Source organism: Metaclostridioides mangenotii, assembly GCF_017873185.1.
Classification (GTDB): domain Bacteria; phylum Bacillota; class Clostridia; order Peptostreptococcales; family Peptostreptococcaceae; genus Metaclostridioides; species Metaclostridioides mangenotii.
In genome coordinates this window covers 55810-113480 of sequence record NZ_JAGGJX010000003.1, presented here as the reverse complement: position 1 = coordinate 113480, position 57671 = coordinate 55810, and the positions used below count along the sequence as shown (strand labels likewise).

The window sequence follows — 57671 nt, the reverse complement described above, 5'->3', positions numbered from 1 at the left end:
GAAGAGGCAGCAATCCTATAAGTTTTCCACCCTTAGCTACAGCCATTCCTCCTCCACACTCATTAAGTGCATTTGCTACGATTGACATATCCTCGTCATTAGTCCCTATAACAAGTAAATTATGTGCATCATGTGCTACTGTAGATGCCATAGCCCCTTCTTTTATATGGAACCCTTTGATAAATCCAAATGCCTTAGTTCCAGTGTAATGGTGACGCTCAAATACAACAGCTTTTAATACATCATTACTCGGATCTGCTTGAATTAAACCATTTTTTACAGGAACTTTAATATGTCTTTCATGAGTATTTACTTTTAATGGTGATATCTCTATAACGCGAACTTCTGCACTATCTTCCTTTTTAGTCTCTATTTTAAATGATTCTGGTGTAATTGTTTCCTTTATGTGCATTGTGTTTAGAGCTTCCCTAGGAAATTCATATTTTTCTATCTCAATACACATCTTACCGTTTTTTGCTACTAAATTCCCATCTATTATGACTTCTTCAACGTTTAAATCATCAAGATTGTCTATAATTAATATATCTGCACATTTTCCTGGTGTTACTGATCCTAAATCTTGATCCATATGGAATGCCTGAGCACAATTTAGTGATACCATTTGAATTGCAGTGATTGGATCTATACCTTCCTCAACGGCTCTTCTAACTATATGATCCATATGACCTTTTTCTACTAAGGTGTGCGGATGTGTATCATCAGATACAAGCATTGCAAAACGAGTATCAATATCTTCCTCTGTGATACTTTTAGCTACCTCAACTAAGTCATGCCAAGCACTGCCCTCTCTAAACTGAGCGTACATTCCAAGTCTCATTTTAGCTAATGCTTCTTCCTTGCTTGTAGACTCATGACATGCACGTACGCCACTTGCAATATAAGCGCTTAATGCTTTTCCTGTATCTGGAATAGACCAGTGCCCTGTAACTGTTTTATTTGCTTTAAGTGTTTCTCCTACAATTTGATGGGCGTGGTCACTGCTGTTGATTATGCCAGGGAAGTTCATCATTTCTCCTAGCCCAACCATGCTATCCCATTTCATACTGTCTGCTACATCTTTTGGCCCTATAAATGCTCCAGAGTCTTCAAACCCCGGAACCGCAGGAACACAAGATGGCATTGTAACCATGTTTTTAAGAGGTGTACGTTTCCCATCCTCTATCATATAATTAACGCCGTCCATTCCTAGTACATTACAAATTTCGTGTGGGTCCATGTAGATTCCTATAGTACCATGTGGAACTACAGCTTTTGCGTATTCACTTACACTCATCATTGATGACTCAACATGAATATGCCCATCTAAAAACCCCGGCGATATGTATCTTCCATTTGCTTCTATTACCTTTGTATCTTCTCCTATGCAGTGGTCTGCATCACCAACTAAGACTATTCTACTATTTTTGATAGCGACATCTATATTATCTATTACTTCTTTTGTACAAACATTAATCAGTTTTCCATCTCTGATTACAATATCTGCACTTTGCATTCCCATTGCAATTGCAGATAAGCTTTGAGATACTTCCCAAAGAGGTTGATTTTTAAACATGTTAAACATTATTTTCCTCCTCTTATTTTCTAAATTTATACTATCCATCTTAATTATAATATATCTGACAAAATATTACATTATCAAATTGCTTTTATAATTTTATGTATTGATATTATTGATTACTTATAAAGAGGTTTATCGTAATATTAATTTATACATAATAAAAGTGGTAAAGAATCTATACAATTCTTTACCACTTTTCTATATAATTTTTTATTTTTTCTCATTAAAAAGATGTTCTGCTATTGAAAGGGCTTTCGCTCCGTAAGCTGTTGAAGGTCCGCCGCCCATTAAGATAGCTACTTCAACTGTTTCTGCAAGCTCTTCCATTGTTACTCCAGCACTTATAGCATTTCTAACATGTGATAGAATACACGCATCGCATCTAACAGATATCGCAATTCCTACAGCCACTAGTTCTTTAGTTTTTAAGCTTAATTTATTATCTTTTAGTACTTCTCCAGCTATACCTTTAAATTTTCTCATGACTGCTGGGCTTTGTTCACCTAATAGCTCACCGTTTTTTGCTACTATCTCGTATTCTTCATCATAATTTATCATCTGAAAATACCCCCTTGCTTTTTCTTAATTATATCACTATTAATGTAACAATATATTGATTAATGGAAATTACTGTATGTATTTTTTAGATACAAATGTATTATTAAATCGAAAAAATCTATACATTTATATCTAATCTCTATTTTCATAACATAATGTAAAAGCTAACAGTGGAAGCTTCATATCAATAAGCTTTTTACCATCCATCATCTTTGAAGTCGAATCCAAGAGTACACGAATATCATAACAAGAACCAAAAACCTCTGGTACTCCACGGACTACATCCAGTAATGTATAAACCGCCTCCATAGCTGTTCTTACTGAATATTCTGTAGTAAATACAGTATCCCTTACTGTATCAGAAAACTGACCAATAAAAGCAAAGTTTACACATCCATCTGGAACAACTTTAGGTCTATCAATCTCCTAAAGCTTTATTTATTTGAATTCACCTGAAACAAACTTTCCTTTAAATAGAACAACTCTATCCTCACAAACTCTTCCTATTAAATGGGCAGAAGATTCAGCCTTTGCGAATAAAATATTTGCTTTATCGCCAACTTTTGGCCATACCTTCTTGCCTTTAGTATCAAGTGGAGTAACGCCGTTTGTAACAAGCCCTAAAACACTTGATAATGAAACTTCATCAGTTAAAGAAAATACCTCTGCTGCTCGACTAGCGCGTTGAATTAAGTCGCCTGTACCAAATGGGCTCCAGTGATCATTGATATTGTCATTAACAACATTAACTTTTATCCCATGCTTTCTTAGTGCAGGAATAGATAATGCCTTTGTATCAATTGGAACAGTCGTATTGATAACTATATCCGCCTCTTTCAAACGATTAATAATATTCTCTAATTCATCGCCAAATATATCTGCTAATGCCAGTGCATGGCTTATCTGTACCTTACCCTGCATATTTGATTCTAAAGTATAATCAATAATACGATTTATTTCGTAAATCCCTAAACTTCCTTGATCATGTAAATGTATATCAACTTCCTTCTGATATTTCATTGCTAAATCAAATGTAGTCTTTAAAGATTTTTCAATGTCTCCATCAATAGTAGCTGGGTCTAAAGCTCCTAAAACGGTAACAGCATTATCTTCTAAAGCTTTACTTAGTAGACCTAGTTTTTCGGTATCTAATAACCCATGCTGAGGAAAAATTACGATTTCATAATCTAATTTATGTATATTCTTTTTAAGAACTTTTTTAATCACATCTAAATTATCTAATCCAATAACAGGATCAACATTGACTTGTACCTTTAAGTAAGTTGCACCTTTGCTTGTAATTAAATCAATTAGAGCCTGCGCCTTTTGTGGTGTATCAACTAAAAAATCCTGTAAAAACCCTCGCTCTTCTACAATTCTTTCTGCGACACTATTCATAGGAACAACAGCATGCCATTTACCGCCATAATGCCCTTTATCCAAGTGAATATGATTATCTGACAAGGATGGTACCGCTAAATATCCTTTTGCATCTACAACATCTTCTGCATCATTAGGTAAAACATCAGTGATTTCTTTTATAATTCCATCTTGAACCAACAAACACACTTGCTCTGTCTTTGTTATGATGTTATTTTGAGATACTTCCTCTAGACTTGTTTCCACTAATACATTTTTTATCCAACTCATTACTCATCATCCTCCAGACCCTAATTTTATATAATCTATCCTATTAAATATACCGGAAATAAACGAATAGAGCAATTGATTCTTCAATCACTCCGTTTGTTTATTTCCGGTATATTTAATAGGATATAACCAAAATGCATAAATCCAATACTCCCCAAATGCTATTCTTTAATAAAACTGAAATATTTTAAACCTAAGGTAAATTGTGGTACAAAAATTTCATTTTGTTGATTATACAAATAGTTAAAAGTATAATATTCTTAATAAACTAATGAAAATACTGGGTATTATAAGTATGAAACTCTGCTTAAATACAAGGTGTTTTTAAAATGAAAAACATTTTAGGGAGGTAGATATTATGGTAAAGATAATAGCAAAATTCTTTATAAAAGAAGATGAATTTGAAAAGGCTTTGCAATTATGTGAAAAACTAGTGGCTGAAACAAGAAAAGAAGCTGGTTGCGTAAGTTATGAAGTTTATCAAGATAATAATGATAAAAACCAGATTGTGATTTTAGAAGAATGGAAGAATCAAGAGTGTCTAGATAAACATTCACAAGCAGATCATTTTAAATTTTACGTTCCGCAAATAGTAGAATTAAGTACAGAAAAAATCACGAATTTTTACTCTAAAGTTTTATAATAAAATATTGTTTGAGAAAAATCATGGCAGCAATTATTAAGTGAATCCTAAAAGTGAACCCTAAAAATCTAATTTTTAGGGTTCACTTTAATAGTACTTACCATCCATTTGATCTATTCTGATTTCTATAATAGCTGTCCCTTTGAGCATGTTTTCAGGTATTTCAGAGTTTGTTACATTAGGAGTGTATTTAGTAATAATTTTATTTAAAACTTCACTCTTTACTTTTAAATCCCCTATTATTTTAGCAGTTCCTGATATAACAACACTTTCATACATTGTGTTAGTATCACAAATTTTTCCGTTTTTATCTAAAGTTATTCCATACATTTCATAAATATTAAAACATACATTATGGTTAAAATTAATATTATCTATTTTCTGACCTTTTGGAAGTCCATGAATATATATCTTATCATTTAAATATACAAAATGTACAGGTATAACATAAGGTGTAGAATCTATGTTTATTGTTGCTATTGTACCGGTTTGTATACGATTTAGCAGGGTTTCAATTTGTTGTTTATTTAGTTGGTGTTCTTTCATTCTATGTTGCATGTTGTAATCTCCTTTATGTTTTATTTTAATTTTAAAGAAAAAGTGAAATATAATAACAAATATTAGTAATACTCTTGCATACCTTTTTGTGTATAGTACACCAAATCATGTAATTATTTGATAATCTAAATGGTTGTCTTTTTATAAATATTAGTATATACTTGCACTGGTCCTATAACAAGATCCACTAATGCAGAAAATATAGGGGCCACACAAAGGAGATTAAGAATGATTTTTATAGATAAAAAAAGTAAAACTCCATATTATTTACAAATATATTCTAAGCTTCAGGCAGATATATTAAATAAAAAACTGAAATCCGGAGATGTTCTAAAAGGTAGTCGTATGTTATCAAAAGAAATAGGTGTTGGTAGAAATACTGTAGATAATGCATATTCTCAACTTGCAGCAGAGGGTTACATTGAGTCAAAAAAAGGGGTTGGCTTTATTGTCCAGGATATTAATGAAGTTAATCTCAGTATTACAAATACTGAAAGTAATCAAAGCTTTAAATATGAATCAAAAAATTTAAAAGATAATAATATATTATATAATTTATCCTATGGTGACTTTACAGATGATTTATTTCCAGCTATTCAATGGAAGAAATATATGTTAGATGCACTATCAGAAAAAAATATGTGTAAGATAAATAAATGTATTGATGGTAAAGGTGACATACTTTTAAGAAAACAACTTGTAAGTTACCTGAATAATTCGAGAGGAGTATGCTGCAATGAAGACCAAATTATAATTACTTCAGGTTTGCAACATTCTTTAGAGATTATCTGTAAACTTATATTTTCTGATGGAGGAACTATTGGATTTGAAGAACCAGGTTATGATGGTGCAAAAGTTGTATTTAAAAACAATAATTTAAAAATAGAGGCATTAGAAGTTGATGACAAAGGTCTAAAAATATCTGAATTAGAGAATCATAAGAATTCAAATTTAAATGCTATATATATTACACCTTCGCATCAATTCCCAACCGGAGCTACAATGCCAATTAATAGACGCTATGAACTACTTAATTGGTCTTATATAAATAATACGTACATTATTGAAGATGATTACGATAGTGAATTTGGATATAATACAAACCCAATACCATCATTGCAATCTATTGACAAAAACGATAAAGTAATATATTTAGGAACATTCTCAAAGACGCTATCTCCATCAATTCGTATTGGTTATTTTGTTTTACCAAGACATTTATTGAATATTTATAACCAGACTTTTGATAAATATAACAATAGCGTTTCATGGGTTGACCAATACATTCTAAGTAAATTTATTGAAACCGGCTTTTATGAACGACATGTTCGCAAATTACGTTTAAAATTTAAAAAGAGATTCGATCTATTTATTAATGAAATTACAAATATGAATAGTGAAATAAAAATACATCAAAATGGAACGGGGCTATATTTTATATTAGAATTTCCTAAAAAGTATAGTCAAGATTGGCTAATAAAAAAAGCGTTAGATGAACAGATAATAGTTTATCCAACTATACAATATTGGCAGAATAAAGAACATTGTCCTAAAAACACCTTATTTATAGCTTTTAGTCAAATTGATATTTTAGATATCCCAGATTGTATTTCTAGGTTAAATAAGGCTTGGTTTAGTGATATATAAACATACAAAGGGCTCAGACAATTATTTGCCTCAGCCCTACATACAATGGTAAATTCCTTCGTATTTTATTAACTCTTCTTGTTATCTTGAATATCATTTGCTTTATTGTGTCCTGCCTTTGCTTTGCCCTGTATTTCTGGAACAGGCTCTACATCATTCTTTTTTGTTTTCATTTTTTTATTGCTTTCTGTTCCATGTGGATCCTTTGGATCCGGTCTTCTCATGCCTGCTTTAGCCATAATTCACCATCCTGTATAAATAATTTCGTACGCTCTTATCATTTGCCGTTAAATAGGTTTCTATACCTGCTTACATCACAATTAAATTTCTGAATAAAATCCTCTCCTCTGCAAATAATAACTTTACCAATAATAAAATGGAGGAGAAAAATTATGGCTAAAGATTCACAACTTGATCCAAAACCGATCCGTAAACAAAAATCAAAAGGTGGCCCAACTATGGCAGAGAGCGCATTAGATGGTGAAAGCCGTAATGCAAAGAAGCAGTCTGGTAGTCACCATAAACCCGGTAACGATAAATAATAAATTTTCATGAAAAGGAGCAAATTATATGAATCGTGATAAACTCATAGAACAGATAAAAAACGAATATGCCAAGATAGCCGCTTCTGAATCCCAGGAGCATTTCCACCAAACTACAACTGATATGACACCTGAAGCTTATTATGAAAACATATTAAACAAAGCTATGTCTGAAATTGAAAAAGGAACTTTTGATGATTTTAAATCTGGAGAAGAAATAGTAACAGCTATTGCAAATGATAAAACTTGGCTTCAGGATTGGAAGTAAATTTAATCACTGATTTTTGCAAATGAAAACCGCAGTCCGTTTTTAAAGGGATTGCGGTTTCATACTTGGTTTAACAGGATTTTTGCATATTTTTTTCGTCAATAGTAACTAGTTATCATTTTCTTCAAATTTCTCTTCAAGAATCTCGCATCTTTCTTTAAAACTAACTTCCCTTTCAATTTGGTGAAGCATCCAAATATAGTGAAAAGGATCTTCGAACATAGCATTTATTAATCCCATTTCTTTCATTTCAGTAATAGGCTGTATTTCTTTACAATTTTGCTTCATTGCTTTATCATAAGTTTCTTTAATATTCGGTACTACAATATTAATCCACATCGGTTTAGGGTCATTTTCTTTCGGCGCTATCAGGTGATATTCCACATTTTCATCTAAAAGGTGAAACCTTGTTCCATACATATTAAAAACTGCCTCGTTTCCACCCTCTATAAAATCTGTTACTTCTATTCGATCTACTTCAAATATATTTTCATAAGTTGTAATAGCTTTTATAGAATCTGGCACAACCATATCAATTTCTACACCTATCATAAGTATAATTTCCTTTCAATTTTTAAATATATTATAATCATTTCATATAAATTCCCTGAATCAACCTTAGTTATAATAGTTTCATTTTTATATTCTTTGGACTCTGCAGTAGCTTTTTCTAACTCTACATTTTTGGTGTTTCTGACAGTCCCTCTATCATCTTTATAATTTAAACTCTAAATTCTTCTGCTTCATTTGTTGTGTTATGTTTTTTATTATATCATATTCCTAGAGTATTATTACTTTAATACCTTTTTCTCAAATATATCCATACTATCTACCTTCTGCTTTTAGTATTGGTAACGCTGGGTCTTGTGTATAAAGTACTCAAATGGAGAGGTGATTAAATTGGAATCTTTGATTCTTGTAAAAAATATTATTAGAAACAATTTTGATGTAATAATCGATGATATCGTTGAAGAAAAACAAAATCTAGAGTATGAAGGTTTTACTTTTTCAATAGAAAAGAATTGATCTTTCTGATCAATACAATCAACATAAGTTGGAAAAATTATATTTTGATAATTAATTAATTAATTGCATGAAATTAAAAGAACCCTGTACTTAGAGTTCTTTTAATTTTATTATTTATGTGAATGTTCTTTGTCTTATTTTATGTCAGCAAAAATTTCGTGTTTATTGCCATCTGGATCTTAATATTTCTCAGTTATACATTAAAATAAAATCGATAATTAAAAAAGAGCCGTATCCTTATCGGCTCTCTATAAATATTTATTTTCTATTTCAACAATTCCTTTAATTCATTAAATGCGTTTTCATTTCCTTCTCCGCCTACTTGAGTAATTACATTGAATTTTTTACTACTTATTAACAGTTTTTGACTAATATTAAGTGATTTACCCACTAACATTACAGGTGACTGATTTTTACTTGCTACTACGCCTACTGAAAGGGCATCGATAAGGTTTTCTTGATTTCCCATCCCATTTTTTGATACATAAAGATTATTTAATGTTGAATCTTTATAGAATCTATTTATTACTTTTAAATTTGTCATATTTCTATCTATTCCTGATATCCTTTCGACTGATGGCAATTTATTAGCTATATCATTTGGAAACCATCTATCTCCACCAACTACATAGGTTTTATCAATATTTTCAGTTTTAACTAATTCAATTATATTAACCATATTATCAGTTGGGCTTGTTAAGATGATAGGCATTCCATTTTGTGCCGATATAGCTCCAATACTTACAGCATCTGCTAAACCTTTTTCACCATTAACTACCGATATCTCTGATATACTAGATATTTTATCTAATTCTTTTGCTACTGTTAAAGATGTCGCGTATCTATCTTCACCTGATATTCTTTCAACTGTATAACCTCTAGACTCTAAATCATTTTTTACATGCTTATTTACTGAGTTTTCTCCACCTATTATATATATATTTTTTGCTTTTAGCCTTTCTATCTCTTTCCTTGTCTGATCATTTAATTTGTTGCTTTGCGTTAATAATATAGGAGCATTTTTCACTTTTGCATATGGGGTTACTGATAATGCATCTGGTAGTGATGAGTCATTTACTAATATTATATTATTTGCAGACGTAAATGCATTTTGACTTATCTTGACAGCTGTATCGAATCTGTCTTTACCAGTAAGATACTCAATTTTCGTATTAACTTCCTCCGGTTCTTCTTTTTGAGCTTTTTTTAATTTTGCTACAATAGACATTTTAAAGGTCTTATCATTAATTTTATATATTCTGTTGAATTTAGCATCATGTAATGCATAGTTGTCATCACCAAATTTTATAACATATCCTAAATCGATATATCCATCTGAAGTATATTGACCATATATAGGTCTTGAAACTTCAACACTTGATTTGAAATTGTTACCATCAATATTTTTACCAACATTAATTGAGTATTGGCTATTGTGTCTAATTAAATTGTATTCAGCATTTTGTGTTCCTAAATCTGCTTCAGATAAATTTGTATTTTTTGATAAATTTAGGTTATCTAACTTGTTAAATCTACAATTCAATTTCTTCAAATGAACATCCCTCGAAACATCCAAATTAGTTAGTTTATTATTACTACAATGTAATTCTTCAACGTCTGACTGTGGTAACACTAATGATGTTAAATTATTGTATGTACAATCCAACTTACCAATATTTGAATTCTTAGGAATTTCTAATTTACTTAAATTATTATTGGAACAATTTAACTCTTCCAAAACAACTTGTTCTGGTAATACTAATTTAGATATAGAATTACTAAAACATAAGATATATTTCAAGCTGTCATTTTTATATAGGTCTAATGATTTCAAATTATTATCATTGCAAATTAACTTCTCTAATTTTTTATTTTTGGATAAATCCAGTGATCCCAAAGCATTTTTTGAGCAGTCTAAAGTTTTTAATGATTCAAAATACTCAATTCCTTTTAAGCTTTTAATTCCTTCATTGCTTAAATATAAAGTGTCAACATCTGCAAAAGTTTTAGATGTTATTTTATATTTATCTTCATTTATATTGGTATCCTTTATAATTTGCATTTTTATATATGATTTAAAATTCTCATCATCAAATGCGTCTTTCAATAAAATGCCTTCATCCCCAGAAATATTTCCTTTTTCTAACATTTTGTTTTCTTCATATGACGAATTAGAACTCTTTGCCTCACTCAACAATATTTTATCGCTAATTTCTAAATTATCATATGCAAAAGTTGTATTCGCAATTGGGATTATTAACGAAAATGCTAATGTAATAGTTCCTAACTTCTTTGTAATTTTTGATAATGATAACAATCTTTTATAATGTCTCATAAAATGTCCTCCTTATTTTTATTCAATATTTAAATTATACAACATATTTAAGCCTATATCCTTTATATCTTAAATTTCTACTACGCAATGATTCTTATACTATAATATACATGTAATCACATTTAAAAGCAAAATGGAGACTCTTTTTCATGGTTGCCAAATAGTAGGCATTGCAAACGTAATATATGTAAGGGTTAAGATTTTTAATTAAAACTAACTCTTTTTTGTATTTGGTTATGTCTAGTGCACCATTATTAACATTTAATTAAATACATTAATAATAGTATAGGAAGCTTGACTACTTATATATCCTGTTATTTATTATAACAATAAATATAGATTAACTAGTTTATTTACTCTATTATATATTTATTAAAAATAAAAAGATAATAAAAAATAGACTAATATAAGGAGACAAAAATGAGCATAGGAGATAATATTCAAAAAATTAGGAAAGAAAAAGGATTAACACAAAAACAATTATCTGAAAGATCATCTATAACTATAAATAAAATTAGCAAATATGAAAGAAATGAAATAAATCCAAGCAAAGAAGATATCGAATACATAGCAAGTTCACTAGAAATTTCTACAGAAGATATTGTACAAACAGATAAAATTCCCAAATATTATTTATTTGCAAATTATATGTTAGAAAAAGCTATGGATCATTCCCAAATAAATAATACTTCTATAAAGGATTCTGTTTATAGCATATTAATAGAAGAGTTGATACAAAATCAAAAAGCTGAAGATAGATTTATTAACTTTGCTTCAGAAAATAAAGCAGATTGTATAAAAGGCAATCGGTATGACTCTGATCCCCAATACATCACAGATAATAAAATAGAATTAATAAGCAAAATAAATAATAATCTTGATAATTTTGATCTTTTATCTTTGAAAATGATATTAGATATATCAAATAAATTTAATTTTTAATTGGATAATATTGTAAGTAATTCCTTTTTATCCATACTATCACCTCATAGGAATAGTATGATCAGTAATGGTTTATTTTAAGCATAAAAAAAGAGCTAGTATTGTAAAAAATATCTAGCCCTTTTGAATTAATATTATATCTTCTCTATTTACTTCCTAAAGCTTTGCTTGTTTGAGATAATCTTTCAGAGATTTTTACTGCTGTTTCATATCTATCTTGACCAGCAACTCTCTCTTTGTTACTTACACCTAAATTATCTTCTACTTCTTTTGATACCGAGTTGTATCCCCCACCTATTAATATATTTTTAATAGACCATTCTTTTATCTTGTAGCCAGTTATACTATTTAATTCATTTGGCTCTGTCAACATTATTGGTGCTTTGAAATGAGCCGCTAAACTATTAATAGTTATTCCATCTGGAAAGTTTGTTCCATCCACTAGTATCATGTCATCTAGGCTTCCTGATACCTTTCTTACCTCATTGCCTATTAACTCAGCGGTTTTGTATCTATCTTCTCCTCCAAATCTGTTGACTTTACTTACCCCTATGTTACCCTCTATATCTTTAGATACAGAGTTATAACCTCCACCTATAGTTACATCATTTAATCCCCAAGATTTTATTGTATCTTTAGTTGTATTAGTAAATGTTTGTGGCTCTGTTAGAAGTATCGGAACTCTCTTATGTGATGCTAAACTTGACATTGTTATTACATCTGGAAAATTCGTTCCATCTACTAATACTGCACCATATTTATTACCTGTTTTTCTTACTTCATTACCTATTTTTTTTGCTGTCTCAAATCTATCTTGGCCAGCTATTCTTATTACATTATAATCTTTTAATTGTTCTTCCACTTTATTTGATACAGAATCAGTACCTCCTGATATTATTATATCTTCTGCATTTAATCTCTTAATCTCTGCTAGAGTTTTGTCATCTAATCTATCTTTTTGAGATAGTAATATTGGTGCATCTTTTTCATTTCCTAATACTGTAGCTGTAAGTACATCTGTATATTTTTCGCCACTTGCTAGTATAACTGTCTTTGAAGGCTCCGGAGTAGTTCCAGGGCCTGGATCCACTGATCCTCCTCCACCTGTTTGTTTTTTCCACTTAGCATATAATGTAAAATTATCATTTACATCTGTTTCAAAATCATATGGAGATGTTGTTTCTTTATCTGTATACCATCCCTCTAGTGTATATCCTGGTCTAGTCATTTTGACTGGGGTTACTTTTTTTAAAGGTTCCACATTGCCAACTTCTATAGGACCGTTTTCATAATTACAATCAAAAGTAATCTTATTTCCAATCGGAACTGTTATAGGGAGATATGATATTGGTTTACCATTTTCTGTTGTACCCTCAAAACCAAATACTATCCCCGAAGTTTTATCATCCCATTTACCGGTTACATAATTATAAGCATTTATTTCTTTTCTTTCATTTAGCTTAAGAGATACAGAAAGACCATGATCAGTAAATTTGTTATCATAAATGTTAAATGAACCCAAATAATTTTGCATTGTAGAAAATTTTGTTATACTACCTTTGCCAAAATTAAATGTATGATCTAAGCCAATTACTTTTATATTCTCTCCATTTTCAGTTTTATTTTCGAAGTACTGTGTATTAAACCTATACTTCATATACCTAGCCCCTTTGAAATAATCCTTATCAATTATAGGGGAAAAGTCTGTTACATAAGTAGCATTAATATTTAAGTTAGTTAGATTTTGAAGCTTGGAAATTGCTTCTACGCTTTCAAGTGGAGAATCTGTTATCGATAATCTTGTTAATTTTGCAAGAGAAGTAATCCATTCGAAATTTTTATCGTCAACATCAGCTAAATAAGATAATTCCAGCTCTTCTAAGTTTACAGCATCAGACAGACCAGATAATGAAAAGTTAGTTCTTAAAGAATAAGAATACGGGCTATTTTCTTGAAATCCATTTATGTTAAACTTAAATGACTTTAAATTATTTAAATTTGCTATTGGGCCTAAATCCACTTTATTAGAAATAGGTATTATTTTTTTATCTTCAATTTGCCCTCCATTTATACCTATTTTAAGCACGGTTGTTGTTGTATCTTCTCCATCAAAAAAACTTGAATTAATATTAAGATCTTCTAGTGATGCCATTTTTGAAATATTTTCAATTCCATCTTTTGGTATAATAGTACGGAGAAACCTAATTTCTTTTACATTTTTTAAATATTCTAGTCCTTTCAAAGTTTCAAATTGAATATAAGATTCTAAAGGATTTATGTTTGGATAAATATCTTGATTCCAAGAAAAATCAAAACATAATGTACTTGTTAAACTTTCTAACTCTTCTAGACTAGCAGAATACGTTTTTAGATCTTCACCTTTTTTTCCAAGTTTAGAATTTATTATCATCCTAAGTTGCAAATCAGGAATCAAATATTCTAATTCAACATTAGAAGTTTGACTAGTCTGTGAAATATTATCATCTAAAGAACTTTCTACACTATCTAATGAATAAACTGAGCAAATGCTACTAAAAAATAAAGCATTTACAAGTAATAATACGAAAAATTTCTTTTTTAATTTCTTAAAAATAAAAACCATCACCTTTGCACTCCTTTTTATCTCAGATATTTAAAATTCACTCTAACTTATACACTAATATATAATAAAAAGATTTAATTTATGTTTAAAATGTTGCGAAATAACATTTTTTTGTAGTAAATAATTCAAAAATTAATTAAAATAAAAATAAGGGTAGCGATTAAGCTACCCTTTTACTAACAACATGAATTTTCTCTTTTCCAACCAATCTATATAAATCTTAAAGTCATTACATACAAACTTACTCAGTGCTTGTCATACATAGACTTATGCTATTAACTTATATGTATATATATGAATAAACTATACAATTAAAATTGCCTTGTAAATTGTAAATTCCCTCCTTATTATATAATATGGACATACATAAATAAGGAGGAAAACAATATGAACTTAAGAAAATTTGGAATTTTATGCTTAGTCGGAATAATCTTAATTGGGATGATTGGATGCAGCAAAAGTAATAATGCCAATCAAAAGGATAGTAAAAAAGAGAAAATAGTAATAGGTACATCGGCTTCATATAAACCTTGGGCATTTCAAGAAAATGATGAAATAAAGGGGTTTGAAATTGATATTTGGAATGAAATAGCAAAAAGGAATAATTTAGACGTAGAATTTAAATTAGGTCAATTTAGCGGTTTAGTTGGTATGTTAGATGCTAATGAAATTGATACAGTAGCTCATCAAATGTCAATAACTGAAGAAAGAAAAGAAAAGTATCTTTTTAGCGAACCATATGCCTATAGCTATTATGACTTCTTTGTAAAGGATGATAGTGATTTTAAAAACAAGGAAGACCTAAGGGGTAAGAAAGTTGGATGTTGGCTAGGTGGAAATGGAGAGGCTACATTAAGAGAGATTAATGATAAATATAATCTAGGTTTTGATATTGTAACTTATGATGGTGTTGCAATGGAGAAAGAGTTGATTATAGATAGAATAGATGCATTATGGCAAGGTGAAATAAAAACAAAAACTACTATTAAAGATGAAAATTTAAAGGTACGTCAACTAAATGAAAAAATGGTATACGAAATTAATGCATATCCATTTAAAAAAGATGACAAGGGACAAAAATTCGCTGAATTATCAAGTAAAACACTTGATAGTATGAGGAAAGACGGTACTTTAAAAAAATTGTCTGAAAAGTGGTTTGATACTGACACAACAGAGGTCGAGAAATAGGGTGATTGTATGACATTTGACTTCAATTTTATGATTAAACTCATCCCAACAATGTTAAAATACAGCGGGGTAACTTTAAAATTATCTATTTTAGCAGTTTTTTTCGGGTTAATGATTGCTTTTATAATCGCTTTATTAACCGTTGCCAAAACACCAGTATTAAGTACCTTTTTTAAGTTTTATATATCGTTTTTTAGAGGTACACCTTTGATTGCACAACTATTTTGCTTGTATTTTGGTGTAATCCCAATAATTAGAAATATTATACAAGTAGATTCATTCCATGCGGCTCTTATAATTTTAAGTTTAGCAAGTTCAGCATATATGGCAGAGTCACTTAGGGCCGCAATTTTATCAATAAATAAGGGGCAAATGGAAGCCGCAAATTCCATCGGTATGACATATATTCAATCTATGTTTTATATCATATTACCACAAGCGATCAAAGTTGCTATACCTACTCTATTTAGCAGCTTCATAAATATAGTTAAAGATACTTCTTTGGTATTTGCTATAGGGGTGAAAGAAATGATGGCCCAAGCTCAGCTAGAGGGATCTTCAGGATATAGATATTTGGAAGCATATGTATGTGTCTTACTTGTATATTGGGGCATAACTGCAATTATGGGAAAATTCCAGAAACACTTAGAGATAAGATTAGGGAGTAGGTAGGTGAATTGGATTGTTAAAACTAGACAATGTATATAAAAAGTTTGGAGATAACGAGGTATTGAAAGGTATCAATTTAGAAATAAAAAAAGGTGAGGTAGTATCTATAATTGGACCTTCAGGAACAGGAAAATCAACTTTATTGAGATGTATAAATTGTCTCGAAAAAGTTGATTCTGGAAATATCATAATAGATAATAATAGATTTGATCTTGCAAGTTTAAAGAAAGAAGATGTCCTCTGGTTAAGAAGAAATACATCAATGGTTTTCCAGGGGTTTCATTTATTTAATAATAAAACAGCATTTGAGAATATAAATATAGGCTTAAATGTAGTAAAAAAAATCAAAAAAAATGAATCTGAAAAAAAAGCGTTAGAAATATTAGAACAGATTGGACTACTGGAAAAAAAGGATAAGTATCCTTCAAGTTTGTCTGGTGGGCAGCAACAAAGAATTGCGATTGGTAGGGCTTTAGCCTTAGAACCTAAGATTATTCTATTTGACGAACCTACCTCAGCATTAGATCCAGAGTTAGTAAATGAAGTCTTATTAATAATAGAACAATTAGCTAGGCAAAAAATAACGATGCTAATTGTTACGCATGAAATAAATTTTGCTAGAAATGTTTCTGATAAAGTGTGTTTTATGTTTGATGGCAAAATCATTGAACAAGGCTCTGCGCAAAGTGTTATAGACAATCCGAAACACGAGAGAACAAGGCAGTTCTTAAATAAACTACAAAAAAATAATAAAAATTAATATCACAATATCATTATTAATAAAAAAATAAAATATTTGAGTGTTGTTTCAATTGTTTCAATAATTCATACGGTACTAAAGCGGATAATATGGATAATAGTACTGTAATTGGTCAAAATTATTTACGATGACAAAAAAATTCCTTTTATAAGTAGTGAGATGAATTAGCCATTGATGTTTTAATTCAATCTAAATATCAATAAAATACAAGGGTAGCAATTAAGCTACCCTTATTCTTCTAAATACTACATTAACTTTCTATCTTCCAACCACTCAACGATAAGCTTATATGTCAATTGTAGATGCTTGTAAGATACTAGCCCCATATTATAATACTAATCACACTATACAATTTAAGGTAGTGATATGTTTTGTGCTAATGGCCCACCTCAGACTGTCATAAAAGTTTGTTTTCACTTTACAACTAATCAGTAAAATTCCTCAACTTTTTCCCTTCAGAGAAAGGTCGGCCAACAACACTTTCTAAGTTGCAATAATTTAGAGCCATCATAATGATTGGGTCAATTTTGATTGGATCGGGTTGGCCTTGTGTTATACAATCTTCGTCGACAAACGCAGCGACAATCTCGCCGAAGAACATAGTAAAGCCACGTATTTCTTTGCTGTCGCAAACCTTGCAGAGAAAATTCAGCGGACACTCTTCTATCATCGGTGCCTGTACTACCGTATCAAAAAAAGGGGTAAATAAACCCGATTTATCAACGTTCTTACCCGAAGCTATGCCACAGAAATCCATTTCTTTTACCAATACTGTTGAAGGAATATTGACACTGAAATAGCCAGTCTGCTCAATCCCTTCTGTAATATAGTGGGTATTTTTCAAAGACACGCACAGTACAGGTTCAAGACAAGCACAACCACCCGCGCCAACAGTAGTATATGTTGGCTTTTCATTCATCATTGCACCAACAATCATAGCCGGAAATGGCCCAATCGCCTGGTTTTCAAGTTTAATTTTTTTCATTTTCAATTTCCCCTCTTTGCTAGTCAAAAACCTGATTCGATATTTTAATATACAAATAAACCGACAAAAGGATATGGCTATACATTATATAAATTTTCTTTGAAATGCTTATATTAGTATAACTGACTTAAAATATATTAACAATATCTATATTTAATTCCATTTTTATTTAAATTTATAAAGAAAAAACACTTCTATCCAAAGGTGTTGAGATATTAAATGAGATATAATACTATACCTCCTTTGTTGACGTTGGGGATATTATCTCATAGAAATTGAAGGATTAAAATGCAGGTGGATTTTAATGCACAACTAATTATTAAAAATAGACTGCATATTTTTTCTTACTGCTTTTAGCAGTTCTCCTGGTAGTTTTTCTACTTGTTCACCAATCATTACACCATGTGGTTGTTTGTATCCTTCATTCCATACGAAGTTAAAGATTTTTTCATTTGCTTTGCTATTTTTTCCTATTTGAAATGCATAGATCTCGACATTTTTAGATAATAATTCTTGTATAACTTTTTTTGCTGATCCTGGAAAGCTTGATGCACCGTCTGTAATTTCGAAGACTATCTTTATTTGTTTCCCTTTTTTGAGTTCGCTTTCCTGTATGGACGTAATTCTATCGCATATTTCTCTAAGGCAACTTGCATCGTCAGTTGCTCCATCTGTTGCATCTAGCTTTACGATTGACCTAATTATGTCACTTTTTTCTTTATCCTTCACATTTTTATCATTAAATTCTTTAACATTATAATACTTACTGCCAAAAAACCAGGTTTCGCTTAAAACTTCTACTTTCTGATTCAATTGTTCTACATTGCTTCTCAAATATCGATTAAAATCATCTATTGACAGTAAGGTCACAGCCAAAGCTTTTCTTGCCATCTCAATTTTTGACGCATTCATTGATCCTGAATTGTCTATCACAAAAGAAATCTCTATTCTTTCAGGTAATATATCTGCTTGAGTCTCTAATAAGTATCTATTGAAAATCGGAAGATTTTTGTAAATCCCCTTTTTCTCAGCTTCTACAAAATCCGTATAAAAATTAATAAAGCTATTTACATCCAATTTTCCCTTTACTTGACCATCTTTTTTTACGCTTATTTCTTTTTTTGCGTCCCCTATCAGCTTTTTCCAAAATTGACGCATTTGTTCTCTTTCCAATTTCATTTTATTTGAATAAAATTGAAACAATTGTTGATCTGATTGGCTAATGCCATAAGCCTCTAAATCTACGTTACTTTGTATTGTATTTTGTACGCTCTCACTTACTTGGTCTTGTTGATCTATCATTTCTTCTATAATTTTTTCCACTTCTTCCTGCGTAGATTCCAGTGAATCTGGTATTTCCTCTTCACTAGATTGTTCAAAAGGGTTCTTAGTTCCTTTGACTTGCTCTTTTTCCTGTCCTTTTGATTTGTAAAACACCATTTCATCAATTTTTTCCTTCCACAATTGCTCAAAAGTTGGAAAGATAAAAGAACGAATGAATGGATCTCTTTCTACAATTCCTTGACCATTATTTAACTGTCTAACTAGTTGATTATGAATAAAGTAAAAATAGGGTTCATTGAAAATTCTCCTATCAAATGGATTTTCAGCACATCCTTCTATTATAGGCTCTTTCTTGTATAATTCAATAATTAAGAAACTGTTTGCAAAAGCTCTATGTCTAGACATTTGAGAAATCGACTCAGTGGTCTTACCTGTTTGTTTCATATATGAAACAATCGCCCCGAAATTTTCTTTATCTTTATATATAGGGCACATCTGCAAAACTCTCAGAAAAGATGTATATTTATCTAATATATATAACAAATCAAGAATTTCTTTTCTTACATAATTCGAAATAATTTTAGGCTGATATGCAGGTTCTTTTTCAAGTCCTTCTTTTTTTATCATAGCCAGAATATAGCTTGTCATACTATCTATTTCTTTCTGCCAATCTTTTTTTCTATTCATATATATTTTAGTTTGTTTTTTCCAATCAGAATATAAGGCTAGCTCATAGTAGATATGCCACATGATTTGTTTGTCATCTAACTGTCTATCCAAAAAACTTTCCAACGGTAAGTACAAAACTCCTTTGGAAGGATCTAATAGAAATTTTTGTAGTTTCGAATCAGTAAAATACATCAAACTAGAATCTCCTGTAAATGTGGCTAATGAGCGTTGTTCTTTTTGCAAAAATTCTTCACAATGTTTTTTAGATTCTTCAATTAGTGTTTGTTCATCAAAGTCAAACATACTCATACCCTCCTATTAATACAATGGCAGATTCCACAAGTCTTTTGGTGTATCAATTCGATCAATGTGTAACAGATTTAATTTACCTTCTATATCCATAAGTAAATATTTTGAAATATTTAATTTAAAGACATTTGTAAAAAAGATATCTTTGATCGTAGCCACTTCATTTAGATACCAATTTTCAAAATTCTCTTCAAGTAAGTATATGATCCCATCTTCACTTAAAACTATAGCTGTGCCTTCTTTAGATTGAACGTCAAACAAATTCCCTTTTAAATCGTTCAATTCTATTTTTATAGTTTTTGAATCTTCATATAAAGAAAATATCTTAAGCTGCCCCTTATTACCGGCCACTATAATGGATTTCTTGTTACCATTTTCATCTTCTAAACATCTAATTTGCCTTATTTCATCATCTAGAAAATCAATTTTTTCTGTAATAGTAAGTTGTCTGTTCTCATATTTAATAAAATATAATTTTCCCATCCTTGTTCCAACTACAAAATAATCATCTTTTATTTTTCCCAATGCAGTCCAATTTGGAATAGTGCAATATATATCTTTATGAAAAACCAAACGATATTCATCATTTTCTTTTATTATTTCAAATAAATTTAACTTTTCATCTCCATTTTCCACTACAAACAAACTATCTCTAATTGCTAAACATCTTCCAAATCCATTAAAACCATAATCTGTTTGAATCCTTTTAACTTTAATCTGCCCATTAACATTAGGTAGTTGATCAAAATTATCGCTTGAAAGTAGATAACACCCCCCTCTGACTCCCAAAAGCAAAATTCCTTTGTCATTCAATTTATATATAAAGGAAATTGTCTCTTTTATTTCTTTAATAGGAGGACTCCACTCTCCTTCTATTTGATTATGACCATAAAAATCATCTACATTATCTATATAAAAAAATTGAACTTTTCTATCTATACTACTTATAATAAAAAGATTTCTATTAATCCTCAATATAGTTTGTGAAAAACTATCAAAACTAAAAGCTCCCAATTTTTTTATCGGATTTACTTGCATTGAAGTCTTTTTGATATTATTTGCATAAACTCGGTAATACGGAATTAATTCAGCCAATAACTCTTCTTCTATTTGTGAAAGTTTGTCTAATTGTTCTTTAAAGCCATCATCTAAAATTCCATTTGTTTGGCATTCATTCAGCTTTTCTCTTAGATCTTTAACTTGACTTTTAAAATCCTTTCCGTCTACTGACAAATTCATTTTCATTCTTTTCCTCCATTATCTTCTAAGTATTCAAGTAGATCTTTTGAATGCTCTAAATGAGATAATTGTTGGTCTAGTTCTTGATATTTTTTTGCATCAATTCGCGATGATCCATTAATATTATCTTCAAAGTTTTCTTTTAGTCCTTTTGGCAAAGTTTTTCTCGGCGTTCCTTTCCCAAATATAAGATGAACTACATCTAAATAACTTAAAGTTTCTGTTAAAGGGCGAACATAATGATATGGACGAGTACGAATTTCATCATATGTTGTGCTTGACTCCCCTATGCCTTTTGTCTCAATTTTCCATCCTTCGCTTATAGGGAAAAATCCAAAACGTACCGCTTGTGAGAGAATATAGTTTTGGTCGTCAGGATAAGTGATTGAACTAATAAAACCATCCCACAAAGCTTTGCTCAAGTCTTTTTCTTCGCCTCGATTCCAATTATCTAAAACGTGTAAAATATTACGAATTGATAATACAGACTCCCTCAGTTCTAGTTCATCCATTCCAAAATCTTTTTGAGCTTCGTCATCTTTCCATTTGCCTATAAAAACATTTTGAGTAACCCTGCACAATTGAGAAAATCTAAACAATTCTTCTAATGACCTTTTGGAATTAGGAATATGAATATTTCCATTTTTATCAGCTAATCGTGCTATTATTATTCTAAAAAGTTCATTTTTTTCTGGAAACTCTTGATCTTCTAAGGAACCAATTGTCTTTTGAGGTACATAATTATATTCAATGGTTACGAAACGTGATTTAAATGCTGGATTTAACTCATTGGTTCCTTCATAATTAACCATTTGAGTTGATAGATTTCCTGTACCAATAAATCCAAATCCAGGCTTAATCAGAACAGGACCAACTCCTGTGATATAAGCTGTATTTCCTGCATAACGTTGCAAGATATCATTCAAAGCAATTAAGTTTTGCATGGCAATTGTATTTAATTCGTCTACGATTACAGGGCGACCTTCTCTTACTGCAATCAAAATTTCTCTTTCTATTTTTTTAATTTCAGTACCAAAAGCACTATTACTTGCTACCAATAAATCAGAAAAGCTTTTCCATATTTGAATCTTAAGCTGCAACTGCTCTTCATCAGTCATCTTCTCTAGTCTCGTTTTGTGCTCATCCATCCACTCATAAAAATCCTTTATAATCATATTCAGATAATCCGAATAAGATCCTTTAGAGAAACTGTGTCTGAGAGACAAAGTTTTCTCTACAAACATATCTTCATAAGTTAAATTGTGGGAGCCAGATATAAATAGTGGCTGTAAAGATTCTATTTCCTCTTTACTTCCATTAGTTAAAATATTTTTATAGTGAAGTTTTCTTTCTTCATTAAATTCTCCAAATTTTTGAATAGCATCTTTTTCTGCCACATTTGGATTTGCAGAAAACCAATTTTCCATTTTATCTTCTAATTCTCTTTGCATTCTATTTTGAATAGTAAAATCTAAGGCTGCTTCAGTTGCTAATTGTGTTTTTCCACTTCCTAAATGTCCTATAATATATACAGGAACACCTAAATTCAAAGAATCTATTACTTTTTGTTTTGCTTTTACTACATAAGGTACAGTTACCAAACGCTGCTTATGTTGAGTTTCTATATCGCTTATCAGTTGACGTTTATTATAAAATTCCCAAGCTTCCGGAGAGTCTCCTAGGATTATCTCTAACTTTTTTTCCAATTTTTTTATGCAATCAACCCGATATCTTGTAGCTGAATTACTCCCATAATGACTGTAATTATTACTCTCGCTATTGACCCTCCTTTCCCAACGAAGAAAAAACTTTTCATATTCAATAGAATTTTCAATTTCTTGTATCTTTTTTCCCTTGTTTGCTGTTTCTTCTTTCACATAAACCTTATATTTTTCGTAATAAACATTGTTTTTTTTAAAATCTGGAGGAATTTTATAATCCCTTTCTTCAGATTTTCGAAAAGCTTTAAAAAACGCCCCTTGTTCTTCTATTTTTTTATTATTCTCATATTCCGATGATTTTAGGGCTTCCTTGCGTAAATCATCTTCATACCAACTTTGCATTTCTTCTATAGTATGAATATAAGCTTGTTTAAGATTTGTTTGTTCTTTCACAGAAGTTTCCTCCTTTGCATGATGTTCTATTATATTATTAATATGCCAAGAAGCAATATAAATAATAACTACATATAAATTAAAATCCCGATTTTTTTAAAATTCGGGATTTTAATCAAATTATCTAACTGTATATGCCATTAAATAATTCCATATTCTTTTAATAACTTTTCAATGTCTGTCCCTGCTACTTGTTTTAAAATTTTACGTTTAGCCATTGGTGGTAAATCAAGTTCTGGTTTTTCACCATCTAATAAACATTTACCTGCATTTAATAAATAACGGATATCATATCTTGAAGAAAATACTTCAGGAACTCCTTTTTCAACTCCAGTTAAAACATATACTGCTTCCATAGCTGTACGTCCTGAGTATTCTATAGTAAATACAGTATCACGACCTGGATCATCCAATGTTTCAGCAAATTGTCCGAGGAAAGCAAAGTTTACTGCATTCTTTGGTACAGCATATGGACGATCTCCAGCTTCACGAGGCATAAATTGAGATGTGATAAATGGCATCATAACAGGAACTGCACTACATGATCCTGCCAATTCTTCAATTTTATCTATAGGAACACCTATATGATATAACCATTCTTTTGTGATTTCCTTACCAGTACAATCTCTCATAGGTTTTTTAATATAATCTCCAGGAACATCAGAGAATAAACCATATACCCAAACAACAACGTCTTTTTCAGGTTGTCCATAATACTGTTCTTGACGGTTTATTGTCCAACTCATCAACCATGAAGAATCAAGAGCTGAAACTATTCCACCTGTTACAGTGCGTCCACCATATGGTGAACGTTTTGTAATCTTTTCAATGTACTCAGGAACACGTTCATCATGACAAGTTACTGTACAAGACTCCCAATTAGATTTTTCTGTATCTGTACAGAATTTATCTGGTCTTCCAAATTCATCTGACTGAGCTGCTATATTTCTCCATAACTTCCAGCACCCTTCTGGTTCCCTATTAAATGGTGCAGGAGTATTGTCATCTCCATATCCTGAACCTTCAGTCATAGAACCATTAGTGATAAACACTAAGTCGTTTTCCGTTAAATCAATGGATATATTCTTTCCAGTTTTATCTGTTGCAACTATTCTCTTTGCAACTTTTTTATCATCTGAAATTGAGAATTCAACGTTATCCACAGCAACTCCATATTCAAATTTAGCACCATGGTCTTCTAAATATTTAACCATAGGTTTTACAAATGAAGTGTATTGATCATGTCTTGAAAATTGTAAAGCAGAAAGATCTGGTAAGCCGCCAACATGGTGAATGAAACGATTCATATATAATTTCATTTCTAAAGCACTATGCCAATTCTCAAAAGCAAACATTGTTCTCCAATATGTCCAAAAATCAGTATTTAAAAGTTCTTCAGAAAAAACATCTTCGATAGATTTATCTTCAAGTTCTTCATCTGCTATATTTACAAAAGCAGCTAATTCTTTTGCCAAGTCTTGACCCAAATTAAATTTTCCATTGTCATAGCGTTCACCTTGATTTTTAGTAATACGACAATTGCTAAAGTTTGGATCATCGTAGTTTGTATAATAAAAATGATCTAAAACAGTCATATTAGGATCTTCTGTAGATGGTAATGAACTAAATAAGCTCCATAAAACCTCAAAATGATGACCCATTTCACGTCCGCCACGTGCTACATAATCCATATTTTGACGAACCTCACCATCCAAAGATCCACCAGGAATGTCTAATTGTTCTAAGAAAGTAATCTTGCTACCATCCATATGAGCATCACGAATTAAAAAACAACCAGCAGCCAAAGCACCAATTCCAGTACCAACTAAATAAGCTTTTTTGTCTTCAATTCCTTCAGGCTTTCTTGCATTTACTAAAGAATGATAACTTCCATTTGTAAGTGTAAGTCTATCATCATGTGTCTTTAATTTCATTTTATCTCCTTCTTTCTCAATTTTTTATAGTCTTCTAAAGAATATTATTCTTGTAATAAATAATAAGTCCTCCTTTAGCTTTGTGAATACTTATTATCTGTAAGGTTTGTATAAGTCTATAATATAGCTTTTTTGTGTCCTTTTCATTAGATAAACAAACTGCGGAGTTCGAAATTCGAACACCGCAGTTGATTTGTCTAATATTTAGGCATTGAGATTAAAATGTCTGATAAAAAGGTAATCTCCTATTTCTTTTTACTAGGTATCATTTAAACCAGCACTTCGCATAAGGGATAACTCAATGTTTCCATCGAAGAGATACCCGATTCGTCTAATGATAGTATCAGGGTCTTCCTTCATTCCAGAAGCAATCCAGCGTAGTACCATTTCAGTGAGGGCACACTGATAAAAGGAAGCAATCAGTTTTCTATCTCCCGAAGAAGCTGAGATACCATCGCTTACTTTTTCAACATACCGTATCATAACATTTCCTGATACATTGTATATATAGTTCACTAATTCTTCTCTCTGCATGGAATTATATACATGATAAATAGCTGTTTTGTTTTCTAAAGCAAATTTAGTAGCCACAATAAAGCTCTCCTCCCAGGAGAGTGTATCATTATATTCATCAATGACTGTCTGAAGTTCTGTTTGGAACAGCTCTGACAGAAGTGCATATACATCTGTGTAGTAATAATAAAAAGTATTTCTGTTAATCTCACACGCTGTAGCAATAGCCTTAACTGTGATTTTGTTAAGTGGACGCTCATTCAGCATCTTTATGAATGCATCGCAAATCATTTTTTTGGTATATTGCTGTGCCAAGTCGCCACCTCCTTAACGCTTTACCTGTATTCAAGATTATAACTCATGGTAAGTTATTTGCAAATAATCCATCATCATATGATCTATTATACATCTCAATCCCTTAAGAAACAGCTGTTATCTAATTTATCAATACAACCCCCAAACCCTAATTAATTCCATTAATGCCCTTTATTTAAGGAAATAAATTCATAATTACTGTATGTTCTTTATTTCATAGGTTTTTTACTCTGTCCACTTTCCTTTTTTCTTTATTTTATGCTGATACTTTACATCAGGATTTTAACCATATTATATCATACAAATAGGTAAAACACTAAATCTCAATACAACTATTCTTTTCTGCGCAATAGTTTGACTTTTGCGTCCACAATAGGCCCCCGCTAGCCACCACTTGACTCATCAATTGATTCTTTACTTTAGTATGTAAATAATGAAAGAGTATTATACATGATACATCTAATAACATAATCCCTTCATTGCTCTAAAGCTTCTTTTATTTGAACTGAATAATTAAATCGCATTTTCGAGTACTGAATTCTTTTTTATATTTGGTCATTACATTATTGAGAACTTTCTTTGATTTATCAATTCCATAGTTATCTGTTAATGTTCTTTCGGCACATGAGTATAAATGAGCACTATGATATAGAAAATCTTTAACAACTCTTTCAGTAATTTCAGCTCTTTCTTTATTAAAAACTAGTAAGTCTTCTTTATCAGAAAAGACTTTTTCAGTCCATCTAAAATCACAAAATGATTTATTTTCAGTTAAATATTGTGATACTGTGAATATAATATATGGATTGAAATCATATCCAACAATATTAAGTAAAAAAATTTCTAAGCCTAATACAGCTCACAAATTATTAATATACAAAGTATAAATAGCGACCCTATAATTTATATGTTTTCATAAAATCACCTTCTAGAGTATACTAAACAAGTGATACAACTTTTAAGCATCATTTACTCAGTAGTGTGAATTTCGTGTATAATGTACCTGAATGGAGAGGTGATTAAATTGGAATCTTTGATTCTTGTAAAAAATATTATTAGAAACAATTACGATTTATTAATCGATGATATCGTTGAAGAAAAACAAAATCTAGAGTATGAAGGTTTTACTTTCTCTATAAAAAAGAAGAGATTCAGGAGTAGAAAAGCAAAGAAGACTCTTAAAAAAAAGGGGTATTTTGTTGCTTTTTGAGAAAAAGATTTTAATAACGTTAATAAGCCATATGATGAAGAAACATCACCAGAAAAATTAGTCGTTAATATTATTGATAATGATAAAATTGGACAATTTATATTTCCAAAAAAAATTTTAGTTGATAAAAAAATTCTTACAAGTGTAGATTCAAAAGGGAAAATGGCTATCAGAATATATCCTAGTTGGTGTGATAACCTTAATTATAATGCTGAATCTACACAAAAATGGCAGTTAGATTATTTTATTGATCTTTCTGATCAATACGATCAACTTAATTTGGAAAAACTATATTTTAATTAGTAAAATTAAGCACCGTTTAGCAGTTTTATTGATAAGTCATGCAATTTAATAATTTAAGCTGTTTATTTCTCTAAAATAAATTACATTGGCATATAGTATGCAAATCAGATATTTTTAATATAAATTGCTGAACACAAGCTATACTCTAACAAGTTTAGCTTATTCGGGAAATATAAAACTTCTATAATGGCAATCTAATTTCTCAGTAATTTGGTGCAATACACCTTTATTTATAATAGTTTATATATTAAAACAACATAAAGTTTATCAATAAGAAATGAAGTTAAAGTATGGACAATGAAACTGTAGACATTTTAGAGTCTATAATAAAATAATGTGTGCCATTCAAACCGTTCGGTTCTCATAATGGCACACATTACAAATTCTTAGCACTTTATATTTAGCTACAATTCAGTTATACTCTCAAAGTTTGCTTACAGCTTCCACATGAGGTGTAAGTTGAGTATACTTTATTTACTGTTACTTACTAGTATTTTACGTTATTTATTATATATCTGAAACGTATTTTTGAAAGAAGCAATATTACTTATCATTATTTAACATCACTTATCAAATTTTATTATAAAATCCTCATGGTTGGCAAACTGTAGACATTGCCAACATATTATTAAAAAGAGTTAGCATTTTTATAATCCAGCTCTTTTTAATTGTCTATATATTTAATAACTCTTTCTTCTTAGTGTTAAATTCATCTTCAGTTATTTCTCCCATGTCTAATAATTCTTTTAAATGTGCTAGCTCTTTTTCATCTTCTCTATTAGCTGCATATCCTAAAATGCCACCCGAAATTCCAATTAAAGCCAATGTTAAGTCCATAATGATTTAATCTCCTTATACTCCCTTTATATATATTATAGCAAATATAGGAAAATATTTACATTTATGTTATCTAAATGCTGTAGGGTGTATTACATTATCTTCCGTGGGATTTATATGCGATAATTCGGTGTCAACCAGTGATATTCCTCTTTAGACAGCATAATGCCCAAATCTATAACGAAGCTTATCTATAGTATTATCAATCTTTTCAAGTTTCTCTATTTCCTTGAAATTATCGCCAAAACTCAATTGTACATAGTTAGATGTGGACAAGTTTCATGCTCTAACCCCTAACTTTCTAACAGGTATAAAAGGTTGATGATGAATTTTAAACAGCTCAAATGCCTTGTCAAATATCTCATTTGTTGTATTACATGGACTTTTTACTGACCTTGTTGTTCATACTATTCTAATGAACTATCTATAACTTTCTTTTAAAAAGCATTCCATACTTCATTGTCTTTATCAGAGGTATCTGAATATAAGGCCAATAACATTAACATCATCAACTTTAATTAGGTTGAAATAGTATAATTTGTGATCAAATACAAATAATTATGATTAAGGAGTGTGAAATTATGTGCAATAATTGTAAGCCAGCAACGAAGTATACAAAGAAGTTTAACGAAGACTTCATTAAAAAACTAAATTTTTAGGATAGCAAAGACTTTGAGGATGCTCAGCGAGGTTTTGTTTTACGCCTAAAGGAAAGAGATATTAAATCTCAAGAGGACGGACATATTATGTGGGCGCTGGATGCCTATGATTTTGAGGATATAGACGAACCCTGCCCTGACACAGTAAATCCTAGCCTTTGGAGGCTATCCCAGCTTAATCATATACATGGACTTTTTAAATTGTGTGATGGCGTTTATCAGGTGCGTGGTATGGACGTATCAAACATAACCATAATCGAATCTAACACAGGTATTATCCTGATAGACGTTTTATGTGCCAGTGAAACGGCAAGGGCCGGCATGAGCCTTTATTATACAGAGCGCGGTAAGCGGGATATTAAGGCTGTATTGATCACACATAGTCATGCCGATCATTACGGTGGTATCAAGGGTGTCGTAGATGAAGATGATGTTCTTTCTAGGAAAATTCCGATTATTACGCCAGAGTCATTTTTATTTGAATCTATTTCTGAAAATGCATTTGTGGGCACAGCAATGAGGCGTAGAGCGTTTTATCAATATGGTTCTATGCTACCGAAAACGCCTACCGGTCAGGTTGATACCGGTATTGGCAAAAGTGTAGCTAGAGGCGGTGATGTAAACTTACCACCGCCTACACAGGAAATCAAAGAGAAATTTGAGACCCATGTCATAGATGGCGTAACAATTGAATTTATGTTAACTCCTGGTGCCGAGGCTCCCTCAGAAATGGTAATGTATTTACCAGATTTTAAAGTTCTGTGCGTCGCCGAAGAAGTGACCCATACAATGCATAACGTACTAACACTGCGTGGTGCTAAGGTGCGCGACACCCGACTTTGGTGGAAAATTATTGATGATATGATTAACAAATGGGGGGATGATGTTGAAATCATTTGTGCCTCACATCACTGGCCTACATGGGATCATAACCGCTGTATTGAGTTGCTAACTATGCAACGAGATGGGTACAAATACATGCATGACCAATGTGTACGCATGATCAATCAGGGCTACAATATGGTGGAAATCGCTGAACAGTTCCATCTACCCTCTTCTATTGCAGAAAAATGGCATATGCGTGGCTACTACGGAAGTGAAAACCATAACTGCAAAGCGGTCTATCAGCACTACCTAGGCTGGTATGATGGTAATCCCTCCAATCTCTATACTTATCCGCCGAAGGATGGTGCGCCACGTTATGTGGAGATGATGGGCGGTGCTGATGTAATGCTTAAGAAACTTCAAGAATATTATAATAATGGTGATTACCGCTGGGTAGTAGAGGTAGGAAAGCATTTAGTCTTTACTGATTCTAAAAATCAAGCAGCTGCCTATTTATTGGCCGACGCTTTTGAGCAATTAGGTTACCAGTGCGAAAACGCTACATGGCGTAATTCTTTCTTAACCGGCGCTGCAGAATTGCGTATGGGATCCACTGGTAAAAACCTGGGCATTCCAATAAGTGGAGATACTCTTGGTACGATCTATAGTATGACGGATGACATGTTCTTTGACTATATGACAAGTCGACTGAATGGGCCGAGAGCTGGCGACGAGTATATGACACTCAACATTTTCTTTACCGACAGAGGAACGCAACATGGCCTTATGTTACGCAATGGAGTTATTTTATACAATGAAAATAAAAAATATGGGGATGCCGCTATTACAATATACATTGATCGCGATAGGCTTACTTTGGTTCTGCTGAATTTATCTGATCTGGACAAGGAAATTGATGCAGGAAATGCGAAAATAGATGGAGATAAGGCTAAGTTTCAACAATTTCTTGATCTTCTCGATAGGATGACAATGGACTTTAACATTGTACAACCATAAAGAGAGATTTTTTAAAATAGTGAAAAATACTTTTTAAAATTATATTACTGAGGTGTATGTATTTGAATCATTATGAAAATTTATTAAATAAACTCATATTAAGAGATTATTTAGCTCTAGATAGAACTAAGCTTGCGAATGAACGGACATTGTTGTCATATTTTCGATCATTTGTAGGTACTTTTGTTGCAGGAGCTGGTTTTATAAAATTTATCGGTGATGTGATTTTTGTTTGCATAGGAATTGTGTTTATTGTAAGTTCACCTGCGATTTTATCTATAGGTATATATAGATTTTTTCAGGTTAGGAAGAATCTTAACAGTATAAATTTAGATATATCTGATTAAGATGATCAAAATCATGGGCAATAATATAAAATGTTATAGTATGCTATAGATAATAAAGGGGTCTCTTCATAGATAAAAAGAAAAGGAGACTTTAGTCTCCTTTTTACAATATGCTAATATTATAATTAAGAGAAATGATTCAGAAATAGATAAAAGAATATAATTTTTAACATTTGAAACCTTTATTATCATAATCAAACCATTTCTTCATACTTACCACTGAACTACCTTATTTGATGTATAATATGCTACGTTAAAGACCTAAGATAGTTTTCAAGTCTTTTTTCATTCCTTACATTCATTCGGTAACTTATCTTCTCTAATACCCTTTAATACTGGTTGCCTTAAACTACCCTTATCGTTCGGCATATACTCTACTGTACATACTAAAGTTGGCTCTAGCCAAACCGCATCTTCGTTATTAGATCCATTTGGTACGTATTTAATAGGTGAATTACTAGCTTTTTTATATTTATACTGATTGAGTTTTCTAAGACTAACGCCTAAAGTAACTGTCCTTTATAGATTAACTCATTATCTCTATTATATTGTGCGATTATTAAACTAGTCATGTTGTTTTCTTTTAATATATAACCGCAAATTACGAAGTCTTCATCTTTCATGTATTTTATCTTAATCCAGTCTCTACTCGTTTTATCAAACCAATACTTACTATCCTTTGCCTTTGCGACTATACCTTCGAGTTTCTGTTGTTCCGCAACTTGATATAATGCTTTTCCGTTAGTTTCTATATATCTTGATATAGCAAATCTATCCATTTCATTTATAGTCTTTTCTAACAGTTTTTTACGTTTTATTAATGGTAAATCTATAACTAAATCCTTATAATAAATAATATCGTACGCAATGAAACTTACTGGATACTTCTTGCCTGCTAGTTGCATTTTAAAGGGATCAGATAATAAAGTCCTCCTTTGTAATTCGTAAAAGTCTGGTACTCCATTTTTCATGGCTATTAATTAACCGTCAAAGATACATTTTTCATTAACATACCTATGTAACTGATCTAGTTCTGGAAATCTTGGTATTAACTTAAAATCTCTTTTATTTCTTAAATCTGTACTATCTTTATCTAAATATGCTATACACCTAATTCCATCTAACTTTAATTCATAGATGTAATCTGGAGAGTCAAAAGCCACTTGCATTTCTGCTATTAACATTGGCTTGATCCCTTTTTCATCAAATATATCCATATAATCACCCTCATAAGTATAGTATGTACAAGCTTTGCTATTTTAAGTATTAGTATTTTAGTACTCCAGTATAATATTCATCCTACCCTCTACCATTTATTATTCACATCTTACATGACTTTGGGGAGTCTATGGACAATAATAAACCTACTAAGTTATTTCATGCTACACTAAAAAATTAGATATTCCGCAAATGAAATTCCACAAATGGAATTCTATGCTTTAAGGCATAGTTGCTACTCGCTATTTGGAGTTCCACCTAAAACTGTACAGGCTTTAATGGGACATCATTATATTAGTATCACTATGGATATTTACACTCATATAATGGAGGATAAAAAGGTTGAAGCTGTAGAAAAATTAAACTCTTTTTTTTCTTTATAACATTAAATAAATTATTTAATTATATAAAGGTCATTTTGCTAAAAAAGAACGCATATCCTTTACGAATAAGCGCTCCTACATTTTCAACTTCTATTAAGTCTAATAATCTAACATTAATTTATATCTAAATGTTACATATAAATATTACTAGCAATCACTCTTGATACCCTAGAAAGGTCATATTGCTGATTAGAAAGGCCTAAAACTCTCAACACTTAACGTGGCGTTCGTATTTGGGGCTAACTCGAATGTTGCAGCCTCTGTAGACTGAATAGCCAGATCGAGGATATCTCCTGAATTTAAGGTTGCAATAACACTTCCTTGGAAAAGGGTAACTTCAGTAAGGGACAACGGTCCCGTTTGAAGAGTAGAAGTAATAAAATTGCTTCCTCCGTTTATACGCACGCCTACGGAAATTGAAGTAACCGTAGCAACCGGGTCGATACGAACCATAAAGTTAATTTCATAATCACTAGAAATAAAAATTTGAATACTGCTAGGATTTAAACCTACATCAAAAGAAGGCATAAAATCATTAAATGTTACCTGTTCAACCTCGCCTGTGCTACTAAATGTAAATAACTGAGGTATTACTGAAAAAAGCCCTCCGTATGCAGTTAAAATCTTAGGTGGTGGTGTTTCGATGCGTACGGTAGAGTTAGGAAAATTATCCGTAAAAATATCCAATGATCCAGACTCAAAAGACAAAAGTCCGCCAAATGTGACAGGAACTGTTGGTCCACCATTACCGTTTACATCAAATAAAACTTCTCCCGGTTCAAAAGTTCCCGTAGGCCCTGTTGCTCCCGTTGCTCCTGTAAGTCCTGTTGATCCCGTTGCTCCTGTTGGACCTGTTACTCCACCGGTTCCAGTTGCTCCTGTTGGACCTGTCACTCCACCAGTTCCGGTTGGACCTGTCGCTCCTGTTGACCCTGTTGCTCCTGTCGTTCCTGTTGACCCTGTTGCTCCTGTTACCCCTGTTGCTCCTGTTGGTCCTGTCGCTCCTGTTCCCGTTGCTCCTGTTGGACCTGTTAACCCTGTTGATCCTGTTGATCCTGTCGCTCCTGTTACCCCTGTTGATCCTGTTGGCCCTGTCGCTCCTGTTCCCGTTGCTCCTGTTGGACCTGTTAACCCTGTTGATCCTGTTGATCCTGTCGCTCCTGTTCCTGTTGCTCCTGTTAGTCCTGTTGATCCCGTTGCTCCGGTTGGACCTGTTACTCCACCTGTTCCGGTTGGACCTGTCGGTCCTGTTGCTCCTGTTCCAGCTAGCCCTGTTGGCCCTGTCGCTCCTGTTGCTCCCGTCGCTCCCGTCGCTCCTGTTGCTCCACGGCGTGGACAGCAATGTGGTGGTTTAGGTCTATGACAATCATCGCAGCAATCATCATGACAACCATCACAGTGGTCATCACAACAATCATTACAGCAATTGTTTTTGTTGAATTTATAGTTATCATCGCTAAAATATTTATATCCCATTAATTACAACTCCTAATCTTTATTTGATCTACGATCTATATATATTATGTAGAAAATAAAGCTTTCGTGACTTGATGTAAATAATTGACTCCTGAGCTGAGTCTATAATTGGAATTAGAACTACTTTTCCTGTGATATCATTGTAAATATTATTATAATTTACATATTTGAAGATTATAGTAAAGTATTAATTAGAATAAACAATCATTACTTATTCATCTAATCATTGATTTCATGCCAATCAGTTATCATTGCTATTCATTTCTTCACTATCAATTAATATTTTCATATTATAAATAATAAGGAAGGTGATGGTGATGGATTGTAATGACAAAACAAATAAAAATTGCTTAAAAGGATCTTGTTTTTTTAACTTGCCTGCTAAACAATTTTCGCTTCTATCTTCAATAATAGGTATCATATTAATAGACAACCTTGATATAGATCAACAGGATGCACTCGGAAATTTTTTGACAAATATAGGGCAAAATATTTCAACTTCAGCTGCACAAGAAACAGTTTTAAATAGTAATGACAATCAAGATAATGAAATTGAAGCACAATTAGAAATACTGAAAAACCATATCTGCTTATTAGAGAAACAAGCGAAAAAAAGATAGCATAGTTATTGATTATAATTGTTATTTTTATGTAAATCTTCCTCTGTTATTCCACCTATTACAAATAGCTTCCCTACTGTATAACTTTTAAAATCTTTTATATGCTACATAGTATATTAGTTTTTATGTAATTGTTGAATGGATAATGTAGAATTAACAGAAATAATGTAATTTGAATACCATACAATAGGAGTATTTCTTTACTCCTATTAATTTAATGGGAAGGTGTTTATATGGAAAGATTTTCATGTTGTTGCATAAGATGCTTATGTTGCAGAAGAAGATTTTCAAGAAGACGTATATGCAGCAAATGTTGCCGTTGTTTTAGTTGTTGCACTTGTTGCAGAGAATAAATTATTGTAATGTTAATTAATTAATGTAGATAATATAGGGTAGCAATTATGCTACCCTTATTTTTTAAATTAGTTTTCTATATCCCAACCACTCAACTACTAACCTATAAGTATATTTGAAGTCATTACTAACAAACTAAGTTACGCTAATAACAATTTTCATTACTACAAAACTTTTTCGACATAAATTTCATATTATATATCAGTGGACAAGAATATAATACACTAAAGTTTTAGTTTTGCATTTAAGTTCGCCTTAAGTGAATTGAGATACATTGTTTTTAATTAAATATCAAAACCTTTTTTCAATATTACAGTAACAAATATTCATTTATTCATTTATTCATTCATATAATTTTTGGGAAAAATAGTAAAGTATCATGCCATCTTATTTAAGTTTATTAAGATGGCATGTTCGTTTTAAAATACTATCCATTTATTTTGAGTAGTTTGGTCTAAGATGGGTCAATTTAAGCAAATTTATCAACCTTATTAACAAAGCTCTGCCCTTTTAATTTAATATTCACATATTATTTTAAAACTACATATTATAAAGTATCCATAATATTAACTTCAATAATGGATTCCTTTCGATTTTATTGTGAGATTCATAAACGACTCCATTGTCGTGTTCTGTGGATCATATTATCTTCATTCCTATATGTAAGATATAGTAAAGTTAATATGCCACCTTATCAAATATATAAGGTGGCATATTCTTTTTCTACTACATTAATTTTCTATCTTTTAACCGCTTAACCATTAGCCCATATGTCTCCTTAAAGTCATTACCAACGAATTCAGTTACATTGTCTGGGTACTTCTCTAATCTTTAGCTTCCTATAATTGGCATCGCATAAATGTATTTATCACTTTCTATCTGATTAACCATAAATGCACCAATATCAGCACGGGATATATTAAAATTCATTTTTATGTCTCCAAAGCCAACTTTAAATTTTCCAGTATATGGAGTGTCTTTAGGAGCCATAAATCTTACTATTGTCCAGACTAATTCAGTATCTGTTATTAAATTAGCTATAGAAATTACTTCTTTTTTTGCCTTAGGAAATAAAATGCTTGCCATAATACCTGGAACTGTAGTAATGAAAGAACGTTTATCCCTGGAAGATTTAACACTCGGTGTAGCCCAATCAATAATACGTGAAACTCCAAGTTCCTGCATAGCCTTTATAATATTCTTATGCCCTTCATAAGAACTCATCATATCGTAAGTGAATTTCATAGGTACACCAAGCGTGCTGATAACTGCATCACACCCTGAAATTGCTTGCTTTATCATATCATAATCATCAATTTGACCTTTTACAATCATAAGATTTTCATCTTTTATATTCAATTTAGATGGGTTTCGAACATAAGCCTTAACTTCATACCCTTCTTTTAAAGCATATTCTACAGCAAATTTACCAATACCTCCAGAAGCTCCAAATATAATTATCTTCATATAGATTCCCTCGCTTTCTTCTTTGACAATTATAATTTACCATAGTACAATAAAATATAATAGTACAATTTTTTATAATACTTAGTATCTTTTAAGATACTATAAGGAGAATTAATTATGTTGAGAGATTATACAGTAGATGATATTAAAGATTGTCCAGTAGCATCTGTACAAAAAATTGTAAGTGGAAAATGGACTATGGTTATTGTATATTATTTAAGCAAGAAAACATTACGTTTTGGAGAACTTCAAAGACGTCTTCCTAACATGACACAAGCCACATTGTCAAAACAATTAAAAGGATTAGAGGAATATGGATTGATACATAGAAATGCTTATAATCAAATTCCTCCAAAAGTAGAATATTCTTTAACTGATATAGGAAGGAAATTTCTACCTGTACTGGAAAGTTTAGAAAAATGGGCTATAGAATACTCAGAATATCAAAATGAATTGGATAAATAGTTCTATATTGTTTATAATTCTAACTCATTTAATCAGAATTAAAAAACGTAAAATATATAATTAAACCACAATAAGGGTAGTAATTCTGCTACCTTTACTCTTATAAAAATCCTAAAATAGTTGACTTGTTACTTTTGCTTGAAAAGTATAATCTACATATATTTTCTATTTTCCAACCACTCTACCACTTTTCTATATGTCTCTTTAAAGTCATTACCAACGAATTCAGTTACATTATCAGGGAACTTCTCTAATCCCCTAGATGCTCCACCACCTATAGCGTAAGCATTTCTACATATATAACTCTTGTAATCTGCAATGTCCACTATAGTAGAATTAGGGAGAAATTCTTTCATTATAATAGCAACCGCTTTGTCTCTATCTCCACTATAGATTATTCCATTAGTGTATTTTTTACTAATTATGTCATCAATAGTTTTATTTAGTATGCCTTCCAATATAGCAATAGCAATAGCTTTGTACTCTAATTTATTAACTAAATCTACTTCTGTTTTATTAGTACAGAAAAAGCTTTCTATTATAACCGCTGGACAATCTGTTCCGCTTAGTATATAAAAACTCTTTTGTACAAACTCAGTTTGTTTTTTAGCTCCCCTACTCGTTATACCTAACCCTACTATTTTCTTTTCTATTCTCTCTGCATAAGCTTTACCTTTTGAACTATTTTGATAATATATAACCTCTACACCTTTTGCGTTTTTATTATCCGAGCTATTAAGATGTAATTCTATAACTAGGTCATAACACTTACCATTTATTCTACTTAATTTATATGGTTGTTCTTGGCTCTTGCTAGTAAATTGCTTCTCAGGGCAAATAATTACATTTACTGTATGTCCTTCTTTTGTAAGTTTCTCTGATAATACTGGTGCTAAGCCCTTGCAGTATTGATACTCGTTTACTACTCCATCTACTAGTACTTAATATGCTATGTCCTACTGTAATTGCTATTTTCATTTACTATTCCCCCTTCTTTAGCTGTTTAAAAGTTTGATTTACTCCTATAGCTACACCCCAACACAAGATACCTTGCACAGCCTTTTTAATTCTTCCAAATGTAGTTTTAATTCCCTATGCCCTTTTAGTAATTCAACTGTAAATTCAATACAATCTTTTTCTAAATCGTTAGCCATAACATCACTCCTATAAATCTTCTATAATAACCTCAACCCTTGCTTCATCGCTATAATATTTACTAGCATGTAACTCGCATATGTACCTATCATCTTTAAAAGCCTTGCCATTTAACCCATCTAAAACAGCCTTAACCATGTTGTCTTTATCTTTCTTTGTTGGTCTTAAATAACTTGGTTTCTTAGGTTTCTTAGAGTAAATATCAATACTTACTTTTATTAATCCCTCAAAATAATGTCTCTTGCCATACAAATACTTTATTGACTGTTCAAAATATCTCGTTTTATCGTCGTTCGAGCATGTCCATTATTAAATCTTGGTCTATCCTTACTGACACACTCTCCTGGTATCGTAAATTCTACTTTCAATTCTTCCCCTCATATTTCTGTATTTTAAGAAGGTGCTTATGTGTTTGCAAAAGCACCCTCTAAGTGCAACTACATCCATTTATAGTAGTCTTTGACTTCTGCTATCTCTGTGATTATTTTAAACGTATAACCGCATGACTCACAGAAATATACGTCATAATGTATAAGAACTTTATCATTCCCTCTACGTTCTACCTCTATAACAGGTGTCCTTGTAAATTCATGCTGATATTCACAGGATGTTTGTCTAAGCATTCTGCAATCCTCCTTTAGATAGATTATTTGAATTTAATCAATCTTATTTGTTTGTAAGACTATATGCTTTGCATGAAATTCATATTATGTTAAAGTAACTTACAATATTTATTATATTAATTTTCGACTTTAATCGTTCCCATGTGTCAATTCCACCTTTTAATATTACTTACCTCCCATATCATCATTTATATTATTCAAACCTGCTTTTTCCTTCAAATACTGGTTATCTCTCTCAAGCCTTTTATTTTTCGAAACAATTTCATTATATTTTTTATAAAACCTCATTTGTCCAGCCCAACGCCCGAGACAGAACATAGAAATTAACGCCCCTATCCCTATCAGGACAAGTATTATTCTAGTTGCTATGATTATTTCATAAAGTTCGCCCTCCAAACCTCTCTCAGCCTGTTTAATTGCCTCAAGAATATTAAAATCTAAATCTATTCAATAATATTTCAATGATCTAATAGTTTCTGATTAAATTTTTACTTATAATGCATAAATAACTATTTAAGGAACAATTGTCTTGTTTATAAAACCTTTGTTGTTTATAATTTTGTTTATAACAATTGAAAGGATGAATTTTATAATGATGAATTTCAAACAAAAATCAAAGGAGTTAAAAGAGAATCTTTCTGCATTATATATTGCTTATAAACGAACAGATACTCCTATAGCTGCTAAATTAATTATAGGAGCTACAATAGGATATGCCTTATCTCCAATAGACCTTATTCCAGATTTTATACCTATCTTGGGATATCTTGATGATGTTATAATTGTTTCATTGCTAATTACATTATCTATTAAGTTAATTCCTGAAAATATTATGCATGAATGTAAAGAACAATCAAAAGATCTATGGAAGGATGGCAAGCCTCAGAAATGGATTTATTCAATTCCAATTTTATTATTTTGGATTATTATTTTAGGTATTATTATTAATAAAATTTTTAATTAAATTTAATTTTTTTTAACGTTATCTTTTCTTTCCATTGTTAGCCTCTTTCTAGAGGGGTTGTCCCCCTCTTATCCAAACTTAGCCTTTTGGCTTTTCCTTATAATCTCGTCCATTTCATCCGATGAATACTGATTAAATGATTCATTGAAGTTATGAAACTTAGTTTTCTTAGGTTTATAGCTTGATTCTTTAGTTATTTTTTTCTCCGTAGATTCTTGCTGTTTCCTACGATCAACTTCATAAGCCTGAAATTGTTCATATGTATTTATATCTCGTATACTCCATTTTCTTAATACGCCTTTAAGATACGCTAATTGTGTCGCTTCTTTCTCTACACAAATTTCTATTGCTCTTCTAAACAAAGGTAAATCTAATTCATTAGATGTCTCTATAAGCCAATCTCTTGTTGCTGGATATATAGGTGCTATGTTTTGCTCATATAGCCTTGTAAACTCTGATATATTTTTATCCACAGTTTTATTTTCTTCTTCTCCTATATACATATAAGGTTTATTAATATTAATATTGTTACTATTACTGTCGCAAATTTTGAGACACGGTGCGGTCAAATTTTGAGACACGGTTGAATTTGTTGGAATTTCAATACTTGCGGTGCAACTTTAGTATTCGCAATAACTTCATCCGTGTCGCAATTTTTAAGACACAGTGATGTTATCCATATCTTTTCTATTGCCTTTTTATCAAAAACTATCTCATAAATGTTGTTGTACATTTTACCTTCACCAATCCTATTTTGAGTTACTTTTATATATCCTCTATCCTTAACTCATTAAGATGCTTTGTAAATGTATTTTTTGCTATTTTTAATTCATCCATTATAGTATCTCTAGATGGATAGCATGTCCCATTTGCACCAGCAATACTGGATAGATAGAAATATAAACCTTTAGCTCCTATGGATATGGTCTTATCTCTTGCCACCATCTGTGGGATTAAGCCATATCCATTGCTTAATATGCTATTGTTTTCGATCTTCACTTCTGACTTTTCGCTCAATCCCACCACCTACTTTTATAATTCTGTAAAACTAATTGGACCTTTTTATACTTTAGTACTCCTGCAATAATCGCAACATCCGCATTTAAAATTGTCTTTTTATACATTTCTCCTGGACTCTTTGTCCAACTTGGACCATTAGGCATTTTTGAATAATTCCTTCTAGTTTCCTCTATATCTTCTTTGCTCATTTCATCATGTAACATGCTGCCGTCATGAAACAGGCATACTGCAAAGGCTCCTTTAACGTCTCCGTTATTAAATGGCTTTGGCTTATAATGAACAGTTTGCTGTCCGTTTATAATTTCTGACTCGTATTCATCGCCTTCTCTTGCTAACTTTGCGTATATATCTTTTATAGGATTCATGCTGTACTTTTTAGCTAATTTAATTTCACCTTTATAGTCCGTTTGAAAACTTGGTTTTCCGCCGTATATGATGCAGTAGCATTCCTTATTAAAGAAGTCTAATCCTAAGAAAGCACCTTTCATTAGTGTTCTAGCTATCTGAAATTCTTGCCCTTTTAGCTTCTCTATATCTTTTGTATCGTTAAGTACTGTAATTGCATTTTGTCTAAATCTAAGGGGATTAAACCCTTTAGGTAGTGCTTCCGCTTCTTTGTTTAATAAAGTTCCAGTAAAATTATTTACTTGTCTTAAAACAATATCTCTATTGTTAGTCATAATTAATTCCCCCAATATATTAATGTTTTAATTCCTTCTCTAACTTTGTAAGATTGCTTTTATATGCAAGTACAAAGCCGTCTATATAACTTCCTTTAAAACCTTTTGTAGAATCAATTAGGTATTTATTTAAATCTACTAAACTAAAATTTTGTTTATATCTTTTAGTAAATGCTTCTAAGCCATTGATATAACCCATTTTATAGTCTTCATACTTAAATGAGAGTGATTGCTGGTTTATCGAAAGGTATTCGAATTTTTATGTCCTAATTATTGACATAAGAGCCGTAGTCAAAAAAAGAGAAACTTGGAACACAAAATAAATTTCATCTTATTTTTTAAAATCATAAATGATTGACAGAAAAGAGATAATCGAATAGAATAAAAACATACCGATTGAATGTTTCAGGAAGGAGGAAGGATATTATGACAAAAAAACTCACAGCTGAAGAAGTCAAGACGTTGATACTTGATACAGCAGCCGACCTATTTATTGAAAAAGGATATGTAGATACTTCTATATCTGACATTGTAAGTAGATTGGATGGACTGACTAAGGGAGCGGTATATCATCACTTCAATTCTAAGGAAGAGATAATCAACTCTCTAGTGAGAGGATTTATTCCGAAAGACGACATACTTGATAAAATTGAATTAAACGAAGAGTTATCGGGCCTTGAGAAAATCCAGGAAACTTTATTTGAGGGAATGTTTAACAGAGCATCTCATGAAGAAACTGCAAAATATTATGGTCTACTAAACGAAACGACGTTTTATTCGATCTACATACGCATGGTTAATGAACTAACAATTGAACGGCTAATTCGATTTATAACTGAAGGGAATGAAGACGGTTCGACGAACGTTGAGAAACCTAAACAAATGTCAGAAGTAATATTATTGCTTGTCAGCACGTGGTTTATAAATGTTCTTTATGTAACTACTCCTGAGAATTTTTTCGATAAAATCGATACAGCAAGTACTATATTAAGAATGAGTAAAGTAGACGTATTAAATGAAGAGTTTACTGAGAGAATGATAAATTCAATCAAGAATTTAAATCTCACAACGGAAGAGGAAGATATGATATGAAAAAAGTATTGAAAATAATTGGGATGATTTTTGGAGCGGTTTTTCTTGTTGCAACATTGATTTTGGCTTTTACTTATTTCACCAACAAATCAGATTTAAAAATAGAGGCCAAATTGATTGCTCCATACGGTGAGATGGTGAAAGTAAACGGTGGGAGAATGAATGTGACAGTTTCTGGAAACGGTGATGAGAATATTGTGATACTGCCAGGATTCATGACGGCTGCCCCTAAGCTTGACTTCACACAATTAACAGAAGAGTTAGAGAAAAATTACAAAGTAATAGTAGTTGAACCTTTAGGTTATGGGATGAGTGACGATACTGACAAACCGAGGACAGTTGAAAACATCAATGAAGAATTACATGAAGCTTTAGAAAAAATCAACGTTAGTAAGTATAATTTAATGGCTCATTCAATATCAGGGGTTTATTCGTTAAGCTATATTAATAAATACCCGAACGAAGTAACTGGTTATATCGGTATAGACAGTAGTCTTCCGTCGCAAGGAGAAGCAGGGGACAACCAGGAAGAAACTGTTAGATTTTTAAGTAAATCTGGAATATTTAGGATTCTTGGAAAGGCAGACGAGTCGTTATTTAACATACCAAAGCTCTCTGCTGAAAAATCAGAACAATTTAAGTATGTCTACTTGCGTAGTTTAGGGTCTAAAGCGATGACCGATGAAGGGAAAAAGATGCCAGAAAACTTTGAAGAAACAATTGACCTGAAGTACCCAAAAGATTTCCCTGTAATGTACTTTTTAGCAACAGAGAGCACTGAATCAGATCCCAACTGGGAAAAAATACATCAAGACATGATAAAAGATAATCCAAATGGAGAGATAAAAGTACTTAAAGGCGACCACTATTTACATCACACGAAATTCAAAGAAATATCTTCTGAAGTGGATTCTTTCTTGAAAAAATAAGCGAGGGATTCTGACTTTAAAGATTAAGTTCAATATACACATATCGACGGCATCATCAACAGGGTATTCAGAAAAAGCCTAATAGAGTATACCCTATTGAAAAAATTAATATCGCTGACAAAAGCCACACGAAACAAACGGTTCTGTTATATCTAAGTAGTCACCCTCTAACAAGCCCTTTTTTACGTAACCATAAGAAGATGTCAATAAACAGATTTAATTAGCTTAAACAGGGCATTGCTTACGTTATTCAATAAAAAAACCTAGCAAATTGTTCTATTTGCTAGGTTGTGTTCTCTAGAAATCTATTCTTATTCTTTTTTCATAGATATCAAATATATAATAAAAGATATCTAAAAAAATGGCTGAACAAACAGTCGATATTTTTGAGATTGCTACCAATAAAAAATTGATTATAAAATAAATTGCCAACGAGGAAATTCTTACGTTGGCAATACGTTGGCAATTTATATATTTTATTTTCACAAAATTAAAACTCTGAAATCAAGCTATGCTCTCACAAGTTTGCTTACAGTTTCCACATGAGGAGTGTGTATTTACATTATGTCCTAACACATTTTATTATTGGCTAATACTTTTTATTGTATCATTAATATCTAGTTACTCCAGTTAACAAACTTTAATTCAATATTTTTCATAATGTATTACATTTTATTATATACTACTACTATGGTACACAAATTGGCACACATTTAGATTTATGTGTGCCAATTCTTTATCTATATATTATTCTCTACATTCTATTGGTAACTTATCACCTCTAATACCTTTTAAAACCGGTTGCCTTAATGACCCTCTGTCATTTGGCATATACTCTACAGTACATACAAGTGTCGGTTCTAACCATACAGCATCCTCATTATTTGATCCACTTGGAACGTACTTAATAGGTGGATTACTAGCTTTTTTATACTTATACTGATCTAGTTTCCTAAGGCTCACACCTAATGTAACGTGACCTTTATATACTAACTCATTATCTTCATTATATTGGGCTATTATTAAACTAGTCATGTTGTTCTCTTTAAGTATATAACCGCACACAACAAAATCTTCATCTTTCATATACTTGATTTTTATCCAGTCTCTACTCTTTTTATCGAACCATATTTACTATCTTTATGCTTTGCAACAATACCCTCAAGTTTCTGTTGTTCAGCTACTTGATATAATGCTTTTCCGTTAGTTTCTATATATCTAGATATCGCAAATCTATCCATTTCATTTATAGTTTTCTCTAGTAATTTCTTTCGTTCTATTAAAGGTAAATCTGTAACTAACTTATCCTTATAATAAATGATGTCATATGCAATGAAACTTACTGGATACTTCTTGCCTGCTAGTTGCATTTTAAAGGGATCATTTAATAATGTCCGTCTTTGTAACTCGTAAAAGTCTGGTACCCCATTATTCATTGCGATAAGTTCACCGTCTAAAATACATTTTTCATTAACGTATCTATGTAACTGGTCTAGTTCTGGAAACCTTGGTATCAACTTAAAATCTCTTTTGTTTCTTAAATCTGTACTATCTTTATCTAAATAGGCAATACATCTTATTCCATCTAATTTTAATTCGTAAATGTAATCAGGTGAGTCAAACGCCTCTTGCATTTCTGCTATTAACATTGGTTTGATTCCTTTTTCTTTGAATATATCCATATAATCACCTCTTAGAGATAGTATGGTCAATGAAGGGTGGTTTTAAGCATAAATACTATAGTTGAACTTTTAAAAATAGATGAAAGCTATCATATTATTTATAAAAATCCCAGTTATGTCGTTTAAATGACCAATTATGCTGTTTTTATTTATATTTAATATTTAGTATGGTATAAACAAATTAACCATTAAAAGGAGGCGAATAAATGAACAAATCATCTAAAAGGTTTATTGTCACAGCTATGACAACAATGTTAATATCAACACCTTTATTATCATCGGTAAATGCGCTAGAAAGCATGAACGACATTTCAAATAATGATAGTTTAGGAATTGAATTAACTCCCGAACAAGTAAAAGAACTGAACGAATATTTTCCTGAAGATACACCTGTGTCTGATGAGGAAATAGATAGAAGGCTTATTGAAGCGGGAGAATTTACCCAAGAAGAATTAGACAAAATAAATACTGAATATGATGTCGAAGTTAATTCTTTAAGAAATGCAAGGGCAGTAAAATATATAAACGGTTATAATAAGTACAGAACATTCAAGGAAAATGGCAAAGAACATTTGTATATTTATGTTAGTGGCAAAACATTAAAGAAAATTAAGGCAGGAGCAAATTTATCTACAACATTCGGAGGATTTATTAAGAACACTTATGTCGGATTAGCAGTAGTTGCTGTAGGAAGTATTATTGGAATAAATATGAATGGAGTTAATACAAATTATGGTATTGTTTTAAAATATGTAAATGATAAATGGAATTTTCAAGGAGCAACTTATACATATAGATATAATGGTTGGTTTTATCAAACTTAAATTATGAATAATAAAATAAAATCAGCTTTTATCAAATCAATACCTAATTTAATTATAGCAACTATATCATCTTGTATATTCTTTTATATGTACAAAGAACTTCCATTCGGAACAAACACTTTTATAGGTTTATTCTTCTTAGCATATTTTGCATGTTTCCTTAGTTTTCTCTATTCAGAACATAAAAATAAAAGGGAGTAACAATTTGTTACTCCCTTTTAATATTTACATCAACTTTCTATTGTCCAACCAATCAATCACTTTTATATACGTATCCTTAAAGTCATTACCCACAAACTTAGTAACATTATCTGGGAACTTCTCTAATCCTTTACTTGCTCCACCACCTATAGCGTAGGCATTTCTACACATATAACTTTTGTAGTCTGCTATATCAACTATAGTTGAATTAGGGAGATATTCTTTCATTATAATAGCAACTGCTTTGTCTCTATCTCCACTATAGATTATTACATTTTCATATGTCTGAGGTTGTGATTTATTAGTTAATTTATTTAATTCATTTTGAACTAGCTTTTTAAACTCTGTCATATTTGTTCTGTGAGGACAATTCTTCTTAGCGAAGTCTCTATGAGCCTTTACTCTGTCTATACTCCATCCATATTGTTTAAGTATTGCAGCAACTTCACTAGCTGCTCTAGACTCTGCATTTTTGAATCTCTCGCCACCTGATTTAGAATAACAAATCTCTAATGCTATATATTTTCTATTTCCTGTTCCATTCCCACCATCACCAGCATGAAAAGCATTACGATTAAATGGAATTGCTTGTATTGCTTCTTTATCATCTACTGCAATATGGTAGCTTGTACTACTGTCGTTATTCTTCATATATGTTATTTCATTTATAGCCGGTGCATCATTATATGTGTTGTGAACACATACACCTATAGGTGTCATGCTATAAGGACACTTCTTACTATATTTTGAACTTGGTAATAAACTTTGTATTAAACTCATTAATTAATCCCCCTTATCTACTGTTTAAACTGCTTGTATGTTTGGTTAACTCCTATAGCTACACCCCAACACAATATACCTTGCATTATTGACGTAACATTGAATCCAACTAAGCAAACGCTAAATACTATTCCTAGAAGTAAAAGTATAATAGGAATATACTTATTATTTAAAATAGGGTAGCTTTTGCATGCTACCCCTAATACATTTAGAACAACTACAATAATAAATAGTTGCTCTGGTATAAAACTCATAATATCCATAAAATCACCCCTTCTATCTTATTAATCCTGATTGCACCATATATATAAAGAACCCTATAAGCGATGTTATCATTACACCTACTAGCCATTTAAGTACGCCTGTTAATCCCTTTAAATCACTACATAATGTTTCTATTTGTATAGCAAAAGCAGCTTGTTGCTGTTCTAGCTTGTCTAATCTTTCTGAGTGGTTGTCTATTCTACATTTATGAGTATCAATTTGATGTTTAATCAGTTCCTCATTCATTTATTCATCTCCGAATCTTAAAAATTTATATAAGGGATAGAATTATCTACCCCACTGTTTTATTGCAATAAAAAAGCACCTACTATTATGTAGATGCAAACGAAAAAACACCTCTATCCTGAGGTGAATAATTTAATGAGATATAATCGTTTCGTTTATATCAAGGTGTTTTTTCAAGGTATTATTATGTTTATAACACTGATACTTCATGTGTTTGTTGTGATTTAATCAGTATTATATTTTATTATATTCACTTTGACTTTTTTTATGCAATAAAAAAGAACTCTACTTAGTATAGTCCTCGCTCGTTATTTCCTTATATTCTGTTTCTGTTATCTTCTGTTTATCTACTGCATTTTTAACCATTTCTTTATTCCAAAATTCTCTTTCGAAATACTCTTTTATTTTATTGAAGTTTAGTATTAGCATTATAATAAACCTCCCATCATTAGAACATACTCCGTATTTGCTTGCCCTTGTTCTAACTCATACACTCTATCTTTTAATAACTCTTCTTCTGTTTTTGGTTTTTCAATATATTCTAATGTAACTTTTTTAGTTGTCGTATTAAATAACCTATTATAATCATGAGTTTTGCATTTTTCTAAATCTTCTCTTTCAAAATCTTCAGCATTTACTAATACTCCTTGTGTTATATCACCCCCATGAGTAAATGGGAAATAATTTACCCCTGTCACTAAATATATATCATCTTCTTTTTTCACTAATTGTGTTAATAATATTTGTTTGTCACTTAGCATTTAATACACTCCTTTTTATATAGTATCGTATATAGTTTTAACTACAATGTTTTCAGTTACTTTAAAATTATCTTGCAAGAAAAATACATAACTATTATTCGTTACACATGATACTAAATTTTCACCTAACATTACGGCATTACCATTAGTTGATCTCGAAACTGTCATTAGTTTTAATCCAAATTTATCATGTCGTGTAATTTCATTATTTGCACAAATAAAATGATCTAGTAGACTATTTGTTGCTACTGCATGAAGATTAGCTCCAAAATTGTACCCCCATATTCGTATAAGATTCGAGTCAAAATAAGACATTGATCCGGATACTGAACCTGTTACGCTTCCATCATCATGAAAAATAACTTGATTATTTGTACTTGTAATAGCTGTTTTAATTAAATTTAATTGCTTATCATATATTGACATTGAATTGCCTATAGCCACAGCTATCATATTTTGTTTTACATTGTAATCCATAGCATATATTCCATCTGTGATTACTATACTTTTTATTTCTTCGCCTGTATTACCATCTAGCTTTATAAGTCTTTCGCCTTCTCTATGGGAGAAATATCCTACATATACATTAAATTCATCATCTGTAGTAAATGCTTGAATAGTTGTAACTGGGAACTCTTTAACCCAAACTAAATCACCATTTAAAGTAAATTTATATACTAAGGTCTTAGTTTCTGATGAAGCATCACCAGTAGTTATAAAATGTCCGTTACCATCAAATACAACACGTTCAACCCAACCATTAAATTTATATTGCCATAATACTGTACCGTTGATTGATATTTTTCTCAAAATACTATCCGCACTATAGCGGCTATATGGTGAACAATAAGAATTTCTTTCTTTATCCATATTCATTCGTTGTACAGAAAAACCTAAGTCTTTTATAGTATTTTTTTGTTCTGATATAGGCAATGTAATTCTATTATATGAAGTTTCCTTAAAACCTTTGTAATTACTATCTTCCCATTGAACAACCCCTATTTCATCCTCTGCAATAGGCGATCTTACTATAATACTATCTATATTATCCGCCATCTTCTGGAACGAATCGCTACCATTTGTCGGTACATCCTTGCCAGTAACAGCGGTAGCGATTAACTGTTTCCCACTACTGACAGATTGCTTTAAATTGGCTATTTCTCCGTCTACTTCTGCTTTATTGTTAGCTATAGCCGTTTCTAAAGCGCTTTTAGTTGTATCTATCTTGGTATCTAGTGCTTTATCCTTATTTGTTAGTTCCTTATCTTTGTTTGCTAACTCTTGTAACGCACCTTCTACATTTACGCTCGTAAAATTGTTCTCTGCGTCCGCTATAGTTACTTTGTTTCCTGTAAGCTCTATATTGTCTACTTTTTCCTTAGTTTCCTCAATGCCATCTTTTAAAATAGTTATTTCTGAGTCGATTTTATCCATGTTAAAGTTAGAATCTTCTACATTATAGAAGTCTGTTGGATCCGGTTGCTTTAAACCTAATTTCTCTGTATGTTTCATTAAATCACCTCTTCCCTAAGTTGATTATGGGTTTTAGCTTGCAACTCTGCATGTGTGTATTTATAGAATGTTTGGTGCTGGTTGTAAATTAGTTCTACATACTGCAACATGTTAGCTGGTATCATCTTAGTAAGTACTTTTCTGATTTCCTCTACTTGGTGTTTTGCAGTTAATTCGACTTTTATAGTTATTTTATATTTTGTATGTTCTAAATTAACTTTGTATCCATCTTTACCACATAACAAGGCAAGCTTCTCTTTAAGAACTATTATTGTATATGGTAACTCGTCGAATAACCTAGCCGCTATCCTAAAACGCCTATCTTCAAGTGTTTCAGTTCCTTTTGGAGTTATCTTTAAAATGCTTTCCCATCTTAAAATACCATCTATAGTTAATTCTCTTATAAATCTATCTTTTAAAGCGTTGTTTATAGCTTCCTGCAGCTTTGCTACCTCTTTATCTACAACCCTAGATATCTCTTTAAACTCGGCTATATTCTGCAAATTTTCCGGATAATAATTTAGTGTACTTATCTTATTCAACTATCTCACCTACCGAGCCTAATCTAACTATATTATCTTTTTCTACAATATAATTCTTCTCTAAGCCGTTTATCTTAGTTCCTTCTATATCTATTAAGCCATCAATATTTAAGATTCTAGTTTCTATTTGAGATATACGGACTATTGTGTTGTCCTGTTCTTCCCAATTTACATTTAATTCATCTAAGTATTCCTCTAATATTTCTTTTATAATAGGATATACATCCTCCCAAGACCAATCGCTTTGCAGTGTTAGCTTAGTTTCTATATGTATAACGTCCGATTCTACTCCTACAACTGTTACTACATGTCCTATTGGAGCTAACCCCTTGCCTTTTCCTGCTGATTCAGGAGGATCAATCATATTTTGTACATACTCTATAAGATTAGGCTCTGGAACTTCGTTGAATCTATTTGTTATTGTTAATTTAGTAGTACCGCCACCTTGCCAAACTGGTGTTACTTTAACCCCTCCGACATCTTGGATGCCTTTAACTTTATCTTTGTAATCTGCTTCATTTCCCCCGAAGGCTTGTTGATTAGTACGACTAGTTACTCTCTCTCTTAAATCTTCTGTGTCCTCTTCGTCCTCGCCATGTAATAATAAACCTACTAACTCCGAGGTCTTTAAACCTTGCAAGTAATTAACTGGCACTAAATCGCCGCTTACATTTCCTATATCTCCGGATTGCTCACACTGTAACTTATATGTATATTCCTCTCCCTCAATTTTCTCTGTAACTAAGAAATATAAATCATCAAGGGTAAATCTCCAACCTAAAGGTATTTCCATATCAAATACACCTTTACCTACTGCATAAGTAGCTTCGTAAGGCTCAATAGACTTATCTTTTCCATGTTTAATTAAACTGTCTCTACTTGCTGTATCTGGGAATCCTTCGTCATAGACAGACCCCAAGTTCATATATAGTCTTGCAAGAGCGATAGCGGTAGGTGCTAGCGTTACATATATGGGACTTCCCTCTCTTTTGTCAAACTCGTCTGACACATCATCTAGCATTCTATCTAAAATATTTTCATATGTTTGCTCATCGTACATATATTATGCTTGCACCTCCTTCTCTATCTCCATTTCCCCAAACTTACTATATACAGTAAACTTTACATGCAAAGACCTTCTCCCTTTAGTAAACTCAAAGCCACCTACATCTAGTATTCTATCGTCTTGCGTTAGAGCCTCTGTAATTCTTCGATCCAATTCAGGAATTACAAAAGAAATAGGCTTGCCTATTAAATCTTTAATCTCAGCTCCATAATTCCAACTAAAAATTAAATTTTTATATCTCTCGGTATTAAGAATCATGTATATAGATTGTTTTAGAGCTTCTTTTTCATCTATAAATCCAACAATACAGTTATTCTCAAAGTCTATTTTAAAAGCTTTACTTGGATATTCTATAACCTTAAAATCTGGAATCTGCTCAAACGGATCGTCTAAATATCCATTATCCGCAAATAAGTTATAATCCATATCATCACATCCTATCTATTACAACAAACTTTTGTCCGCCTTGCATTCTAATTAATATCATTTTATCTCCTATTTTAAGCTCTTTTTTTCTCACTGTTTCAGTTAGAATTAGTTGAGCCATTGATAATGGCATCTTTAATTCAACTAATATCGTTAGAGGGGAAATACTTGTTATATTACCAAAACAGATGGCAACAGGTTTCGAAGCTTCAACTGCCGTCAATGCCGCTTCTTTGATCGTGTCATATATTTTTCCATTTTCGTCCATATAATCCCCCTTAAATAAACCTCATGCCTTTTACAAAGCGTTTCTCCATTGTGCCAGTTAAATTACTTTTCTTTATTACGTCACCTGTTTGTGGTGAGTGTATATACTTATTTTCTCCAATATACATACCAACATGGGTTATATATGTACCTCCTGCCGTTTTAGCAAAGAATATTAAATCTCCCACTTGCAAGGCACTTCTAGTTATAGACCTTCCGTTGTTTGCAGTTGCTTGCGCTCTCGAATTCCTTGGAATAGTTATGCCTAAAGCATGTTTGTATATCCATTTTGTATAACCAGAACAATCGAAATGACTTGGACCTTCTCCGCCCCATTTATAAGATTTTCCTAAATGTTTTTCTGCTTCTGCAACTAATTTCTTTTGTTTGTCACTTAAACCTCCTGAGTTAGTTGTTGCTGGTTTAGTATAAACAGCATCTGCATCCGCTTTTACTCCCGTACCACTTAAAGATACACTATAAGCTTTACCTGCAATTTGTTGATAGTATTTGCTTACTCCCGGGATCCAGTGTTTGTTGAGAGAACTGTCGCTCAATGGAGCATATTTATTTCTTATAGCTTCTAAGCTCTTTTTACCTATATAAATATAATTTCTAGACAAGTTAGAGATACCAGCTTTTATTCCTTCCTCTCTACTACTATATGTCTTCCCTTTCATTCCAAAGAAATTGTTCCTATTCTTACAAAGTGAAGATGTGCCGTTACCAGTCTCGTGAATCGATATAGCCGCCATTAGAGCAGGATTAACTTTATAAGCATTAGAATGTTTCAAGAATGTTTCTCCCATTCCGTATAGTTCGCCTTTAAATACACTGTCTAACATTTTAGCTGTGATTCCATGCCCCCAATCTGTACCTGTCGGTGACATGTTGCTTGCATTACCGCCGCCTTTGCTTTCGGAACTGGTTCCTGTAGATATTAGACCGCTAACAAATTCGCCTCCAACAAGCAAGAAATCCATAGTATGTCGGTTATTCTCAAATTTATGTTTTATATTCTCAACCATCATATAATTTTTAAGTTCTAAATCGCCTAAATTTAAATGAACTGGAAGTGTGCATCCCGGTCTAACTCTTAAATCTCCGAAAGCATCTTGTATCTTTAAAGTTTTTGTCTTCTTATTGAACAATTTAAGCAATATCTGTGCCTTTTCTACTGCATTTACTGTGTTGTCTATCTCTTCATAATATTGTAATTGTCCCCAACTCTTTATATGATTGCTGTCCTCTTCGATATAAACATCCCTCATGCCTGTCTCTTCGTTTGCCCTTACTAATTTAATCCTTGTGTATGTTTGATCGTCTATAGAAGAGTTATAATCAAAATCCTCAGCTGTCTCATTATTTATAAGCAAGTCGAGTTTCATATTCTTAATGTTTTTCAAACATATTTCGGATCGATCACAGTACAATACAAACATTTCTTTGCTATTTTGTATAGTATCATCTAACGCGCCGTAGATCATATCTAAATATGCTTTGTTCTCCTCGACCTTAGAAGCTATTTTGTACTTTGTATCTTCTATAGTTCCCATAGTAAAATCATAAATTTTAGCAATCATTTTTACTAGTTCGCTTGCAGTTTTATTCTCATATACTAATGTATCTTTATTTTTAAAAGATCTGAGCCTATCATATGCAGTTACTTGTATGTGCTGATTCTTGTCCCTTTTCTTTTGATATATACGACCATACCACAGCAATGTATCGCCTTTCATGAGTCTTACAGAGTTCCCCTCGCAAAAATCTATTATACTATCTTTTATAACTGTAAAAGTCAATTTACTTGGTGACCCTTTTCTTTCCATGTCTAATACAATACTATCTGCTGTAATTGGTTCATAAAAGTTTTCAAACTTTGCGATTAACAGTCTGTAACTATTGTCGTACCTTACCTTTGCTTTAAGTGCATCATTAAGCTTATCCGCGGAGTTTATTGCATCCTCTAATATATTACTCAAGTTTCAACACCTGCCCCGCATATATGGTATACTTAGGAACATTTTTACCTGCATTCCTCTTATCCATCATATCTTTATTTAGTTCATAAACTTTTTTATAAAGCGCCCCATTTCCTAATTGTGCTTTACATATGTCGTATAAGTTATCATTTGATTTTACTGTACAAGTCTTACCGCTAGGCTTATTCTCTCCTGCAGGTCGCTCTTGTTCCGGCTTTACAACCGTAGTTCCGTTATTATTGTTGTTCGCAGGCTTATATACTATTGTTGCGTATTCTCTATAGTTCTTAAGTTTAGCTATTATAGTTATGTCGGAGTTGTCTTCTGCATCCTCTTCTATTTTATAATCCTCTAAACTAACTTTATAATTGGTATAAAAAAAAGCCTCTGACGAATTATCCATCGTTCTAGAGACTATAAACTGGAAAGGCTTTTGACTTAATTTTAAATCCTCATATTTTTTTAAAAAGTACTTTGCATCTTTAAATCCATTTAAATACTTTGCAAACGGATATTGTCTGTGCGGTATGTTAAAACTTACATCTATTTCTGTAAGACCTGCCGGCTTCAAGATGTTTACTTCTATTCCATTTATCAAATCAATTGTCTTATTTTTATTATTTATTGCCATAGTCATTTTAGAAGGAGGAATTGGCATCAGTTCCCCATCTAGATAAAAATCATATGCCATTTACACCCCTCCTAAATATATAATCCTTCTGCTCCAATAGCTACCTGTTCTTTTATTGTAGAATTCAAGTGTTCCACTACACCATCTAAGTCTAGATCACTATTGATTGTATTGTGATTAGTTATATCCACTTTAACCTCTACAGTGCTATTATTTATTGTATTTTGTTCTGCAATGTCTCTAAGATACTTTAAATCCTCTTGTGTAGCTTCCATTGTCTTAGCCATCTTTGCAGTGTTGGCGGCTGTTTCTTTATCGGCTTTATTTCCGCCTGTTAACGGGTTACCAGCTCCGCCAAGACCATTATTTAGGTTGTTAAGACCGTATTTATCATCAAATAAATCTCCCAATCCTAAATCTTCTCTAGCCTTGTCTCCCCATTTATTTATATCAAACATGCCCTTAACGTTATTTTCGAACCCTTGCCCTACTTTGTATCCAGCTTTAGCTGCTTTCCCGTATTCTAATCTATCTATACTATATTTAGAAGCGTCAAACCTCTCAACTTTTATTTTATTGTCTCCGAATTTATCATTAGACCACTTTTGTAGTTTGTTTTGAAATCCTCCTAAAGCCGACTCTAGATTGCTCCCAAATAACGTGTCTATTGCACTAGCTATACCTTTTAAAATGTCTAACACATAGCTGCCTAATTGTGTAAATAGCCTACAAATAGCACCGATCGGATCATTAAACACGTTCGCAAGGAATTCTGCTACAGTTGCGAACCCGTTCCAGAATATACCTATCACATTAACCACATTATTTGCCATCGCTATAAATATATTAGCAATAATAGCGCCCATTACATAGAAAGCGGCTACAACTATACCAGTTGCACTTATGCTAGTTCCTGCGAAATAATTAAAAATAGCAATTCCCGCATACACAGCTACTACTACAAGTAATATTACTGCAACTACCATAACCATTGTAGTTAAAAGCAGTAACATCGAGCCGCTTAAAGCATCCGTTGCTATCTTCGCGGCAATAGTCATCATAATGTTTGTTAGAAGCGATCCATTTAATATGTTTGTCCATAAGGTTTGTAGCATTGTTACAGTTGCTTGTATACCTGAAATTACTACTCCTGCGAGTATAGCCATTCTATAAGCCGTCCATAATGCAATTGCTCCAATTAATATAGGCGCCAGCATAGAAAATCCAGACATAATAAAGGATACAAGATTATTTACAGCAGTTAATACTATGCCTACACCTTGCGCAATTAATGTAAATGTAGTTAAAGCTATAGTTGCAAATTGTTGAAATCCTTGGTTATTAAATATATTTAAAAAGCTACTTGCAACGGTGGCTACACTATTCCCGATTACATACATTGCATCTACAAAATCTTCTGCAAATACTTTTAAATGGTTACTTGTCATTACTTCCTGAATTTTTTTATTGATCTGCCCAAATATCATAAATGCGTGATTCTTTACCGCCGTACCTAATTGTGCAAATGTATAAGGCATCTGTTCAAACATTTTATTTGTTTCATTTGCTGATTCCATTATTGCATTTTTTACAATATCTGCTGACAACATTCCTTCTGATGCCATCTCACGTATCTTCCCGATTGGCACATCTAGATAATCCGCTACAGATTTAATGATGTTAGGCGCCGCTTCAAACACTGAATTTAACTCGTCTCCACGAAGTACTCCAGAACCTAAAGCCTGTGTTAACTGAATCATAACCGAGTTCATTTCTGCTGTAGTTGTACCTGCAATTGCAAACTTCTTATTTAATTGCTCTGCAAATGCAACAACTTCTCTTGTACTACTAAATGCATCACCAGCATTCATGCCTATTCTTGCGACAATATTTGCTGTATCTGCATAAGCGGCTCTAGATCTTTGTGCGCTTTGGAATATCATTTTATTTAATTGGTCAGTTGTCTGCAAACCGTCATTAATAAGATTTAATCGAGCGTGAGTATTAGTAATTTGATCGGATAGACCACTTACAAAGTTGATTCCTCTCATTAAAGCATATACTCCAAATAGTTGTTTAGCCTTTCCGATGAGCGTGTCAAATCCGCTTGATCCATTTCTAACAGTATTGTTGAATCTATCTTGTGAATTTCTAGAATTATTTATCTGTTGCTCTACTTGTCTAAGCTGTGTTTCAGCATTGTTTAATTCTGCTCTAGCAGATGAAATATTATTTATATCAATAGGATTAGATGATGCCCTTTGCATTTGTTCAAATGAACTTATAACTATATTCATGGAATTTGTTATAGATCTTAGCGCAGGTGACATCCCGTCATGCAGTTGTATAGCCGTTTGAATGCTAGCCATAGAGTCCCTCCTTTCCTAAAAAAATACATAATAAAAGCACCTACAAAACTGTAAATGCTTTTATTATATTCCTATTAATTATTTAAATCATTAGCCACGCCATCTAAATCCATATCATCTTTGTTATTATTATTAGTATTTACAT

At 31.6% G+C, this 57671-nt stretch carries 63 protein-coding genes and 4 pseudogenes (2 of these 67 only partly in view); 19 read left to right on the top strand and 48 right to left on the bottom strand.

The features are described 5' to 3' along the window. The 4 genes from ade to J2Z43_RS09110 form a co-directional block, all read right to left on the bottom strand. Positions 1-1582, bottom strand: partial view of an adenine deaminase gene (gene ade / locus J2Z43_RS09125; protein ID WP_209456903.1) — the 5' portion only. It extends 215 nt beyond the left edge of the window; only the first 1582 of its 1797 coding nucleotides appear in the window; the start codon lies at positions 1580-1582; the stop codon falls past the left edge of the window. A gap of 207 nt (positions 1583-1789) precedes the next feature. Further along, positions 1790-2137 carry a carboxymuconolactone decarboxylase family protein gene (locus tag J2Z43_RS09120; RefSeq protein ID WP_209456902.1) on the bottom strand — a complete coding sequence of 116 codons (348 nt, stop codon included), beginning with the start codon at positions 2135-2137 and terminating at the stop codon, positions 1790-1792. A 132-nt stretch (positions 2138-2269) separates the two neighbouring features. After that, positions 2270-2560: an oleate hydratase gene (locus J2Z43_RS09115; protein ID WP_330617492.1), complete on the bottom strand. Its 291-nt coding sequence runs from the start codon at positions 2558-2560 to the stop codon at positions 2270-2272. A 15-nt stretch (positions 2561-2575) separates the two neighbouring features. Then, complete coding sequence (locus J2Z43_RS09110) at positions 2576-3787, bottom strand: amidohydrolase family protein (protein WP_209456901.1); 1212 nt, start codon at positions 3785-3787, stop codon at positions 2576-2578. A gap of 358 nt (positions 3788-4145) precedes the next feature. Here J2Z43_RS09110 and J2Z43_RS09105 point away from each other — a divergent pair, with 358 nt between their 5' ends. Beyond that, positions 4146-4430, top strand: coding sequence for a putative quinol monooxygenase (locus J2Z43_RS09105; RefSeq protein WP_027702807.1), 285 nt, complete (start codon positions 4146-4148; stop codon positions 4428-4430). Between the two features lie 87 nt (positions 4431-4517). On the opposite strand, the gene J2Z43_RS09100 is transcribed toward J2Z43_RS09105, so the two are convergent. Next, positions 4518-4988, bottom strand: a complete 471-nt coding sequence (locus J2Z43_RS09100; protein ID WP_209456900.1) for a pyridoxamine 5'-phosphate oxidase family protein — start codon at positions 4986-4988, stop codon at positions 4518-4520. Positions 4989-5216: 228 nt separating this feature from the next. Here J2Z43_RS09100 and pdxR point away from each other — a divergent pair, with 228 nt between their 5' ends. Beyond that, positions 5217-6635, top strand: a complete 1419-nt coding sequence (gene pdxR, locus J2Z43_RS09095) for a MocR-like pyridoxine biosynthesis transcription factor PdxR (protein ID WP_209456899.1) — start codon at positions 5217-5219, stop codon at positions 6633-6635. Between the two features lie 68 nt (positions 6636-6703). Here pdxR and J2Z43_RS09090 read toward each other — a convergent pair whose 3' ends face one another. Then, positions 6704-6874, bottom strand: a complete 171-nt coding sequence (locus tag J2Z43_RS09090) for a hypothetical protein (RefSeq protein WP_185748299.1) — start codon at positions 6872-6874, stop codon at positions 6704-6706. Positions 6875-7027: 153 nt separating this feature from the next. Between J2Z43_RS09090 and J2Z43_RS09085 the strand changes: the two genes are divergently transcribed. Then, on the top strand, positions 7028-7177 hold the full coding sequence (locus tag J2Z43_RS09085) for a hypothetical protein (RefSeq protein ID WP_209456898.1): 150 nt from the start codon (positions 7028-7030) through the stop codon (positions 7175-7177). Positions 7178-7205: 28 nt separating this feature from the next. Next, the gene (locus J2Z43_RS09080) at positions 7206-7445 is read left to right on the top strand and encodes a hypothetical protein (protein WP_209456897.1); all 240 of its coding nucleotides are present in this window, start codon (positions 7206-7208) and stop codon (positions 7443-7445) included. Positions 7446-7553: 108 nt separating this feature from the next. Here J2Z43_RS09080 and J2Z43_RS09075 read toward each other — a convergent pair whose 3' ends face one another. After that, positions 7554-7997, bottom strand: coding sequence for a VOC family protein (locus J2Z43_RS09075; RefSeq protein WP_209456896.1), 444 nt, complete (start codon positions 7995-7997; stop codon positions 7554-7556). A 348-nt stretch (positions 7998-8345) separates the two neighbouring features. Here J2Z43_RS09075 and J2Z43_RS15060 point away from each other — a divergent pair, with 348 nt between their 5' ends. Continuing rightward, positions 8346-8471 (top strand): hypothetical protein, encoded by a 126-nt coding sequence (locus tag J2Z43_RS15060; protein ID WP_268828404.1) that lies wholly within the window; start codon positions 8346-8348, stop codon positions 8469-8471. A gap of 265 nt (positions 8472-8736) precedes the next feature. Here J2Z43_RS15060 and J2Z43_RS09070 read toward each other — a convergent pair whose 3' ends face one another. Next, positions 8737-10806 (bottom strand): cell wall-binding repeat-containing protein, encoded by a 2070-nt coding sequence (locus J2Z43_RS09070; RefSeq protein ID WP_209456895.1) that lies wholly within the window; start codon positions 10804-10806, stop codon positions 8737-8739. A gap of 420 nt (positions 10807-11226) precedes the next feature. Here J2Z43_RS09070 and J2Z43_RS09065 point away from each other — a divergent pair, with 420 nt between their 5' ends. Next, positions 11227-11748, top strand: a complete 522-nt coding sequence (locus J2Z43_RS09065; protein WP_209456894.1) for a helix-turn-helix domain-containing protein — start codon at positions 11227-11229, stop codon at positions 11746-11748. A 145-nt stretch (positions 11749-11893) separates the two neighbouring features. Here J2Z43_RS09065 and J2Z43_RS09060 read toward each other — a convergent pair whose 3' ends face one another. Further along, positions 11894-14350 (bottom strand): cell wall-binding repeat-containing protein, encoded by a 2457-nt coding sequence (locus J2Z43_RS09060; RefSeq protein WP_234926343.1) that lies wholly within the window; start codon positions 14348-14350, stop codon positions 11894-11896. A 387-nt stretch (positions 14351-14737) separates the two neighbouring features. On the opposite strand from J2Z43_RS09060, the gene J2Z43_RS09055 reads away from it, so the two are divergent. From J2Z43_RS09055 to J2Z43_RS09045, 3 genes are read left to right on the top strand one after another with little or no spacing between them, the layout of a single operon-like run. Next, entirely contained in the window at positions 14738-15538 is an 801-nt protein-coding gene (locus tag J2Z43_RS09055) for a transporter substrate-binding domain-containing protein (RefSeq protein ID WP_209456892.1), read from the top strand. A gap of 51 nt (positions 15539-15589) precedes the next feature. Next, positions 15590-16210, top strand: coding sequence for an amino acid ABC transporter permease (locus tag J2Z43_RS09050; RefSeq protein WP_234926296.1), 621 nt, complete (start codon positions 15590-15592; stop codon positions 16208-16210). Positions 16211-16220: 10 nt separating this feature from the next. Then, positions 16221-16967 (top strand): amino acid ABC transporter ATP-binding protein, encoded by a 747-nt coding sequence (locus J2Z43_RS09045; RefSeq protein WP_209456891.1) that lies wholly within the window; start codon positions 16221-16223, stop codon positions 16965-16967. A gap of 424 nt (positions 16968-17391) precedes the next feature. Here J2Z43_RS09045 and J2Z43_RS09040 read toward each other — a convergent pair whose 3' ends face one another. From J2Z43_RS09040 to J2Z43_RS09015, 6 genes are all read right to left on the bottom strand, one after another. Then, a complete protein-coding gene (locus J2Z43_RS09040; protein ID WP_209456890.1) occupies positions 17392-17952 on the bottom strand; it encodes a flavin reductase family protein in 561 nt (186 codons plus the stop codon). A gap of 312 nt (positions 17953-18264) precedes the next feature. Further along, complete coding sequence (locus J2Z43_RS09035) at positions 18265-20208, bottom strand: vWA domain-containing protein (RefSeq protein WP_209456889.1); 1944 nt, start codon at positions 20206-20208, stop codon at positions 18265-18267. Between the two features lie 15 nt (positions 20209-20223). Continuing rightward, a complete protein-coding gene (locus J2Z43_RS09030) occupies positions 20224-21459 on the bottom strand; it encodes a hypothetical protein (RefSeq protein WP_209456888.1) in 1236 nt (411 codons plus the stop codon). Further along, positions 21456-23567, bottom strand: coding sequence for a P-loop NTPase family protein (locus tag J2Z43_RS09025; protein ID WP_209456887.1), 2112 nt, complete (start codon positions 23565-23567; stop codon positions 21456-21458). Before J2Z43_RS09025 ends, J2Z43_RS09030 begins: the two co-directional genes overlap by 4 nt. A gap of 140 nt (positions 23568-23707) precedes the next feature. Next, positions 23708-25501: an oleate hydratase gene (locus tag J2Z43_RS09020; RefSeq protein WP_209456886.1), complete on the bottom strand. Its 1794-nt coding sequence runs from the start codon at positions 25499-25501 to the stop codon at positions 23708-23710. Between the two features lie 258 nt (positions 25502-25759). Continuing rightward, entirely contained in the window at positions 25760-26329 is a 570-nt protein-coding gene (locus J2Z43_RS09015; RefSeq protein WP_209456885.1) for a TetR/AcrR family transcriptional regulator, read from the bottom strand. Positions 26330-27326: 997 nt separating this feature from the next. Here J2Z43_RS09015 and J2Z43_RS09010 point away from each other — a divergent pair. Beyond that, positions 27327-27842: pseudogene (locus J2Z43_RS09010) on the top strand (MepB family protein). 672 nt (positions 27843-28514) lie between these two features. Here J2Z43_RS09010 and J2Z43_RS09005 read toward each other — a convergent pair. Both J2Z43_RS09005 and J2Z43_RS15435 read right to left on the bottom strand, forming a co-directional pair. After that, a complete protein-coding gene (locus tag J2Z43_RS09005; RefSeq protein ID WP_209456884.1) occupies positions 28515-28679 on the bottom strand; it encodes an SHOCT domain-containing protein in 165 nt (54 codons plus the stop codon). A gap of 279 nt (positions 28680-28958) precedes the next feature. Then, a pseudogene (locus J2Z43_RS15435) lies at positions 28959-29066 on the bottom strand (hypothetical protein); the annotation flags it as partial. Between the two features lie 359 nt (positions 29067-29425). On the opposite strand from J2Z43_RS15435, the gene J2Z43_RS09000 reads away from it, so the two are divergent. Together J2Z43_RS09000 and J2Z43_RS08995 are read left to right on the top strand one after the other, a co-directional pair. Then, positions 29426-31180, top strand: coding sequence for an alkyl/aryl-sulfatase (locus J2Z43_RS09000; protein ID WP_209456883.1), 1755 nt, complete (start codon positions 29426-29428; stop codon positions 31178-31180). Positions 31181-31242: 62 nt separating this feature from the next. Beyond that, a complete protein-coding gene (locus J2Z43_RS08995) occupies positions 31243-31527 on the top strand; it encodes a DUF202 domain-containing protein (protein WP_209456882.1) in 285 nt (94 codons plus the stop codon). Positions 31528-31812: 285 nt separating this feature from the next. Here J2Z43_RS08995 and J2Z43_RS15430 read toward each other — a convergent pair. From J2Z43_RS15430 to J2Z43_RS14840, 4 genes and pseudogenes are all read right to left on the bottom strand, one after another. Further along, positions 31813-31986, bottom strand: a pseudogene (locus J2Z43_RS15430) (ATP dependent DNA ligase); the annotation flags it as partial. A gap of 44 nt (positions 31987-32030) precedes the next feature. Further along, positions 32031-32498: an ATP-dependent DNA ligase gene (locus J2Z43_RS15180; RefSeq protein ID WP_327786951.1), complete on the bottom strand. Its 468-nt coding sequence runs from the start codon at positions 32496-32498 to the stop codon at positions 32031-32033. Between the two features lie 9 nt (positions 32499-32507). Beyond that, positions 32508-32744 carry a DNA ligase-like domain-containing protein gene (locus J2Z43_RS15175; RefSeq protein ID WP_327786950.1) on the bottom strand — a complete coding sequence of 79 codons (237 nt, stop codon included), beginning with the start codon at positions 32742-32744 and terminating at the stop codon, positions 32508-32510. 573 nt (positions 32745-33317) lie between these two features. Next, positions 33318-34604, bottom strand: coding sequence for a collagen-like protein (locus tag J2Z43_RS14840; RefSeq protein WP_234926288.1), 1287 nt, complete (start codon positions 34602-34604; stop codon positions 33318-33320). A 317-nt stretch (positions 34605-34921) separates the two neighbouring features. Between J2Z43_RS14840 and J2Z43_RS08975 the strand changes: the two genes are divergently transcribed. Next, positions 34922-35224, top strand: coding sequence for a hypothetical protein (locus tag J2Z43_RS08975; protein ID WP_209456880.1), 303 nt, complete (start codon positions 34922-34924; stop codon positions 35222-35224). A 1185-nt stretch (positions 35225-36409) separates the two neighbouring features. On the opposite strand, the gene J2Z43_RS08970 is transcribed toward J2Z43_RS08975, so the two are convergent. Next, positions 36410-37045, bottom strand: coding sequence for an NAD(P)-dependent oxidoreductase (locus J2Z43_RS08970; protein ID WP_209456879.1), 636 nt, complete (start codon positions 37043-37045; stop codon positions 36410-36412). A 117-nt stretch (positions 37046-37162) separates the two neighbouring features. Between J2Z43_RS08970 and J2Z43_RS08965 the strand changes: the two genes are divergently transcribed. Next, positions 37163-37510 carry a winged helix-turn-helix transcriptional regulator gene (locus J2Z43_RS08965; protein ID WP_209456878.1) on the top strand — a complete coding sequence of 116 codons (348 nt, stop codon included), beginning with the start codon at positions 37163-37165 and terminating at the stop codon, positions 37508-37510. Positions 37511-37662: 152 nt separating this feature from the next. Here J2Z43_RS08965 and J2Z43_RS15275 read toward each other — a convergent pair. From J2Z43_RS15275 to J2Z43_RS08945, 5 genes and pseudogenes are all read right to left on the bottom strand, one after another. Further along, positions 37663-38421: pseudogene (locus J2Z43_RS15275) on the bottom strand (N-acetylmuramoyl-L-alanine amidase); the annotation flags it as partial. A gap of 117 nt (positions 38422-38538) precedes the next feature. Then, the gene (locus J2Z43_RS14825) at positions 38539-38664 is read right to left on the bottom strand and encodes an innate immunity activator family protein (protein ID WP_234926278.1); all 126 of its coding nucleotides are present in this window, start codon (positions 38662-38664) and stop codon (positions 38539-38541) included. A 10-nt stretch (positions 38665-38674) separates the two neighbouring features. Beyond that, positions 38675-38917 carry a RusA family crossover junction endodeoxyribonuclease gene (locus tag J2Z43_RS08955; RefSeq protein WP_234926277.1) on the bottom strand — a complete coding sequence of 81 codons (243 nt, stop codon included), beginning with the start codon at positions 38915-38917 and terminating at the stop codon, positions 38675-38677. A 185-nt stretch (positions 38918-39102) separates the two neighbouring features. Beyond that, positions 39103-39288, bottom strand: coding sequence for a hypothetical protein (locus J2Z43_RS08950; RefSeq protein ID WP_027702516.1), 186 nt, complete (start codon positions 39286-39288; stop codon positions 39103-39105). A 165-nt stretch (positions 39289-39453) separates the two neighbouring features. Continuing rightward, positions 39454-39684 carry a hypothetical protein gene (locus J2Z43_RS08945; RefSeq protein WP_209456877.1) on the bottom strand — a complete coding sequence of 77 codons (231 nt, stop codon included), beginning with the start codon at positions 39682-39684 and terminating at the stop codon, positions 39454-39456. A gap of 196 nt (positions 39685-39880) precedes the next feature. Between J2Z43_RS08945 and J2Z43_RS08940 the strand changes: the two genes are divergently transcribed. Further along, positions 39881-40252, top strand: a complete 372-nt coding sequence (locus J2Z43_RS08940; protein WP_234926273.1) for a YkvA family protein — start codon at positions 39881-39883, stop codon at positions 40250-40252. Between the two features lie 68 nt (positions 40253-40320). Here the strand turns inward: J2Z43_RS08940 and J2Z43_RS08935 are convergent, their stop codons facing one another. The 5 genes from J2Z43_RS08935 to J2Z43_RS08915 all read right to left on the bottom strand — a co-directional run bounded on the left by J2Z43_RS08935 (position 40321) and on the right by J2Z43_RS08915 (position 42151). After that, on the bottom strand, positions 40321-40755 hold the full coding sequence (locus J2Z43_RS08935) for a DnaD domain protein (protein ID WP_209456876.1): 435 nt from the start codon (positions 40753-40755) through the stop codon (positions 40321-40323). A 62-nt stretch (positions 40756-40817) separates the two neighbouring features. Continuing rightward, a complete protein-coding gene (locus tag J2Z43_RS08930) occupies positions 40818-40985 on the bottom strand; it encodes a hypothetical protein (RefSeq protein WP_209456875.1) in 168 nt (55 codons plus the stop codon). Positions 40986-41017: 32 nt separating this feature from the next. Continuing rightward, complete coding sequence (locus tag J2Z43_RS08925) at positions 41018-41269, bottom strand: helix-turn-helix domain-containing protein (RefSeq protein ID WP_209456874.1); 252 nt, start codon at positions 41267-41269, stop codon at positions 41018-41020. Further along, complete coding sequence (locus tag J2Z43_RS08920) at positions 41266-41952, bottom strand: RecT family recombinase (protein WP_209456873.1); 687 nt, start codon at positions 41950-41952, stop codon at positions 41266-41268. The genes J2Z43_RS08925 and J2Z43_RS08920 overlap by 4 nt, the downstream gene beginning before the upstream one ends. 19 nt (positions 41953-41971) lie before the next feature. Continuing rightward, a complete protein-coding gene (locus tag J2Z43_RS08915) occupies positions 41972-42151 on the bottom strand; it encodes a hypothetical protein (RefSeq protein WP_209456872.1) in 180 nt (59 codons plus the stop codon). A 227-nt stretch (positions 42152-42378) separates the two neighbouring features. On the opposite strand from J2Z43_RS08915, the gene J2Z43_RS08910 reads away from it, so the two are divergent. Then, positions 42379-43044 carry a TetR/AcrR family transcriptional regulator gene (locus J2Z43_RS08910; protein ID WP_209456871.1) on the top strand — a complete coding sequence of 222 codons (666 nt, stop codon included), beginning with the start codon at positions 42379-42381 and terminating at the stop codon, positions 43042-43044. Positions 43045-43157: 113 nt separating this feature from the next. Then, positions 43158-43973 (top strand): alpha/beta fold hydrolase, encoded by an 816-nt coding sequence (locus tag J2Z43_RS08905; protein ID WP_209456870.1) that lies wholly within the window; start codon positions 43158-43160, stop codon positions 43971-43973. A 747-nt stretch (positions 43974-44720) separates the two neighbouring features. On the opposite strand, the gene J2Z43_RS15170 is transcribed toward J2Z43_RS08905, so the two are convergent. Continuing rightward, positions 44721-45059 carry an ATP dependent DNA ligase gene (locus J2Z43_RS15170; protein ID WP_327786949.1) on the bottom strand — a complete coding sequence of 113 codons (339 nt, stop codon included), beginning with the start codon at positions 45057-45059 and terminating at the stop codon, positions 44721-44723. A gap of 11 nt (positions 45060-45070) precedes the next feature. Beyond that, complete coding sequence (locus J2Z43_RS15165) at positions 45071-45655, bottom strand: ATP-dependent DNA ligase (protein WP_327786948.1); 585 nt, start codon at positions 45653-45655, stop codon at positions 45071-45073. A 206-nt stretch (positions 45656-45861) separates the two neighbouring features. On the opposite strand from J2Z43_RS15165, the gene J2Z43_RS08895 reads away from it, so the two are divergent. Next, positions 45862-46479, top strand: a complete 618-nt coding sequence (locus tag J2Z43_RS08895) for a hypothetical protein (RefSeq protein WP_209456869.1) — start codon at positions 45862-45864, stop codon at positions 46477-46479. Between the two features lie 3 nt (positions 46480-46482). After that, a complete protein-coding gene (locus J2Z43_RS08890) occupies positions 46483-46680 on the top strand; it encodes a hypothetical protein (protein ID WP_209456868.1) in 198 nt (65 codons plus the stop codon). 24 nt (positions 46681-46704) lie between these two features. Here J2Z43_RS08890 and J2Z43_RS08885 read toward each other — a convergent pair whose 3' ends face one another. The 14 genes from J2Z43_RS08885 to J2Z43_RS08820 all read right to left on the bottom strand — a co-directional run. Then, positions 46705-47460 carry a peptidoglycan recognition protein family protein gene (locus J2Z43_RS08885; RefSeq protein ID WP_209456867.1) on the bottom strand — a complete coding sequence of 252 codons (756 nt, stop codon included), beginning with the start codon at positions 47458-47460 and terminating at the stop codon, positions 46705-46707. A 17-nt stretch (positions 47461-47477) separates the two neighbouring features. Further along, positions 47478-47723: a phage holin family protein gene (locus J2Z43_RS08880; RefSeq protein WP_209456866.1), complete on the bottom strand. Its 246-nt coding sequence runs from the start codon at positions 47721-47723 to the stop codon at positions 47478-47480. Positions 47724-47736: 13 nt separating this feature from the next. Next, entirely contained in the window at positions 47737-47970 is a 234-nt protein-coding gene (locus tag J2Z43_RS08875) for a hemolysin XhlA family protein (protein ID WP_024621097.1), read from the bottom strand. Between the two features lie 285 nt (positions 47971-48255). Continuing rightward, complete coding sequence (locus J2Z43_RS08870; protein ID WP_209456865.1) at positions 48256-48399, bottom strand: XkdX family protein; 144 nt, start codon at positions 48397-48399, stop codon at positions 48256-48258. Further along, positions 48399-48731: a hypothetical protein gene (locus tag J2Z43_RS08865; protein ID WP_209456864.1), complete on the bottom strand. Its 333-nt coding sequence runs from the start codon at positions 48729-48731 to the stop codon at positions 48399-48401. The genes J2Z43_RS08870 and J2Z43_RS08865 overlap by 1 nt, the downstream gene beginning before the upstream one ends. Positions 48732-48746: 15 nt before the next feature. Continuing rightward, positions 48747-50243, bottom strand: coding sequence for a WD40 repeat domain-containing protein (locus tag J2Z43_RS08860; protein ID WP_209456863.1), 1497 nt, complete (start codon positions 50241-50243; stop codon positions 48747-48749). Beyond that, positions 50243-50785, bottom strand: coding sequence for a putative phage tail protein (locus J2Z43_RS08855; RefSeq protein WP_209456862.1), 543 nt, complete (start codon positions 50783-50785; stop codon positions 50243-50245). Before J2Z43_RS08855 ends, J2Z43_RS08860 begins: the two co-directional genes overlap by 1 nt. Then, positions 50778-51845 carry a baseplate J/gp47 family protein gene (locus J2Z43_RS08850; protein WP_209456861.1) on the bottom strand — a complete coding sequence of 356 codons (1068 nt, stop codon included), beginning with the start codon at positions 51843-51845 and terminating at the stop codon, positions 50778-50780. The genes J2Z43_RS08855 and J2Z43_RS08850 overlap by 8 nt, the downstream gene beginning before the upstream one ends. A gap of 3 nt (positions 51846-51848) precedes the next feature. Then, positions 51849-52277 carry a DUF2634 domain-containing protein gene (locus J2Z43_RS08845; protein WP_209456860.1) on the bottom strand — a complete coding sequence of 143 codons (429 nt, stop codon included), beginning with the start codon at positions 52275-52277 and terminating at the stop codon, positions 51849-51851. A 4-nt stretch (positions 52278-52281) separates the two neighbouring features. Further along, positions 52282-52545: a DUF2577 domain-containing protein gene (locus J2Z43_RS08840; protein ID WP_209456859.1), complete on the bottom strand. Its 264-nt coding sequence runs from the start codon at positions 52543-52545 to the stop codon at positions 52282-52284. A 10-nt stretch (positions 52546-52555) separates the two neighbouring features. Beyond that, a complete protein-coding gene (locus tag J2Z43_RS08835; protein ID WP_234926268.1) occupies positions 52556-54526 on the bottom strand; it encodes an XkdQ/YqbQ family protein in 1971 nt (656 codons plus the stop codon). After that, positions 54519-55217, bottom strand: coding sequence for a LysM peptidoglycan-binding domain-containing protein (locus J2Z43_RS08830; RefSeq protein ID WP_209456858.1), 699 nt, complete (start codon positions 55215-55217; stop codon positions 54519-54521). The genes J2Z43_RS08835 and J2Z43_RS08830 overlap by 8 nt, the downstream gene beginning before the upstream one ends. An 11-nt stretch (positions 55218-55228) precedes the next feature. Next, positions 55229-57526: a tape measure protein gene (locus J2Z43_RS08825; protein WP_209456857.1), complete on the bottom strand. Its 2298-nt coding sequence runs from the start codon at positions 57524-57526 to the stop codon at positions 55229-55231. A gap of 74 nt (positions 57527-57600) precedes the next feature. After that, a protein-coding gene (locus tag J2Z43_RS08820) for a hypothetical protein (RefSeq protein WP_209456856.1) crosses the window boundary here: on the bottom strand, positions 57601-57671 show its final stretch. It continues 409 nt past the right edge of the window; 71 of the gene's 480 nt are visible here — the last part of the coding sequence; its start codon lies off the right edge, out of view — the gene reads right to left on this strand; the stop codon is at positions 57601-57603.

Excerpts from the sequence above, each read along its gene's own strand:
- J2Z43_RS09055 (WP_209456892.1), top strand. The coding sequence starts at position 14,738 with ATGAACTTAAGAAAATTTGGAATTTTATGCTTAGTCGGAATAATCTTA.
- J2Z43_RS09080 (WP_209456897.1), top strand. The coding sequence starts at position 7,206 with ATGAATCGTGATAAACTCATAGAACAGATAAAAAACGAATATGCCAAG.
- J2Z43_RS08860 (WP_209456863.1), bottom strand. The coding sequence starts at position 50,243 with ATGAAACATACAGAGAAATTAGGTTTAAAGCAACCGGATCCAACAGAC.
- J2Z43_RS15165 (WP_327786948.1), bottom strand. The coding sequence starts at position 45,655 with ATGGATATATTCAAAGAAAAAGGAATCAAACCAATGTTAATAGCAGAA.
- J2Z43_RS15175 (WP_327786950.1), bottom strand. The coding sequence starts at position 32,744 with ATGGATATATTTGATGAAAAAGGGATCAAGCCAATGTTAATAGCAGAA.
- J2Z43_RS09120 (WP_209456902.1), bottom strand. The coding sequence starts at position 2,137 with ATGATAAATTATGATGAAGAATACGAGATAGTAGCAAAAAACGGTGAG.
- J2Z43_RS08950 (WP_027702516.1), bottom strand. The coding sequence starts at position 39,288 with ATGCTTAGACAAACATCCTGTGAATATCAGCATGAATTTACAAGGACA.
- J2Z43_RS08935 (WP_209456876.1), bottom strand. The coding sequence starts at position 40,755 with ATGTATATAGGAGAAGAAGAAAATAAAACTGTGGATAAAAATATATCA.
- J2Z43_RS15180 (WP_327786951.1), bottom strand. The coding sequence starts at position 32,498 with ATGAAAAATGGAGTACCAGACTTTTACGAATTACAAAGGAGGACTTTA.
- J2Z43_RS08895 (WP_209456869.1), top strand. The coding sequence starts at position 45,862 with ATGAACAAATCATCTAAAAGGTTTATTGTCACAGCTATGACAACAATG.
- J2Z43_RS09090 (WP_185748299.1), bottom strand. The coding sequence starts at position 6,874 with ATGGCTAAAGCAGGCATGAGAAGACCGGATCCAAAGGATCCACATGGA.
- J2Z43_RS09075 (WP_209456896.1), bottom strand. The coding sequence starts at position 7,997 with ATGATAGGTGTAGAAATTGATATGGTTGTGCCAGATTCTATAAAAGCT.
- J2Z43_RS09000 (WP_209456883.1), top strand. The coding sequence starts at position 29,426 with ATGTGGGCGCTGGATGCCTATGATTTTGAGGATATAGACGAACCCTGC.
- J2Z43_RS09040 (WP_209456890.1), bottom strand. The coding sequence starts at position 17,952 with ATGAAAAAAATTAAACTTGAAAACCAGGCGATTGGGCCATTTCCGGCT.
- J2Z43_RS09105 (WP_027702807.1), top strand. The coding sequence starts at position 4,146 with ATGGTAAAGATAATAGCAAAATTCTTTATAAAAGAAGATGAATTTGAA.
- pdxR (WP_209456899.1), top strand. The coding sequence starts at position 5,217 with ATGATTTTTATAGATAAAAAAAGTAAAACTCCATATTATTTACAAATA.
- J2Z43_RS08825 (WP_209456857.1), bottom strand. The coding sequence starts at position 57,526 with ATGGCTAGCATTCAAACGGCTATACAACTGCATGACGGGATGTCACCT.
- J2Z43_RS08910 (WP_209456871.1), top strand. The coding sequence starts at position 42,379 with ATGACAAAAAAACTCACAGCTGAAGAAGTCAAGACGTTGATACTTGAT.
- J2Z43_RS08830 (WP_209456858.1), bottom strand. The coding sequence starts at position 55,217 with ATGGCATATGATTTTTATCTAGATGGGGAACTGATGCCAATTCCTCCT.
- J2Z43_RS08920 (WP_209456873.1), bottom strand. The coding sequence starts at position 41,952 with ATGACTAACAATAGAGATATTGTTTTAAGACAAGTAAATAATTTTACT.
- J2Z43_RS09060 (WP_234926343.1), bottom strand. The coding sequence starts at position 14,350 with ATGGTTTTTATTTTTAAGAAATTAAAAAAGAAATTTTTCGTATTATTA.
- J2Z43_RS09030 (WP_209456888.1), bottom strand. The coding sequence starts at position 21,459 with ATGAAAATGAATTTGTCAGTAGACGGAAAGGATTTTAAAAGTCAAGTT.
- J2Z43_RS08915 (WP_209456872.1), bottom strand. The coding sequence starts at position 42,151 with ATGGGTTATATCAATGGCTTAGAAGCATTTACTAAAAGATATAAACAA.
- J2Z43_RS08970 (WP_209456879.1), bottom strand. The coding sequence starts at position 37,045 with ATGAAGATAATTATATTTGGAGCTTCTGGAGGTATTGGTAAATTTGCT.
- J2Z43_RS08875 (WP_024621097.1), bottom strand. The coding sequence starts at position 47,970 with ATGAATGAGGAACTGATTAAACATCAAATTGATACTCATAAATGTAGA.
- J2Z43_RS09035 (WP_209456889.1), bottom strand. The coding sequence starts at position 20,208 with ATGTTTGACTTTGATGAACAAACACTAATTGAAGAATCTAAAAAACAT.
- J2Z43_RS08870 (WP_209456865.1), bottom strand. The coding sequence starts at position 48,399 with ATGCTAATACTAAACTTCAATAAAATAAAAGAGTATTTCGAAAGAGAA.
- J2Z43_RS08845 (WP_209456860.1), bottom strand. The coding sequence starts at position 52,277 with ATGGATTATAACTTATTTGCGGATAATGGATATTTAGACGATCCGTTT.
- J2Z43_RS08965 (WP_209456878.1), top strand. The coding sequence starts at position 37,163 with ATGTTGAGAGATTATACAGTAGATGATATTAAAGATTGTCCAGTAGCA.
- J2Z43_RS09085 (WP_209456898.1), top strand. The coding sequence starts at position 7,028 with ATGGCTAAAGATTCACAACTTGATCCAAAACCGATCCGTAAACAAAAA.
- J2Z43_RS08940 (WP_234926273.1), top strand. The coding sequence starts at position 39,881 with ATGATGAATTTCAAACAAAAATCAAAGGAGTTAAAAGAGAATCTTTCT.
- J2Z43_RS09065 (WP_209456894.1), top strand. The coding sequence starts at position 11,227 with ATGAGCATAGGAGATAATATTCAAAAAATTAGGAAAGAAAAAGGATTA.
- J2Z43_RS08865 (WP_209456864.1), bottom strand. The coding sequence starts at position 48,731 with ATGCTAAGTGACAAACAAATATTATTAACACAATTAGTGAAAAAAGAA.
- J2Z43_RS09005 (WP_209456884.1), bottom strand. The coding sequence starts at position 28,679 with ATGGACTTAACATTGGCTTTAATTGGAATTTCGGGTGGCATTTTAGGA.
- J2Z43_RS09050 (WP_234926296.1), top strand. The coding sequence starts at position 15,590 with ATGTTAAAATACAGCGGGGTAACTTTAAAATTATCTATTTTAGCAGTT.
- J2Z43_RS14840 (WP_234926288.1), bottom strand. The coding sequence starts at position 34,604 with ATGGGATATAAATATTTTAGCGATGATAACTATAAATTCAACAAAAAC.
- J2Z43_RS09110 (WP_209456901.1), bottom strand. The coding sequence starts at position 3,787 with ATGAGTTGGATAAAAAATGTATTAGTGGAAACAAGTCTAGAGGAAGTA.
- J2Z43_RS08890 (WP_209456868.1), top strand. The coding sequence starts at position 46,483 with ATGAATAATAAAATAAAATCAGCTTTTATCAAATCAATACCTAATTTA.
- J2Z43_RS08930 (WP_209456875.1), bottom strand. The coding sequence starts at position 40,985 with ATGTACAACAACATTTATGAGATAGTTTTTGATAAAAAGGCAATAGAA.
- J2Z43_RS09020 (WP_209456886.1), bottom strand. The coding sequence starts at position 25,501 with ATGAAATTAAAGACACATGATGATAGACTTACACTTACAAATGGAAGT.
- J2Z43_RS08880 (WP_209456866.1), bottom strand. The coding sequence starts at position 47,723 with ATGGATATTATGAGTTTTATACCAGAGCAACTATTTATTATTGTAGTT.
- J2Z43_RS09070 (WP_209456895.1), bottom strand. The coding sequence starts at position 10,806 with ATGAGACATTATAAAAGATTGTTATCATTATCAAAAATTACAAAGAAG.
- J2Z43_RS15170 (WP_327786949.1), bottom strand. The coding sequence starts at position 45,059 with ATGAAAGATGAAGATTTTGTTGTGTGCGGTTATATACTTAAAGAGAAC.
- J2Z43_RS08885 (WP_209456867.1), bottom strand. The coding sequence starts at position 47,460 with ATGAGTTTAATACAAAGTTTATTACCAAGTTCAAAATATAGTAAGAAG.
- J2Z43_RS14825 (WP_234926278.1), bottom strand. The coding sequence starts at position 38,664 with ATGGCTAACGATTTAGAAAAAGATTGTATTGAATTTACAGTTGAATTA.
- J2Z43_RS08975 (WP_209456880.1), top strand. The coding sequence starts at position 34,922 with ATGGATTGTAATGACAAAACAAATAAAAATTGCTTAAAAGGATCTTGT.
- J2Z43_RS08840 (WP_209456859.1), bottom strand. The coding sequence starts at position 52,545 with ATGGACGAAAATGGAAAAATATATGACACGATCAAAGAAGCGGCATTG.
- J2Z43_RS09100 (WP_209456900.1), bottom strand. The coding sequence starts at position 4,988 with ATGCAACATAGAATGAAAGAACACCAACTAAATAAACAACAAATTGAA.
- J2Z43_RS08850 (WP_209456861.1), bottom strand. The coding sequence starts at position 51,845 with ATGTACGATGAGCAAACATATGAAAATATTTTAGATAGAATGCTAGAT.